Annotated in this window: 54 protein-coding genes, 1 pseudogene and 1 riboswitch (1 of these 56 running past the window's edge); of the genes and pseudogenes, 30 read left to right on the top strand and 25 right to left on the bottom strand. The window is 74.7% G+C overall.

The genetic code is table 11. From position 1 onward, the window contains the following. Both dnaN and dnaA read right to left on the bottom strand, forming a co-directional pair. Positions 1–121: the 5' portion of a DNA polymerase III subunit beta gene (gene dnaN / locus ACI79D_RS20490; RefSeq protein WP_456920325.1), read on the bottom strand. 1,040 nt of this gene lie to the left of the window's left edge; only the first 121 of its 1,161 coding nucleotides appear in the window; it begins with the start codon at positions 119–121; its stop codon lies off the left edge, out of view. A 772-nt stretch (positions 122–893) separates the two neighbouring features. Beyond that, positions 894–2,651: a chromosomal replication initiator protein DnaA gene (gene dnaA, locus ACI79D_RS20485; protein ID WP_456920324.1), complete on the bottom strand. Its 1,758-nt coding sequence runs from the start codon at positions 2,649–2,651 to the stop codon at positions 894–896. 589 nt (positions 2,652–3,240) lie between these two features. Between dnaA and rpmH the strand changes: the two genes are divergently transcribed. From rpmH to ACI79D_RS20445, 8 genes are all read left to right on the top strand, one after another. Then, a complete protein-coding gene (rpmH, locus tag ACI79D_RS20480; RefSeq protein WP_456920323.1) occupies positions 3,241–3,378 on the top strand; it encodes a 50S ribosomal protein L34 in 138 nt (45 codons plus the stop codon). 1 nt (position 3,379) lies between these two features. After that, positions 3,380–3,763 carry a ribonuclease P protein component gene (rnpA, locus tag ACI79D_RS20475; protein ID WP_456920322.1) on the top strand — a complete coding sequence of 128 codons (384 nt, stop codon included), beginning with the start codon at positions 3,380–3,382 and terminating at the stop codon, positions 3,761–3,763. Continuing rightward, positions 3,760–4,104, top strand: coding sequence for a membrane protein insertion efficiency factor YidD (yidD, locus tag ACI79D_RS20470; RefSeq protein WP_456920321.1), 345 nt, complete (start codon positions 3,760–3,762; stop codon positions 4,102–4,104). Before rnpA ends, yidD begins: the two co-directional genes overlap by 4 nt. Beyond that, positions 4,097–5,206 (top strand): membrane protein insertase YidC, encoded by a 1,110-nt coding sequence (gene yidC / locus ACI79D_RS20465; RefSeq protein WP_456920320.1) that lies wholly within the window; start codon positions 4,097–4,099, stop codon positions 5,204–5,206. Before yidD ends, yidC begins: the two co-directional genes overlap by 8 nt. Positions 5,207–5,290: 84 nt before the next feature. After that, positions 5,291–5,992 (top strand): Jag family protein, encoded by a 702-nt coding sequence (locus ACI79D_RS20460; RefSeq protein ID WP_456920319.1) that lies wholly within the window; start codon positions 5,291–5,293, stop codon positions 5,990–5,992. A 65-nt stretch (positions 5,993–6,057) separates the two neighbouring features. After that, positions 6,058–6,660: a 16S rRNA (guanine(527)-N(7))-methyltransferase RsmG gene (rsmG, locus tag ACI79D_RS20455; protein WP_456920318.1), complete on the top strand. Its 603-nt coding sequence runs from the start codon at positions 6,058–6,060 to the stop codon at positions 6,658–6,660. A 75-nt stretch (positions 6,661–6,735) separates the two neighbouring features. Then, positions 6,736–7,803: a ParA family protein gene (locus ACI79D_RS20450; RefSeq protein WP_456920317.1), complete on the top strand. Its 1,068-nt coding sequence runs from the start codon at positions 6,736–6,738 to the stop codon at positions 7,801–7,803. Further along, on the top strand, positions 7,800–8,846 hold the full coding sequence (locus ACI79D_RS20445) for a ParB/RepB/Spo0J family partition protein (protein ID WP_456920316.1): 1,047 nt from the start codon (positions 7,800–7,802) through the stop codon (positions 8,844–8,846). Before ACI79D_RS20450 ends, ACI79D_RS20445 begins: the two co-directional genes overlap by 4 nt. Positions 8,847–9,036: 190 nt before the next feature. Here the strand turns inward: ACI79D_RS20445 and ACI79D_RS20440 are convergent, their stop codons facing one another. From ACI79D_RS20440 to ACI79D_RS20400, 9 genes are all read right to left on the bottom strand, one after another. Next, a complete protein-coding gene (locus tag ACI79D_RS20440) occupies positions 9,037–10,026 on the bottom strand; it encodes a D-alanine--D-alanine ligase family protein (RefSeq protein ID WP_456920315.1) in 990 nt (329 codons plus the stop codon). After that, on the bottom strand, positions 10,023–11,306 hold the full coding sequence (locus ACI79D_RS20435; protein WP_456920314.1) for an aminotransferase-like domain-containing protein: 1,284 nt from the start codon (positions 11,304–11,306) through the stop codon (positions 10,023–10,025). The genes ACI79D_RS20440 and ACI79D_RS20435 overlap by 4 nt, the downstream gene beginning before the upstream one ends. 319 nt (positions 11,307–11,625) lie before the next feature. Beyond that, positions 11,626–12,726 carry an N-acetylmuramoyl-L-alanine amidase gene (locus tag ACI79D_RS20430; RefSeq protein ID WP_456920313.1) on the bottom strand — a complete coding sequence of 367 codons (1,101 nt, stop codon included), beginning with the start codon at positions 12,724–12,726 and terminating at the stop codon, positions 11,626–11,628. 263 nt (positions 12,727–12,989) lie between these two features. After that, on the bottom strand, positions 12,990–13,316 hold the full coding sequence (gene trxA, locus ACI79D_RS20425) for a thioredoxin (protein ID WP_456920312.1): 327 nt from the start codon (positions 13,314–13,316) through the stop codon (positions 12,990–12,992). Between the two features lie 106 nt (positions 13,317–13,422). Beyond that, positions 13,423–14,397, bottom strand: coding sequence for a thioredoxin-disulfide reductase (gene trxB / locus ACI79D_RS20420; protein ID WP_456920311.1), 975 nt, complete (start codon positions 14,395–14,397; stop codon positions 13,423–13,425). 109 nt (positions 14,398–14,506) lie between these two features. Continuing rightward, the gene (locus ACI79D_RS20415; RefSeq protein ID WP_456920310.1) at positions 14,507–16,147 is read right to left on the bottom strand and encodes a hypothetical protein; all 1,641 of its coding nucleotides are present in this window, start codon (positions 16,145–16,147) and stop codon (positions 14,507–14,509) included. Positions 16,148–16,218: 71 nt separating this feature from the next. Then, positions 16,219–18,405, bottom strand: coding sequence for a murein biosynthesis integral membrane protein MurJ (gene murJ / locus ACI79D_RS20410; protein WP_456920309.1), 2,187 nt, complete (start codon positions 18,403–18,405; stop codon positions 16,219–16,221). Continuing rightward, complete coding sequence (locus ACI79D_RS20405) at positions 18,402–20,771, bottom strand: DUF6049 family protein (RefSeq protein WP_456920308.1); 2,370 nt, start codon at positions 20,769–20,771, stop codon at positions 18,402–18,404. The genes murJ and ACI79D_RS20405 overlap by 4 nt, the downstream gene beginning before the upstream one ends. A 58-nt stretch (positions 20,772–20,829) precedes the next feature. Next, positions 20,830–21,306: an NUDIX hydrolase gene (locus ACI79D_RS20400; protein ID WP_456920307.1), complete on the bottom strand. Its 477-nt coding sequence runs from the start codon at positions 21,304–21,306 to the stop codon at positions 20,830–20,832. Between the two features lie 166 nt (positions 21,307–21,472). On the opposite strand from ACI79D_RS20400, the gene ACI79D_RS20395 reads away from it, so the two are divergent. Both ACI79D_RS20395 and ACI79D_RS20390 read left to right on the top strand, forming a co-directional pair. Next, positions 21,473–22,954, top strand: a complete 1,482-nt coding sequence (locus ACI79D_RS20395) for a CCA tRNA nucleotidyltransferase (RefSeq protein WP_456920306.1) — start codon at positions 21,473–21,475, stop codon at positions 22,952–22,954. Between the two features lie 101 nt (positions 22,955–23,055). After that, complete coding sequence (locus tag ACI79D_RS20390) at positions 23,056–23,985, top strand: DUF559 domain-containing protein (RefSeq protein ID WP_456920305.1); 930 nt, start codon at positions 23,056–23,058, stop codon at positions 23,983–23,985. 32 nt (positions 23,986–24,017) lie between these two features. Here the strand turns inward: ACI79D_RS20390 and ACI79D_RS20385 are convergent, their stop codons facing one another. Continuing rightward, on the bottom strand, positions 24,018–25,271 hold the full coding sequence (locus tag ACI79D_RS20385) for an MFS transporter (RefSeq protein ID WP_456920304.1): 1,254 nt from the start codon (positions 25,269–25,271) through the stop codon (positions 24,018–24,020). 210 nt (positions 25,272–25,481) lie between these two features. Here ACI79D_RS20385 and ACI79D_RS20380 point away from each other — a divergent pair, with 210 nt between their 5' ends. Further along, positions 25,482–26,054: a YqgE/AlgH family protein gene (locus tag ACI79D_RS20380; RefSeq protein ID WP_456920303.1), complete on the top strand. Its 573-nt coding sequence runs from the start codon at positions 25,482–25,484 to the stop codon at positions 26,052–26,054. A 134-nt stretch (positions 26,055–26,188) separates the two neighbouring features. Here ACI79D_RS20380 and ACI79D_RS20375 read toward each other — a convergent pair whose 3' ends face one another. The 3 genes from ACI79D_RS20375 to ACI79D_RS20365 form a co-directional block, all read right to left on the bottom strand. Then, entirely contained in the window at positions 26,189–26,950 is a 762-nt protein-coding gene (locus tag ACI79D_RS20375) for a hypothetical protein (protein WP_456920302.1), read from the bottom strand. 225 nt (positions 26,951–27,175) lie between these two features. Then, positions 27,176–28,255: an inositol-3-phosphate synthase gene (locus tag ACI79D_RS20370; RefSeq protein ID WP_456920301.1), complete on the bottom strand. Its 1,080-nt coding sequence runs from the start codon at positions 28,253–28,255 to the stop codon at positions 27,176–27,178. Between the two features lie 92 nt (positions 28,256–28,347). Then, a complete protein-coding gene (locus ACI79D_RS20365; protein WP_456920300.1) occupies positions 28,348–28,977 on the bottom strand; it encodes a PadR family transcriptional regulator in 630 nt (209 codons plus the stop codon). 144 nt (positions 28,978–29,121) lie between these two features. Here ACI79D_RS20365 and ACI79D_RS20360 point away from each other — a divergent pair, with 144 nt between their 5' ends. The 3 genes from ACI79D_RS20360 (at position 29,122) to ACI79D_RS20350 (ending at position 33,710) form a co-directional block, all read left to right on the top strand. After that, the gene (locus ACI79D_RS20360; protein WP_456920299.1) at positions 29,122–29,535 is read left to right on the top strand and encodes a DUF5318 family protein; all 414 of its coding nucleotides are present in this window, start codon (positions 29,122–29,124) and stop codon (positions 29,533–29,535) included. 167 nt (positions 29,536–29,702) lie between these two features. Beyond that, complete coding sequence (locus ACI79D_RS20355; protein ID WP_456920298.1) at positions 29,703–32,150, top strand: transglycosylase domain-containing protein; 2,448 nt, start codon at positions 29,703–29,705, stop codon at positions 32,148–32,150. A gap of 24 nt (positions 32,151–32,174) precedes the next feature. After that, entirely contained in the window at positions 32,175–33,710 is a 1,536-nt protein-coding gene (locus ACI79D_RS20350; protein ID WP_456920297.1) for a glycosyltransferase family 87 protein, read from the top strand. 35 nt (positions 33,711–33,745) lie between these two features. Here the strand turns inward: ACI79D_RS20350 and ACI79D_RS20345 are convergent, their stop codons facing one another. Further along, positions 33,746–34,558, bottom strand: coding sequence for a deoxyribonuclease IV (locus ACI79D_RS20345; protein WP_456920296.1), 813 nt, complete (start codon positions 34,556–34,558; stop codon positions 33,746–33,748). A gap of 193 nt (positions 34,559–34,751) precedes the next feature. Between ACI79D_RS20345 and rpsF the strand changes: the two genes are divergently transcribed. From rpsF to rplI, 4 genes are all read left to right on the top strand, one after another. Further along, on the top strand, positions 34,752–35,039 hold the full coding sequence (gene rpsF, locus ACI79D_RS20340) for a 30S ribosomal protein S6 (RefSeq protein WP_456920295.1): 288 nt from the start codon (positions 34,752–34,754) through the stop codon (positions 35,037–35,039). A 2-nt stretch (positions 35,040–35,041) separates the two neighbouring features. Continuing rightward, on the top strand, positions 35,042–35,524 hold the full coding sequence (locus tag ACI79D_RS20335) for a single-stranded DNA-binding protein (protein WP_456920294.1): 483 nt from the start codon (positions 35,042–35,044) through the stop codon (positions 35,522–35,524). A 96-nt stretch (positions 35,525–35,620) separates the two neighbouring features. Continuing rightward, positions 35,621–35,857 carry a 30S ribosomal protein S18 gene (gene rpsR, locus ACI79D_RS20330; RefSeq protein ID WP_012951016.1) on the top strand — a complete coding sequence of 79 codons (237 nt, stop codon included), beginning with the start codon at positions 35,621–35,623 and terminating at the stop codon, positions 35,855–35,857. Between the two features lie 2 nt (positions 35,858–35,859). Continuing rightward, entirely contained in the window at positions 35,860–36,315 is a 456-nt protein-coding gene (rplI, locus tag ACI79D_RS20325) for a 50S ribosomal protein L9 (protein WP_456920293.1), read from the top strand. A 116-nt stretch (positions 36,316–36,431) separates the two neighbouring features. Here rplI and ACI79D_RS20320 read toward each other — a convergent pair whose 3' ends face one another. Then, positions 36,432–36,929, bottom strand: coding sequence for a MarR family winged helix-turn-helix transcriptional regulator (locus tag ACI79D_RS20320; RefSeq protein ID WP_456920292.1), 498 nt, complete (start codon positions 36,927–36,929; stop codon positions 36,432–36,434). A 74-nt stretch (positions 36,930–37,003) separates the two neighbouring features. On the opposite strand from ACI79D_RS20320, the gene ACI79D_RS20315 reads away from it, so the two are divergent. The 4 genes and pseudogenes from ACI79D_RS20315 to ACI79D_RS20300 all read left to right on the top strand — a co-directional run bounded on the left by ACI79D_RS20315 (position 37,004) and on the right by ACI79D_RS20300 (position 40,026). Then, positions 37,004–37,447, top strand: coding sequence for a cupin domain-containing protein (locus ACI79D_RS20315; RefSeq protein ID WP_456920291.1), 444 nt, complete (start codon positions 37,004–37,006; stop codon positions 37,445–37,447). Positions 37,448–37,922: 475 nt separating this feature from the next. Next, positions 37,923–39,293, top strand: a complete 1,371-nt coding sequence (gene dnaB, locus ACI79D_RS20310; protein WP_456920290.1) for a replicative DNA helicase — start codon at positions 37,923–37,925, stop codon at positions 39,291–39,293. A gap of 117 nt (positions 39,294–39,410) precedes the next feature. Continuing rightward, positions 39,411–39,518, top strand: a pseudogene (locus tag ACI79D_RS20305) (DUF7715 family protein); the annotation flags it as partial. Next, positions 39,508–40,026 carry a DUF7715 family protein gene (locus ACI79D_RS20300; RefSeq protein ID WP_456920289.1) on the top strand — a complete coding sequence of 173 codons (519 nt, stop codon included), beginning with the start codon at positions 39,508–39,510 and terminating at the stop codon, positions 40,024–40,026. The pseudogene ACI79D_RS20305 and the gene ACI79D_RS20300, both read left to right, overlap by 11 nt. Here the strand turns inward: ACI79D_RS20300 and ACI79D_RS20295 are convergent. Both ACI79D_RS20295 and ACI79D_RS20290 read right to left on the bottom strand, forming a co-directional pair. Further along, a complete protein-coding gene (locus tag ACI79D_RS20295) occupies positions 39,941–41,155 on the bottom strand; it encodes a fatty acid desaturase family protein (protein ID WP_456920288.1) in 1,215 nt (404 codons plus the stop codon). The genes ACI79D_RS20300 and ACI79D_RS20295 overlap by 86 nt on opposite strands. Before the next feature lie 41 nt (positions 41,156–41,196). Then, a complete protein-coding gene (locus ACI79D_RS20290) occupies positions 41,197–42,294 on the bottom strand; it encodes a ferredoxin reductase (RefSeq protein ID WP_456920287.1) in 1,098 nt (365 codons plus the stop codon). A 107-nt stretch (positions 42,295–42,401) separates the two neighbouring features. Between ACI79D_RS20290 and ACI79D_RS20285 the strand changes: the two genes are divergently transcribed. The 4 genes from ACI79D_RS20285 (at position 42,402) to ACI79D_RS20270 (ending at position 46,128) form a co-directional block, all read left to right on the top strand. Beyond that, complete coding sequence (locus ACI79D_RS20285) at positions 42,402–43,589, top strand: PucR family transcriptional regulator (protein WP_456920286.1); 1,188 nt, start codon at positions 42,402–42,404, stop codon at positions 43,587–43,589. Positions 43,590–43,620: 31 nt separating this feature from the next. Then, positions 43,621–44,199 carry an RBBP9/YdeN family alpha/beta hydrolase gene (locus tag ACI79D_RS20280; protein ID WP_456920285.1) on the top strand — a complete coding sequence of 193 codons (579 nt, stop codon included), beginning with the start codon at positions 43,621–43,623 and terminating at the stop codon, positions 44,197–44,199. Next, on the top strand, positions 44,196–45,479 hold the full coding sequence (locus ACI79D_RS20275; protein ID WP_456920284.1) for a CoA transferase: 1,284 nt from the start codon (positions 44,196–44,198) through the stop codon (positions 45,477–45,479). Before ACI79D_RS20280 ends, ACI79D_RS20275 begins: the two co-directional genes overlap by 4 nt. A 379-nt stretch (positions 45,480–45,858) precedes the next feature. After that, on the top strand, positions 45,859–46,128 hold the full coding sequence (locus tag ACI79D_RS20270) for a hypothetical protein (protein ID WP_456920283.1): 270 nt from the start codon (positions 45,859–45,861) through the stop codon (positions 46,126–46,128). On the opposite strand, the gene ACI79D_RS20265 is transcribed toward ACI79D_RS20270, so the two are convergent. Continuing rightward, complete coding sequence (locus ACI79D_RS20265; RefSeq protein ID WP_456920282.1) at positions 46,094–47,464, bottom strand: DNA polymerase IV; 1,371 nt, start codon at positions 47,462–47,464, stop codon at positions 46,094–46,096. The genes ACI79D_RS20270 and ACI79D_RS20265 overlap by 35 nt on opposite strands. 145 nt (positions 47,465–47,609) lie before the next feature. Here ACI79D_RS20265 and ACI79D_RS20260 point away from each other — a divergent pair, with 145 nt between their 5' ends. After that, positions 47,610–48,161 (top strand): NfeD family protein, encoded by a 552-nt coding sequence (locus tag ACI79D_RS20260; RefSeq protein WP_456920281.1) that lies wholly within the window; start codon positions 47,610–47,612, stop codon positions 48,159–48,161. After that, on the top strand, positions 48,152–49,732 hold the full coding sequence (locus tag ACI79D_RS20255) for a flotillin family protein (protein WP_456920280.1): 1,581 nt from the start codon (positions 48,152–48,154) through the stop codon (positions 49,730–49,732). The genes ACI79D_RS20260 and ACI79D_RS20255 overlap by 10 nt, the downstream gene beginning before the upstream one ends. A 46-nt stretch (positions 49,733–49,778) precedes the next feature. On the opposite strand, the gene ACI79D_RS20250 is transcribed toward ACI79D_RS20255, so the two are convergent. The 4 genes from ACI79D_RS20250 to thiM form a co-directional block, all read right to left on the bottom strand. After that, on the bottom strand, positions 49,779–50,492 hold the full coding sequence (locus ACI79D_RS20250; RefSeq protein ID WP_456920279.1) for a TenA family protein: 714 nt from the start codon (positions 50,490–50,492) through the stop codon (positions 49,779–49,781). Next, positions 50,489–51,304, bottom strand: a complete 816-nt coding sequence (gene thiD, locus ACI79D_RS20245; protein ID WP_456920278.1) for a bifunctional hydroxymethylpyrimidine kinase/phosphomethylpyrimidine kinase — start codon at positions 51,302–51,304, stop codon at positions 50,489–50,491. The genes ACI79D_RS20250 and thiD overlap by 4 nt, the downstream gene beginning before the upstream one ends. Beyond that, on the bottom strand, positions 51,301–51,969 hold the full coding sequence (thiE, locus tag ACI79D_RS20240; protein WP_456920277.1) for a thiamine phosphate synthase: 669 nt from the start codon (positions 51,967–51,969) through the stop codon (positions 51,301–51,303). The genes thiD and thiE overlap by 4 nt, the downstream gene beginning before the upstream one ends. Further along, positions 51,966–52,763, bottom strand: coding sequence for a hydroxyethylthiazole kinase (thiM, locus tag ACI79D_RS20235; RefSeq protein WP_456920276.1), 798 nt, complete (start codon positions 52,761–52,763; stop codon positions 51,966–51,968). The genes thiE and thiM overlap by 4 nt, the downstream gene beginning before the upstream one ends. Further along, positions 52,756–52,850: riboswitch (TPP riboswitch) on the bottom strand. It overlaps the preceding gene by 8 nt. A 148-nt stretch (positions 52,851–52,998) precedes the next feature. Here thiM and ACI79D_RS20230 point away from each other — a divergent pair. Continuing rightward, positions 52,999–54,012 carry an alcohol dehydrogenase catalytic domain-containing protein gene (locus ACI79D_RS20230; protein ID WP_456920275.1) on the top strand — a complete coding sequence of 338 codons (1,014 nt, stop codon included), beginning with the start codon at positions 52,999–53,001 and terminating at the stop codon, positions 54,010–54,012. 68 nt (positions 54,013–54,080) lie between these two features. On the opposite strand, the gene ACI79D_RS20225 is transcribed toward ACI79D_RS20230, so the two are convergent. Then, the gene (locus ACI79D_RS20225) at positions 54,081–55,814 is read right to left on the bottom strand and encodes a helicase (RefSeq protein ID WP_456920274.1); all 1,734 of its coding nucleotides are present in this window, start codon (positions 55,812–55,814) and stop codon (positions 54,081–54,083) included. Between the two features lie 98 nt (positions 55,815–55,912). Here ACI79D_RS20225 and ACI79D_RS20220 point away from each other — a divergent pair, with 98 nt between their 5' ends. After that, positions 55,913–56,758, top strand: coding sequence for an alpha/beta fold hydrolase (locus ACI79D_RS20220; protein ID WP_456920273.1), 846 nt, complete (start codon positions 55,913–55,915; stop codon positions 56,756–56,758). Positions 56,759–56,834: the final 76 nt, after the last annotated feature.

Here is a 56,834-nt window from a genome sequence, read left to right as displayed (position 1 = left end):
GACTGCCGTCGACCTCCAGCAGGATCCCGGCCAGGACCGGCACCGACGGCCGGGGCGGCAGGCTGCGCGCCGTCCAGGCGACGGCATCGGCGAGCACCTCACGTGCCACCCGGAACTTCATGACCTGATCCACCCCAGCTTCCGTACTCCTGCTGCTGCGGTGCTCATCGTGCCTTCTACCGGCGACAAGGGGGTAACCGCAGTCCCTCCGAGAGACCGCTCCCGCCCCTCGGGCCGCAGCTTCCCCACCCTGAATGTGGTTCGAGAAAACCTCGATCTCTCTCCCTCATCCTCGTCATCACTGGTGTGGAACCTGGGGATCGAGGCCGAACCCGCAGGTCAGGCCCGAAGTCGACATGTTGGCCCGCTGTGGGTGGACGAGCACCGGCTGTTGTCGACACGTGGACATCTCGACGGCCGTGCACACCCACCGCCGTCCGTCCACCTCCTGTCCCCGGTCCGTCCCGCCCCCGTCCCCAGTCCGTACCCAGCCCCGCCGGCCCCGGCCGGGGACGACGCCGGCACTCACCAGCGCGGACGGGAGAACGTGCAGGTCAGAGGGCCAACGGCGGAAATCACACCGCCTCGGGGATCCGGCGCCGTCCTGCGCCGGTCGTGACCGCGTGTGAGCGGTCGGCGTGAGATCTCCCCAGGCTGTGCACATTCCTGGGGACAACTTCTCGACGAGTCGACCGAGGTCACCGGTTCGGGTGACCACCAGACCGCCGTCCACGCGGGGACGACGCACACACGACCGCCCACAGGTCTGTGGACAACGAGCGGGACACCCCGGAGGACGAGCGGGGTTCTGCGGCCCTGGCGGATGGGACGCCGCCGTGCACGGCCGCCGTGCGGACGACGCGCGACAGGCCGCAGCAGAGCCGGGCGTCCTCCTACTGCCGGGCGCGGCTCTTGATCCGGGCGGTGAGCTCGGTGACCTGCGTGTAGGTGGCCCGGCGCTCGCTCATCAGGTTGGTGATCTTCTTGACCGCGTGCATGACCGTGGTGTGGTCCTTGCCGCCGAAGGAGGCACCGATCCGCGGCAGGGACAGCTCGGTGAGCTCCCGGCACAGGTACATCGCGATCTGACGGGCGTTGACCAGCGTGCGGCTGCGGTTGGAGCCCTGCAGCTCCTCCATCGTCACCGAGAAGTACTCGGCGGTGGCGGCCATGATGATCGCCGCGGTGATCTGCGGCCCCTGCTCGTCGCTGATCAGGTCCTTGAGCACCAGCTCGGCCAGCGGCAGGTCGACCTGCTGCTTGTTGAGGCTGGCGAAGGCGGTGACCCGGATCAGCGCGCCCTCGAGCTCGCGGATGTTGGTCTGCACCTTGCTGGCGATGAACTCCAGCACCGCGTCGGGCACCTGCAGCCGCTCGCCGTAGGCCTTCTTCCGCAGGATGGCGATGCGGGTCTCCAGGTCCGGCGCCTGGACGTCGGTGATCAGCCCCCACTCGAAGCGGGTGCGCAGCCGGTCCTCCAGCGTCGTCAGCTTCTTCGGCGCCCGGTCGGAGGTGATGACGATCTGCTTGCTGGCGTTGTGCAGCGTGTTGAACGTGTGGAAGAACTCCTCCTGCGTCCGCTCGGCGCGCTCCAGGAACTGGATGTCGTCGATGAGCAGGAAGTCGATGTCCCGGTAGCGGCGGCGGAAGTCCTCGGCCCGGCCGGAGTGGACCAGGTTGATGAACTCGTTGGTGAACTCCTCGGTGCTCACGTACCGCACCCGCACGTTGGGGAACATCCGTGCCGCGTAGTGGCCGATGGCGTGCAGCAGGTGGGTCTTGCCCAGCCCGGAGTCGCCGTAGATGAACAGCGGGTTGTAGGCGCGGGCCGGCGCCTCGGCCACCGCGACGGCCGCGGCGTGGGCGAACCGGTTGCTGTTGCCGATGACGAAACTGTCGAAGACGTACTTCGGGTTCAGGCCCGGGTCCTGCGCGCCGGTCGGCGCCCGGCGATCGCCGAACAGCGGGACGGCGTCCCCACCGCGCGGCGGGGCCACCCGGCGGCCGCGGCCGGCCGGCGCGGCCGGCTCGTCCTCCTGAGGCTCGGGGCCGGGGTCGATGTCGAAGGGCAGGACGGCAGCGCCGTCCTCACCACCCCAGTCACGCGGTGCCCGCCCGCCCCGGGCGGCGGCCCGGCGGGCCGGCGGGCTCCAGTCGGTGGGCGACCACTCCTCCTCGCGCTCGGCGGCCGGCGGCTCGGGCGGTGACTGCCGCTCCGCGGCGTCGCGCTCCCAGGTCAGCGGCGAGGTGACGTCGGTGCGTACGCCGAACGCGCTGCGCCCGTCGTCGGCGCGGTCCCGGGTCTCCCGGTCCTCCTCGGCCCGCTGGGCCTCGACCGCCGACCACCGACGCCGGGTCGGGACCTCCGGGCGCGGCGGCTCGGGCTCGGCCGGTGTGTCCTCCACCTGGACGGCGACCCGGATGTCGCGGCCGAGGTGCTCGGACAGTGCCTCGGCGAGCACGCGGCGCATCCGCGACTCGAGCACGGTCTGGGTGAACTCGTTCGGCGCCGACAGCACCGCGGTGTCCTCGAACACACCCACCGGGCGGGTGAGGTTGAGCATCGCGTTCTGCTGCGGGGACAGGCTCGTGGCCAGCCGCTCGCGGATCTGGTCCCAGACCGTCGCCAGATCCACCGTGGCATCGGCCATGGCCCTGTCCTCCCCAAACCGTGTGTGCGTCGCCCCTGCCGCGACCGTCCGCAGCCGGGCTCCGTCGTCCCCCGATCAGTCCCCCGCTGTGGACATCCGGACACGCGCTGTCCACACCAGTGTCCACAGGCTGTGCACGACTGGCGACGCACGGGACCGGCATCCGATCGAGTGAATCGGGCAGAGGCGTCGTCGCTGGTCGGAGGTCGTTCTGGGGGGATGGTCCGGAGGGCGCGGTGGTCGGTCGACCGAGCGGTGCGGCCCCTGCGCCGGACTCGGGTGTCCGGTGTGGAGCGACGGCGACGCTAACAGCCTCGTCCACAGCCCGGCAACGACGGCGGCACTGCTCGACGGCGTGCCGACGGGCGCGTCGCCCGCGGGGTGCGGCGCGTCGCTGCCCTCTGCTGCGGGGCGTGGTGGACCCTGGGAAGTCGGCGTCGGACCGACCCTCCGGCGTCCGCGATTCCTCGGCTATGCTGGCGGGAGTCTGTGGACGGGGAGCCGGTCCTGCCGAGTTCCACCCGTCCCTCCGCGCGTGCCCGCCCACCGGTGGGTGCGCACCGTCGACGTCGTGTAGTGGGAGTACCTCGTGAGCAAGCGCACGTTCCAGCCGAACAACCGCCGCCGGGCCAAGACCCACGGCTTCCGGCTGCGGATGCGCACCCGCGCGGGCCGGGCGATCATCGCCGGCCGTCGGCGCAAGGGGCGCGAGAAGCTCTCCGCCTGAGGTGCTGCCCGCGCAGGCACGCCTGCGCCGGCGTCCGGAGTTCACCGCGGTCGTCCGGTCCGGTAGGCGTGCCGGACGGCCGACCATGGTGCTCCACTACCTCCCCGAACGGCCCGTGACCCCGACCCCCGGCGACGCCGGAGGGGACGGCGGTCCACGGGCCGGCTTCGTGGTGGGCAAGGCCGTGGGCAACTCCGTCGTCCGGCACCGGGTCACCCGGCGGCTGCGCGCGGTGGTCCGCGACCAGCTGCACCGTCTCCCGGCGTCGGCCGACCTGGTGGTGCGGGCCCGGCCCGAGGCCGCGGCAGCCACCTCGGCGGACCTGGGGCGCGACCTGGCCGCGGGCCTGGACCGGCTCCTCAGCGCACGGGCACGCACCTCGTGACCGCCGTCCCGGGCCCCGTCGGACCCCCTGCCCCCGCCGCGCGCGGGTGGGTGGGCCGGGCGCTGCTGGCCGCGGTGGGCTTCTACCAGCGGGCGATCAGCCCGGCGCTGCCGCCGCGGTGTCGCTTCGCCCCCACCTGCAGCGCCTACGCCGCCGAGGCGATCGCGGTGCACGGCGCGGGGCGGGGGACCTGGCTGGCGCTGCGCCGGCTGCTCAAGTGCGCGCCCTGGCACCCCGGTGGGTTCGACCCGGTGCCGCCGCGCAGGACACCACTCGAGACCGACCGAGCTCACCCTCCGGCACCTCGCCGGGCCGCGCAGCAGGAGGCTGGCGTTGCTTGACTGGCTGTACACCGCCATCTCCTGGGTCATGGCCCAGTGGCACTCGCTGTGGGACTGGGTCTTCGGTGACCCGGCCGCCGGGACGGGCCTGTCCGGCCTGGCCTGGGCGCTGTCGATCGTCTTCCTGGTCGTCACCGTCCGGCTGATCCTGTTCCCGCTGTTCGTCAAGCAGGTCAAGTCGCAGCGGGCGATGCAGGACATCCAGCCGGAGATCCAGCGGCTGCGGAAGCAGTACGGCAGCGACAAGCAGGGCTTCAGCCAGGCGATGATGGCGCTGCAGAAGGAGCGCGGGGTCAACCCGCTGGCCGGCTGCCTGCCGATCCTGCCGCAGATCCCGGTCTTCCTCGCCCTGTTCCACGTGCTGCGCCGGCTCGCTCCCAATGCGCCCGGCCTCTACGGCTGGAGCGACGAGCTCACCGACGAGGCGGCCCGCGCGCCGTTCTTCGGGGCCCCCATCTCCTCCTCGTTCAACATGACGGGGGCGAAGGAGCAGGCGATCCTCGCCCTGCCGGGGGTCAGCTACACGAGCATCCGGATCGTCGCCTTCCTGCTCATCGTGGTGATGTGCACGACGACGTACGTCACCCAGAAGCAGACCATGAAGCGCTCGGGGCCGGTCGAGGGCCAGGCGGCCACCGTCCAGAAGCTGCTGCTCTACGGCATGCCGATCAGCCTCTTCGTCACCGGCTTCTTCTTCCCGATCGGCGTCCTCCTCTACTGGTTCACCAACAACCTGTGGACGCTGGGGCAGCAGTTCTTCATCCTGCGCAAGATGCCCCCGCCCGGGTCCCCCGCCGCCAAGGCCAAGGCCGCCGCCGACAAGCCGGCGATCGACCCGAAGACCCTCGCGCCCAAGCCCGGCGCCAAGCCGGTGCGGCCCAAGCCCGGCCGCCCCGCGGCGCCCGCCTCGACGGTCGACACCTCCAACCCCACCGGCGACACCACCCCGGCCGACGGCGTGCAGCCGCCCGGCGCCTCCGCCGCCGGGTCCAACGGCCAGTCCCCGGGGGCGGCCGGTCCGGCCGGGAACCGTCCGCGCAGCGGTGGCGCGCGCGGCGGCAGCCCGGGCCCGGCCAACCGGGGGAAGCGCAAGCGCCGCTGACACCGCCGGCGTCCGCTGCGGACGCCCGCCGGCCATCGACCACCGGGGAAGCCCGGACGCCCGCACCGACTGGGAGGAAACGCGATGAGCGCCCCGCAGCACCCCACTGACACGGCCGAGACCGCCGCGACGGCGGAGGCCACCTCCGGCGCCGTCCTCAGCCCCGTGCCCGACGCGGCCACCGGCCCGGACCAGCCCGACCTGCCCGACCCGGACGCCGACAGCGCGGACGCCGTCGTGGACCCCGCGGACGACGAGGACACGGCTGACGACGAAACGGCCGACGAGGACGCCGACGACGAGGACGCCGACGACGCCGACGGGGACGACCTCCTCGTCCGCGAGGGCGACGTGGCCGGCGACTACCTGGAGCGGCTGCTCGACATCCTGGACGTCGACGGTGACATCGACCTCGACGTCGAGGGTGACCGGGCGTCGGTCGCCATCGTCGGCGGCGAGCTGCGCGACCTGGTCGGGCCGGACGGCGCGGTGCTGGAGGCGCTGCAGGAGCTGACCCGCCTGGCCGTGGCGCAGTCCACCGGGGTGCGCAGCCGGCTGATGCTCGACATCGGCGGGTACCGGGCCAAGCGCCGGGCGGACCTGACCTCGCTGGCCGCGGAGGCGGCCCGCCGGGTGGCCCAGAGCCGGCAGCCCGAGCGGTTGGTCGCGATGAACCCGTTCGAGCGCAAGGTCGTCCACGACGTCGTCGCCGGGATGTCCGGGGTGCGCAGCGAGTCCGAGGGCGAGGAGCCCAACCGCCGGGTCGTCGTCCTGCCCGATCGGTGACCGGTCCCGCCACTCCCGACGCCGGCGCACCTCCCGTCCCGCCGGCCCCACCTGCCGCGCGCACCGTGTTCGGGGACGCGCTCCCCGATGCCGAGCGCTACGTGGCCCGGCTGGCCACCGACGGCGTGGTCCGCGGCCTGATCGGCCCGCGCGAGGTGCCGCGGCTGTGGGAACGGCACGTGCTCAACAGCGCGGCGGTCGCCGAGGCGGTCTCGGCGAACGCCCGGGTGGTGGACGTCGGCAGCGGCGCCGGCCTGCCCGGGGTGCCGCTGGCGCTGGCCCGCCCGGACCTCCGCCTGACCCTCGTCGAGCCGATGGCCCGGCGGGTGGAGTTCCTCGAGGAGGTCGTCGCCGAGCTCGCCGTGCCGTGGCGGGTCGTGCGCGGGCGGGCGGAGGAGCGCTCCGTGCGGGCGGCGGTCGGCCCGGTCGACGTCGTCACCGCGCGGGCGGTCGCCGCCCTCCCCCGGCTGGTGACCTGGTGCCGTGGCCTGATGCGGCCCGGTGCCCAGCTCGTGGCGCTCGTCGGCGCCCGCGCGGTCGAGGAGCTGCCGGGCCTGGTGCCCGAGCTGGAGTCCGTGGGGATGCGCGACGTGCACGTCCGGGCTGTCGGCGCAGACCTCGGAGAGGCTGCCACTACCGTGGTGGTGATGACGCGTGGAGCACGGTGAGCGCTGTTCCACGTGGAACCCGTACCACTTCCCGAACCCGTTCCACGTGAAACGGCTCGGCAGGAAGGACCTGCGATGACCGACCCCGGCGAGCGGCTGCGATCCAGCCTCGCCGCCGACCAGGCGGCCGGCGCCGGAGTGGAGTTCGACAGCCCGATCGCGATGGAGGCGCTGCGGGCCACCCGCGTGCTGCACGCCGCGAACCAGGAGCCCTTCCCGGTTCCCGGCCGGGTCCGGGTCATCACCATCGCCAACCAGAAGGGTGGCGTCGGCAAGACCACGAGCGCGGTGAACCTGGGCGTGGCCCTGTCCCTCTACGGCCTGCGCACGCTGGTCATCGACCTGGACCCGCAGGGCAACACCAGCACCGCGCTCGGGGTCGAGCACACCGTGGGGACGCCGTCGGTCTACGACGCCCTGGTCAGCGACAGCTCGCTGTCGGAGGTCGTCCACCCGACGACGGCCAGCCCGCTGCTGCACTGCGTGCCGGCGACGATCGACCTGGCTGGCGCCGAGATCGAGCTCGTCTCCGTCGTGGCCCGCGAGTACCGGCTCCGCCGCGCGATCGAGGCCTACCTGCAGGCCCTCCCGCCCGAGCAGCGGCCGTGGTACGTGCTGATCGACTGCCCGCCGTCGCTGGGGCTGCTGACGCTCAACGCGCTCGTCGCCGGCGACGAGGTGCTCATCCCCATCCAGTGCGAGTACTACGCGCTGGAGGGGCTGGGCCAGCTGCTCAACAACATCGACCTGGTCCGCCAGCACCTCAACCCGGGCATCGCCGTCCGGACGATCCTGCTGACGATGTACGACGCCCGCACCAAGCTCGCCGACCAGGTGGCCGAGGAGGTCCGCAACCACTTCGGCGACCTGGTGCTCGACGCGGTCATCCCCCGCAACGTGCGCGTCTCGGAGGCGCCCGGGTACGGGCAGTCGGTGCTCACCTACGACCCCGGCTCGCGCGGCTCGACCAGCTACGTCGAGGCCGCCCGCGAGCTCGCCCAACGGGGGGTCTCGCTGCCACCCCTGGCCACGCGGACCGGGCCGGGCACCCCCGCCGCTCCCCCGCCGGCGACCTCCCTGGCCTTCCCCGACACCGACGCGGCCACCGTGCCCGTCCCCCCGTCTCCTGAGGAGAGAGCATGAGCAAGCGTGGCGGTCTCGGCCGGGGGCTCGCGGCGCTGATCCCCACCGCCCCGCCGGTCGAGCAGCCGACGCTGCCGGAGACCGGGGACGGCGGGGAGCGCCCGGAGGGCACCGCGCCGGCCGCCCCCGCGGAGACCCCGGCCGCTCCTCCGGTGCACCTGCTGCCGCCGGCGGCGGAGGCGGCCGCCTCGGTCGCGCGCCAGGTGGAGGAGGCCGCGGTCGGCGTCCCCGGCGCGCAGCTGCGCGAGGTCGCCGTCGACGACGTCGTCCCCAACCCGAAGCAGCCTCGCCAGGTCTTCGACGACGAGGCGCTGGAGGAGCTCACCCACTCGGTGCGGGAGTTCGGCCTCCTGCAGCCGATCGTGGTGCGCGAGCGCAGTGACGGCGGCTACGAGCTCATCATGGGCGAGCGACGGCTGCGCGCCGCCCGCGCGGCCGAGCTGGACAGCGTGCCGGCCATCGTCCGCGACACCACCGACGACGCCCTGCTGCGCGACGCCCTGCTGGAGAACATCCACCGCGTCCAGCTCAACCCGCTGGAGGAGGCGGCGGCCTACCAGCAGCTGCTGGAGGAGTTCGGCGCCACCCACGAGGAGCTGGCGCAGCGGATCGGCCGCAGCCGCTCGCAGGTCACGAACACCATCCGGCTGCTCAAGCTGCCGGTGAAGGTGCAGACGCGGGTCGCGGCCGGGGTCATCTCGGCCGGGCACGCCCGGGCGCTGCTCGGCCTGGCCGACGCCGACGCCCAGGAGGCCCTCGCCACCCGGATCGTCGCCGAGGGGATGTCGGTGCGGGCGACGGAGGAGGCGGTCGCCCTGGCCGCTGCCGAGCAGCCGGCCGCGAAGCGGCGCACCCGGCGGATCAGCGCACCCGGCGTCGAGGACCTCGCCGGGCGGCTGTCGGACGCCTTCGAGACCAAGGTCAAGATCCAGATCGGCCGGGCCAAGGGCCGCATCGTCGTCGAGTTCGGCTCGGTCGACGACCTCCAGCGGATCATCGGCCAGATGGCCCCGGACATCACCGGGCGCCGAGCCGAGGACTGACGAAGGACCCTCCTGCCCCCCACCGCTCGCCAGCTCGCGGCGGGACCCTGCAGGAGGGCCGGACGTCGAGGGAGACACACGAAGGCCGGGTTCCGTCACTGACGGAACCCGGCCTTCGTCACTCTTCCCTGCGGCCCCGTCCCCGGTCCCGCCCCGAGCGTGCGCAGGGCGGGGAGGACGCGGTCCTCCTTCAGCGCGCGGTGGTGGCCCGGCGGGACAGCAGCCGGGCGAGGACGTCGCCCAGCGAGTAGCCGGCCGCCTCGACGGCCATGGGGAACATCGACGTCTCGGTGAGCCCCGGGGAGACGTTCACCTCGAGGAAGTGGACCTCGCCGTCGGGGCTGACGATGGCGTCGGTGCGGGAGAGGTCCCGCAGGCCCAGCACCCGGTGCACCTGGACGGCGAGCGTGGCCGCCTTGGCCGCCACCTCGTCGGGCACGCGGGCCGGGGAGTGGTACTCGGTGAGGCCCGGGGTGTAGCGGGAGGTGTAGTCGAAGACGCCGGACTCCGGGGCGATCTCCACCGCCGGCAGCGCCTCGGGACCCTCGCCGAGGTCGACGACGGACAGCGCCAGCTCCACGCCCTCGACGAAGCGCTCCACCAGCACGGTGTCCCCGTAGGCGAAGCAGCTCACCATCGCGGCGGGGAGGTCCTCGACCCGGGTGATCTTCTGCGCGCCCAGGGCGGACCCCCCGGAGGCCGGCTTGACCATGAGCGGCAGGCCGAGCCGGGCGACGATGAGGTCCAGGACCGCGCCGGCACCGAGCTCGCGGAAGGTGCTGTGCGGCAGCGCCACCCAGTCCGGCGTCGTCACGCCCGCGGAGCGGACGACGGACTTGGCCGCCGGCTTGTCCCACGCCAGCCGGCAGGCGGCCGCCGGGGAGCCGACGTAGGGGACGCCGGCGAGGTCGAGGACGGCCCGCAGCGCGCCGTCCTCCCCGGTGGCCCCGTGCAGCGCGATGAACACCGCGTCGGCGGGCGCGGCGGACAGCCCGGGCAGCAGGTCGGCGTCGGCGTCGCGCACCTCGGCGTCCACGCCGGCGCGGGTGAGCTCCTCCCACACCTGGGTGCCCGAGGAGAGGCTGACCTCGCGCTCGAAGTTCAGCCCGCCGGCGAGGACGACGGCGCGCAGCGGGTGCGGGGTGGCGGCGGGGTCGGCGGCCGGTGCCGTCTCGGTCATGCGCGGTCCTCGTAACGGTCGCTGTTGGCGGGGCCGACGAACGGGTCGACGCCGGGGACGCGCGGCCCCCCGAGCGCGGTGAAGGAGCCCGTGTCGACGCCGGAGAAGGTCGAGTGCAGGTCCAGCTCGGCCTCCACGACGCGGGCCAGCCGGCGCACCCCCTCCCGGATCTGGTCCGGCTCCGGATAGCAGTAGGACAGCCGCATGTACTCCCGGCCCGAGCCGTCGGCGTAGAACCCGATGCCGGGCACGTAGGCCACGTGCGCGTTGACCGCGCGCGGCTGCATCAGCTTGGCGTCGAGGCCGTGCGGCAGCTTCAGCCACACGTAGAACCCGCCGTCCGGCTTGGTCCAGGTGGTGCCGGCGGGCATCAGCTGCTCGAGGGACTCCAGCGTCGCGTCCCGCCGCTCGCGGTAGAGCTCGACGAAGTGCTTGATCTGCTCGCGCCACGGCTGGGTGTCCAGGTAGCGCGCGACGGCGTACTGGGTCAGCGACGGCGGGCACAGCACCTGCGCCTCGGTGGCCAGCACCAGCTTCTCCCGGACGGCGAGCGGGGCCAGCACCCAGCCGACCCGCAGGCCCGGGGAGAACGTCTTGGAGAACGAGCCGAGGTAGATGACCCGGCGGTTGTTGCGCGCGCGCAGGGCCCGCATCGGGTCGCGGTCGAAGCCGAGCAGGCCGTAGGGGTTGTCCTCGATGACCAGCAGGTCGTAGCGCTCGGCGATCTCCATGACCGCGTCGCGCCGCGGCTCGGAGAGGGTGACCCCGGCCGGGTTGTGGTAGTTCGGCACGGTGTAGAGGAACTTCACCCGGTCGCCGTTGGCGCGGCACTCGATGAGCGCCTGCTCCAGCGCCTCGGGGATCAGCCCGTCGTCGTCCATCGGGACGTGCCGGACCCGCGCCTCGGACGCCTGGAAGACGCCCAGCGCGCCGACGTAGGACGGGCCCTCGGCCAGGACCACGTCCCCGGGGTCGCAGAACACCCGGGTGACCAGGTCCAGCCCCTGCTGGGAGCCGACGGTCACCACGACCTCGCTGGGCGAGGCGTCGGTGATGCCCTCCAGCGCCATGACATCGCAGATCCGCTCGCGCAGCCGGGGGTCGCCCTGGCCGGAGCCGTACTGCAGCGTCTGCGCGCCCATGCCCGAGACCAGCTCGCCGATCATCGAGCCCACCGCGTCCAGCGGCAGCGCGGTGACCGCGGGCATGCCGCCGGCCAGCGAGACGACCTCGGGCCGGCTGACGACGGAGAACAGCGCACGGATCTCGGAGGTCTTCATCCCGTGCGTGCGTGCTGCGTACCGGTCCGCCAGCGGGTCCAGCCGCGGGTGGCGCGGCGCCGGGTGGGGGTTCACACCGGGGCCCGGGGACGTACCGGGCGTAAGGGAGGCCACCCGTCGAGTGTAGGGAGCCCTCCGGCCGCCCCCGCCGGGGACACGGCGAGACGGACCCTTCCGCCTGTCGTCCTCCGGACGACACCGCGGCCAGGTGCCGTCCCCTGCTGCGCTGAGCCCTTCCCGTCCTTCCTCCTCGGGGAACCCTCCGGGTCCCCGCTCGTCAGGACGCCTCGCAGGGCGGCTCCCGTGTTCTGCGGCTTCTTCAGACCCGGCCGGGGAGGACGAAGGTGCCGGTGGGCGGGTCGGCCTCGGCGGGCAGGAACAGCCGCTGGACGGCGGCGACGACGGCGCTGGCGACGGTGCTGCGCAACCGGGCGTCGAGCAGCAGCAGCCGGTCGACCGGATGGGAGAGGTACCCGCAGTCGATCCGCACCGCCGGCATCCGGGACGTGCGCAGCAGATCCCAGGTCTTGGGGTGCGTGCCCAGGTCGAGCATGCCGGTGCGCGCGATGATCTCCCGGCGGGCCAGGTTGGCGAACTGCTCGCCGACCGTGGACGACGCTCCCGACCCGGTGCCGTAGTGGTAGCTGGCCACCCCGCGGGCGTGCTCGGACGGGTGCGCGTCCAGGTGCAGGGAGAGGAAGAGGTCGGCGCGGGCGTCGTTGGCGAACCGCGTCCGCTCGGTGTCGGTCGGGTTCTGGTCGCGGCCGCGGGTCAGGTACACCGTGGCGCCGGCGGCGGCGAGCTGGCCCTCGATCCGCGAGGCGAGGTCGAGGACCAGGTCGGCCTCGGTCGTCTCCCCCGCGGTGTTGCCGGGATCGGAGCCGCCGTGGCCGGGGTCGAGGACGATCCGCCGGCCGATGAGGTGCGGCCCGCTCTCCACGAAGCTCGCGCTCTGCCGGAGCAGCTGCGGCCGCCCGCCGGTGACCTTGCGGCCGAGCTGGCGCAGCGCCCGCAGCGTGGCCGGCCCGCAGGTGCCGTCGGAGGTCAGGCCGTAGTCGCGCTGGAAGGCCCGCAGGCCCACCTCGGTCTCGGGGCCGAAGACGCCGTCCACCGGTCCGGCGTCGTAGCCGAGCTCGTGCAGCCGGTCCTGCAGGTTGGTGACGTCGTCGCCCCGGATCGGCCGCTCGGGGTCGTGGTGCAGCAGCCGATCGCCGAGGGACCAGCGGGCCTCGGACAGCGCCCGGTAGGTCTCCTCCCCCACCCGGCCGTCGACGCTGAGCCCGCGGATCTGCTGGAAGTGGCGGACGGCGAGCTCGGTGGAGGAGTCGTAGACCGCCTGCTCCAGCGGCTCCTCCTCGGCGCTCCCGTTCCCCGCGGGCAGCAGTCCCAGCGTGCGCAGGGCGGCGTGCACGTCGGCCACGGCGGGGCCACGGTCCCCCGGCCCCAGAGGGTGCATGCGGCTGTCGGTTCCCATCGTGGGTCGATTGTGGTCCCCGGGACCCGGCCCGGCCCAGCGGGGGCGTGCGCCGGCCCCGAACGCGCCAGCGCGCCGGGCCGGAACGCGCAGGCCGCCGGGCCCCGAACGCGCCAGGGCCTCCCCCGCACGTGGCGGGGGAGGCCCTGGTCACGGCCCCTGCAGGGCCCCGCCGCGAGCGTGCGAGCGGTGGGGGCAGGGGGTGTTCTTCAGAGGTAGTCGGCGAGGTCGGAGAGGATCGCGCCCTTGGGCTTGGCCCCGATGATGCTCTTCACCGGCTTGCCGCCCTGGAAGACCGTCATCGTCGGGATCGACATGACCTGATAGTCACGCGCGATCTGCGGGTTCTCGTCGATGTTGAGCTTCGCGATCGTCAGCTTGTCGCCGTGCTCCGCGGCGATCTCCTCGAGGACCGGAGCGACCATCTTGCACGGGCCGCACCACTCCGCCCAGAAGTCGACGAGGACGGGCTTGTCACTGCCCAGCACGTCGTCGGCGAAGGTGGCGTCGGTGACCGTCTTGGTGCTGCCTGCCATGGTCGTTCTCCTCAGTCTTTCGTGGCTCGGAACTGGGCCCGGCAGGGACAACCGGCCCGATGCCTGGTCTATGCCCGGTCCAGGTGACGCCCCTGCACGTCCTCGCTCAGCGCTCGTGGAACTTCTCGGCCAGGTAGCGCTCGGCGTCGATGGCCGCCGAGGCGCCGGTGCCGGCCGAGGTGATGGCCTGACGGTAGATGTGGTCGACCACGTCACCGCAGGCGAAGACGCCGTCGATGTTGGTCCGGGTGGTGGGGTGCTCCACCTGGATGTAGCCCTCGTCGTCGAGCTTCAGCTGGCCGGCGAACAGCTCGCTGCGCGGATCGTGCCCGATGGCGACGAAGACGCCGGTGACCGGGACCTCCTCGGTCGCGCCGGTCTCGACGTCGGTGAGCCGGACGCCGGAGACGGTGTTCTCGCCGAGCACGTCGCTGACCGTCTTGCCCAGCTGCCAGCGGATCTTCTCGTTGTCCTGGGCGCGCTTCTGCATGATCTTCGAGGCGCGCAGCTCGTTGCGGCGGTGCACGACGGTCACGGTCTTGGCGAAGCGGGTGAGGAAGGTGGCCTCCTCCATCGCCGAGTCACCGCCGCCGACCACGATGATGTCCTGGTCGCGGAAGAAGAAGCCGTCGCAGGTGGCGCAGGCCGAGACGCCGCGGCCCAGCAGCCGCGCCTCGTTGTCCAGGCCCAGGTACCGGTACTTCGACCCGGTCGCGACGATGACCGCGTGGGCGCGGTGCACCTCGTCCCCGACCTTGACGATCTTCGGCTCGACGGTGAGGTCGACCTCGGTGACGTCCCGGGCGACCAGCTCCGCGCCGAAGCGCTCGGCCTGGGTGCGCATGTCGTCCATGAGCTGCGGGCCCTGGATGCCCTCGGCGAAGCCGGGGAAGTTCTCCACCTCGGTGGTGGTCATCAGCGCGCCGCCGAACTGGGAGCCCTCGAACACCAGCGGGTGGAGGTTGGCGCGGGCGGCGTAGACGGCGGCGGTGTACCCCGCCGGCCCCGACCCGATGATGATCAGGTCGCGGATCCCGTCGTGCTCCGCCGGCGGGATCGCGGGGTTCCCCTCGGTGGTCACGGCAGGTCCAGGGGTCGGGTGGTCTGTGGTCACGGGCGGCACAACGAGGATGGTAGGGGCCGCATTCCCCGCGCAGGAGGGCCGCATTCCCTGGGGCGGAAGGAGCGGCTCAGCCCGCGGTGCGCAGCTCCACCTCGGCGACGTCGGCGGAGAAACCGTCGCCGGAGGGCACCAGGCCGGTGATCCACACCAGCACGTAGCGGGAGGTCACCGGGGCGGTGAAGTCCAGATCCGTGGTGGCCTCGAGCTCGCCGGAGGCCTGCACCGCGAAGTCGTCGAGGGATCCGTCGGGCGACCCGCCGGTGCGGATCTCGACGGTCGCGCCGGGGGTGTTGGTGGCCAGCGTGACCCCGGCCAGGGACTGGTCCGAGCCGAGGTCGTAGACGACACCGACGCCGTCCTTGAGGTTGCCGAAGGCGGCCGAGCCCCGGTACTCCAGCGTCGACCAGGAGGTGGCCGGGTCGCCGTCGTAGGAGAGCGGGATCTCGTCGGTGTTCTCCGGCTCGCCGTCGCCGAACGGGTCGAAGACCGTCGCCGCGGTGATCGCGGCCGTCGTGCCGTCGCCGGACGGCGTCTCCTCGGGGGCAGGGGCCGCGCTGGTGGGGGAGGTCGCCGACGGGCTGCTGGGCTCGCCCACGGAGTCCGCGACCGACAGCACGCTGGAGCCGAACCACCAGGCCAGCCCCACCACGACGGCGAGGGTGGCGGCGACCAGCGCGGCGATGAGCAGCCGGCGGCGCCCGGGGCGCGGCTCGTCGTCGACGCCGTCCTCGTCCTCGTCGACGAGGTCCTCGTCCCCGTCGGCGGGCCCGTCGTACTCCTCCACCCCGAAGCCGGCCGCCAGCGGCAGCAGGTCCTCGTCGGCGTCGTCGGCGCGGGTGCCGGGCACCGGCGGGCGGCCCTGGGGGTCCAGCCGGCGGGCGCCGGAACGGGAGCCGTCCACCGTCGGCGCCGGGTCGTCGGCGTCGTCCTCACGGCGCTCGCGCAGCCGGCGCAGCCAGCCGCTGTCGGTCTCGTCCGGCCCGCGCAGCGGCTCCGACGGGTGCGTGCCGCGGGGCCGCTCGGCCAGCAGCGCGGCCATGGCCGCGACGCTGGACAGCCCCGCGCCGGGCTGCGTGGAGCGGGCGCGGCGGACCAGCGCGGCCAGGTCGGGTGCCATTGCGGGGGGCCGGCCGGGGACGACGGTGTCGCCGGAGCGGCGGCCGGTGAGGCAGTACTCGAGCAGCTCCCCGAGGGCGGCGATGTCGCCCTGCATGGTGCCGCTGGCGGCGGGGACCGACCGCAGCCCGACCAGGCCGTTGGGCCGCAGGACGACGGTGTCGGGGGTGATCCCGCCGACGGCCAGCCCGACCCGGTGCGCCTCGGCGACGCCCTCGGCGAGCCGCCGCAGGACGGTGCGGACCTCCCGGTCGGGCATCGGGCCCTCGGCGAGCCGCTCGCCCAGCGTCTGCCCCTCGATCCACTCGTTGACCACGTAGGCGGCGCTGTCACCACCCTCCCCGGTGCCCTCGGCGGCGTCGTAGACCATCGCCAGGGCGGGGGTCGCCAGGCCGCCGGCGGTGAGCGCCCGGGTGATCCACTCGCGCGCCGCCGCGCCGCCGGGGCTGTGCACCCGGATGGCGACGTCCCGGTTGAGGATGCGGTCCTTGGCGCGCCAGCAGCGGATGACACCGGTCGCGGTGGTCTCGCGGGCGCCGACCTCGTCGAGGGGGCGGTAGCGGTCGGGGAGTCCGGTGGCCGTGGACGTCATCGACGCGGCCGACCCCCTGTTCGCTCCGGGCCGGCGGCTCGATTGCCCCGGCGGGGGCGCCGCCGCGCTGCTCACCCGCGCCCCAGCCGGGCCCTGACGGCAGCCAGGGGCGCACGGGTCTCCGGAACTCGGGCGAGCACGATCCCTGCCAGAGCCGCGACGCCGATCACCACGGTACCGATCAGCAGGGTGCCGAGCGAGCCCCCCACCGACGTCCCCAGAGCGTCGTCGGTCACGCGGACGACGCCCCACCCGGCCAGCGCCGCCACCGCCGACGCGGCGGCGACCCGCAGCACCGTCCCGAGCGTGTGCGCCCCACCCAGGCCCCCCAGCCGCCGGCGCAGCGCCACGTGGCCCAGCGCCCAGCCGGCCACGTAGGTGACGCTGGTGACCAGCATCAGCCCGGCCACGACGTGCTGCGGGCCGACGACGACCGGGACCAGCAGCAGCAGCGGCACCCGGACGGCGACCATGCCGAGCTGGAGGAGCGTCGGCGTCCGGGCGTCCTTCATCGCGTAGAACACCCGCAGCTGCAGCAGGGTCACCGCCATCGGCAGCAGCCCGAACGCGCCCACGGCGAGGGCCACGCCGATCGCGCGGGCGTCGTCGACGCCGGTGTTCCCGCGGGCGAAGGCGACGGTGGCCAGCGCCGGGCCGAGCACGGTGAGCGCGGCGGCCACCGGCAGCAGCCCGAGCGCGGACAGCCGGGTGCCGAGGGAGAGGTCCTGCACCACGCCCGGGACGTCGGAGCGGGCGGCGGCCCGGCTCATCCGCGGCAGCAGCGCCGTGAGCAGGGCGACGCCGATGATCCCGTAGGGCATCTGGAACAGCAGGCTGGCGATCGCGAAGGCGCTCGAGCCCAGGCCGCCCTCGCGGGTCGCCTGGTTGGCGATGCGGGTGGCGACGACGACGCCGACCTGGCTGATCGCCACGTAGCCGATGACCCACAGCCCCAGGGCGCCCACCTCGCGCAGGCCCGTCTGCCGCAGGTTCCAGCGGGGCCGCAGCGGGACGCCGGCCCTGCGCAGCAGCGGCAGCAGCACGAGCGCCTGCAGCGCGATGCCCAGCGTGGTGCCGACGCCGAGCAGCCACACCTGGCCGTCGGTGATGGTGGCGGGGGTGAGGTCGCCGGGCCCGCTGGCCGCGACGAACAGCAGGCCGGTGGCGATGACCACCACGTTGTTGAGGACCGGCGCCCACGCCGGCGGGCCGAACACCCCGCGGGTGTTGAGCACCGCCTGGGCGAGCGCCCCCAGCCCGTAGAAGACGATCTCCAGCAGCAGGATCCGCGCCAGCCAGTTGGCCAGCCGGACCTGGTCGGGATCGCCCTGGATGCCGTAGAGCGAGGTCAGCCACGGCGCGACCACGATGGCCACCGCCGTCACGCCGACCAGGCCCACGAGGGCCACGGTGGACAGCCGCTGCGCGTACCGGACGCCGCCGTCGGCGTCCCGCTCCTGGGCGTGCACCAGCAGCGGCACGATCACCGAGGTCAGGACGCCGCCGAGCAGCAGCTCGTAGACGATGTTGGGCAGCGTGTTGGCGGTGTTGTAGGCGTCGTTGACCAGGCCCACGCCCAGCGCCGCGGCCAGGACCATCGTGCGCAGCAGGCCGGTGACGCGGGAGACCAGCGTCGCGACCGCCATCGTCCCGGCGGCGCGCAGGATGCCGCGGCTGGCGCCGGGCGCGCCCTCGCGGGCCTCGACCTCCTCGTCGGTCTCGTCGACGCGGCGGGGCACCGCCGGCAGCACGGGGATGAGCTGGGTGTCGTCCGGGCCGGGGACGAAGCGGGCACGGGGCCGCGGCGGCGGGACCGGCGGCAGCGGTCGGGCGCGGGCCGCGGGTGGCGCGGTCGGCCGCGCCTCGGCCGGCCGGCCCCCGTTCTCCGACGCCGGCCGCGCACCGGTCTCCGGGCCCGGCCGCGCAGCGTTCTCCGACGCCGGCCGCGCACCGGTCTCCGACGCCGGCCGCGCACCGGTCTCCGCGCCCGGCCCGGCCGGGGCCGCGGGCACCTGCGGATAGGGCGGCGGGGGCAGCCGCAGCGCGGACGACCCGGGGCCGGGCACCGGCGGCGGAGGGGAGGCGGGCACCGGCGGCGGGGCGGCCGGCCGGCCGGACGGCGGCACCCGGCGTCCGGCGTCACGCTGGGTCGCGCCGTCCCGCGGTGCCCCGCGGTCGCCGCCGGCGCGCTCCGGCGGCGGCACCGGGGGCAGGGGGATGCGGCGCTGCTGCTCGCCGACGGGGCGGTCGCCGGTCACACCGGGCTCCGCGTCGGCGGCAGCGGCACCGGGGCGCCGGCCTCCTCGGGCGTCCCGCGGCGGCGTCGCAGCACGAACAGCACCAGGCGGCGCAGGAAGAGCAGCCCCAGCAGGGCCGCCGCGCCGATCGTGGTGATCAGCGAGATGGACCCGTACGCGGTGCTCTTGACCTGCAGCTCCACCGGCTCGCCGAGCGACCCGCCGTCCGGGGTGGTGAGCGTGGCGACGACGCCGAACCGGCCGGACTGGCGCACCTCGGTGGGCACCTGCAGCGTCGTCCGCTGGTCGGGGGCGAGGACCTGGGCCCCGATGTCGTCGACGGTCAGGGCGCTGCCGCGGGTCTGCAGGTCCAGCAGCACGCGGACGGCGAAGGGCAGGTCGTTGCGCACGGTGAGGACGAGCGGGGCGTTGCTGGAGCCGAGGCTGTAGGTGCCGTCGGCCGGGGAGAGCAGGGTGACCCGTTCGCGCAGCCCCGACAGGGTCGCCCGCAGGACGGCGGCAGCCGCGCCGAAGCCCTCCGGGTCGTCCCGCCACGCCGCGGACGTCGCCCGGGACACGGCGGCGTCGTAGGGGGCCAGCGCCGTGCCGGCGTCCTCGACGACGGCACCGGCGAGGTCGTCGCGCACGTCCACCGCGGTGGTGACGTCGGCGAGGCCGCCCGCGGCCAGGCCGCCCGGCTCGGCCGGCGGGACCAGCTCACCGGCGTCGGCGGTGGGGCCGTCGTCCAGCTGGGCGACCGTCAGCGGACGCAGCCACGGCAGCTGGGCCGCGGCGGCGATGATCGAGGTCACCCCCGCCGGGTCGACGTCGACCTCGCGGGGCGGGGCGACCAGCACGGTCTGCGGGGCGGCCGGGTCGCCCCCGGTGCGGAGGCCGAGCAGGGCCAGCTCGGCGAGGTAGCGCTGCTCGGCGATGCGCGTCCCGCCCGGCGAGCTCGCCGCCGCGCCGACCAGCCCGCCGAGCCCGCTGTCGGCGACCAGCGCGTCGACGTCGCCGCCGTCGGCGGGCACCGTCGTCCGGGCCGCGGCGCCGTCGCCGTCCAGGCCGAGCGCCGCGTCCCCCTCCGACAGGCCACCGGGTGCCAGCACGACCTCGTCGACACCGCCCGCGCGGAGGGTGGCGAGGGTGTCGGCGCGCAGCGACCCGCCGACCGCCCAGGCCAGGTCGGTGCGCGGCTCGACGCCGAGGGCGTCGCCGAGGATGGCCGCGCCGGCGCCGGTGGTGGCCTCCTCGTCCTCGTCCTCGGCCGGGCCGGCGGCCCCGGTGGTCTGCGCCGCGGGGGTGGGCGCGTCGGGGTCGTCCTGGGCGGTCCCGTCGGGGGTCCCGGGGAGGCTGCGGGTGACGACGTCGGGCAGCCCGGCCGCGGTGAGGGCGTCGGCGTCGACGTCGCCGTAGGGCAGCGCGACCACCGGGTGGTCGGCGGCGACCGCGCGCAGCCGGTCGAGGAACGCGGCGGCGTCCTCCGTGCCCTCCCCGGCGTCCTCCTGCCCGGCGACGTCGTAGGGGCCGCCGGCCATGATCTCGAGCTCCTCGACCAGCGCGGGGTCGATCGCCAGGGTCACCCGCACCACCGGCGCGGGCTCGCTGCCCGCCGCGGCCGGCGTCTCGGGCAGGCGCTCCACGGCGGCCAGCGCCCGGTCCAGGCGGCCGCCGGAGGCCACCTCCTCGGCCAGGCCGTCGTCGGTGAACCGGCCGGCGGCGTCGCGGTGGGTCCGCTCCACCAGCGGCCACAGCCAGGCGACGCCGGTCGGTGCGGCCGGCTGCGCCGGGGGCTGCACGAGGAACGTCGACAGCTCACCGACGCGGCGGCGCTCCCCGTCGGCGGTCGCGCCGTTGAGGTTGAGCAGCACCGGGTAGACGCCGTCCCGGTCGATGCGCAGCTCGCCGGTGTTCGTCGTGAGCGCGAACGACAGCTCCTCCCCGGGCTCCAGCTCGCCCGGCACCTCCTGGAACGGCGTGGTGACGGCGGTCGTCGCGTCGGGGTCGGTCTCGGCGGTCTGCAGCTCTTCGCGGGTGTCGAGCAGCTCGCCGCGCTGCAGCCGGACGTCGAGGTCGGTCAGCGTCTCGGTGCCGGTGTTGCTCAGGGTGCCGGCGATGGTGACGGTCGCGCCGGGCGTCAGGGTGCGCGGCTCCAGGCGGTCGACCTCCACCCGGACCGGGCGGACGGTGTCGCTGACGTCGTCCTCGGCCGCGGGGTCGGGGTCACCCGGGGCGGCCGTGGCGGCCGGGGCGGCCAGCCCGAGCAGCGGGCCGGTGAGCAGCGTGGCCAGCGCGGCACACAGCGTCGTCCGGCGGCGGGCACGGGTCGGCGTCCGAGCGGGAGCGCCGGACCGGCCACCGGCGCTCCCGGCAGCCGCCCGGGTCACGACAGCTCTCCGCCGGTGCCCGGAGTGGCGGAGCCGGTGCGGGAGGCGTCCCGACCGCTCACGCGCTGTCGGCGAGGAGCGCGGGAGCCCGTTCCACCAGGGCCCGCTCGTCGGCGTAGGCGAGCCGCTCGCTCAGCTCGTCGAGGGGCACCCAGGCGACCTCGGTCACCTCGATGTCGGCGTCGGACAGGGCCCCTCCGACGGCGCGGAGCAGGAAGTGGTGGACGGTCTTGTGCACGCGGCGGCCGTCGGCGACGAACCAGAAGTCGATGATCCCCAGCGGGGCGACGACCTCGCCGATGATGCCGGTCTCCTCGGCGACCTCCCGGACGGCGGTGTCCTCCGGGGTCTCGCCCTCCTCGATGTGCCCCTTGGGCAGCGACCAGAGCAGCCGGCCGCGTCGGTCGGTGCGGCCGATGAGGGCGGCCCGCGGCCCCGTGATCGGGTCGTCGGCCACCACCAGGCCCCCGGCGGAGGTCTCGTCGACCCGCCGCAACCGGCGGCCGGGTCGCCCGCGCCCGCCCGTCCCAGCCATGCCTGGAGGGTAGCGCGCGTCCGGCGAGAGCTCCGTGAGCATCGCAGCGGGAACGAGCCCGAACGGCCGCGCTGCAGGGTCCCACCGCGAGCGTGCGGCCGCGGGCCCCGCGTGGAGAGCGGAGCCACGCCAGGGTCCGTCCGGCGCGCCACTACCCTGGACCGTCGTGTCCGATCACCCCTCGAGTCCTGGCGACGACGCTGTTCCTCCCGCCGTCCAGCAGACCGTGCGGGAGCTCGTCGACGTCTCCCCCGTCCTGACCCGGCTCGGGGAGCGGTTCACCGAGGCCGGCTTCGAGATCCACCTGGTCGGCGGGTCGGTCCGCGACGCGCTGCTCGCCGCCGGCTCGGGGCAGCCGCGCGTGCCCGGCGACCTGGACCTCACCACCGACGCCCGGCCCGTCGAGGTGCTGCGGCTGCTGCGCGGTTTCGCCAGTTCCACGTGGAACACCGGGATCGCCTTCGGCACCGTCGGCGCCGAGGTGGACGGCGTCCGGCTGGAGATCACCACCTTCCGCGCCGACCGCTACGACCGGGAGTCGCGCAACCCCGAGGTGGCCTGGGGCGACTCCCTCGTCGACGACCTGGCCCGCCGCGACTTCACCGTCAACGCGATGGCGGTCTCGCTCGGCCCTGACCGCACCGTCACCGACCCCTACGGCGGCCTCGGCGACCTGCTCGCCAAGCGGCTGCGCACCCCCGGCGCCGCGGCCGACTCCTTCGCCGACGACCCGCTGCGGATGCTGCGCGCCGTCCGGTTCGTCGCGCAGCTGGAGCTGACGCCGTCCGACGACGTCGTCGAGGCGATGACCGCGATGTCGGACCAGCTGGCCCGCATCACCCCGGAGCGGGTGCAGGCGGAGCTGTCCAAGACCCTGCTGCAGGACCGTCCCCGGGCGGCGCTGGAGCTGTTCGTGTCGACCGGGCTGGCCGACGTCGTGCTGCCCGAGCTGTCCGCGCTGCGGATGGAGATCGACGAGCACCACCAGCACAAGGACGTCTACGCCCACTCCCTCACCGTCCTCGACCGCGCGATCGCGCTGGAGCAGGCCGATCCGGACGCGGAGTCGCCGGACCTGGTGCTGCGGCTGGCCGCGCTGCTGCACGACATCGGCAAGCCGGCCACCCGGCGGCACGAGGCGCGCGGCCGGGTGTCGTTCCACCACCACGAGGTGGTCGGCGCGAAGCTGGTGCGCAAGCGGCTGACCGCGCTGCGCTACCCGAAGGACGTCGTCGAGGCCGTCGCCCGGCTGACCTTCCTGCACCTGCGGTTCCACGGCTACGGCCGCGGCGAGTGGACCGACTCCGCCGTCCGCCGGTACGTCACCGACGCCGGGGACCTGCTGTCGCGGCTGCACAAGCTGGTCCGTTCGGACTGCACGACCCGCAACAAGCGCCGGGCCGCGGCGCTGTCGGCCACGTACGACTCGCTGGAGCGGCGGATCGCGGAGCTGTCGGCGGCGGAGGACCTCGCGCGGGTCCGCCCCGACCTCGACGGCAACGCGATCATGGCGATCCTGGGGATCCCGCCGGGCCGGGAGGTCGGCGAGGCGTGGAAGTACCTCAAGGACCTGCGGCTGGAGCGCGGCCCGATGGACCCCGAGGAGGCCGAGGCCGAGCTCCGCGCCTGGTGGGCCGCCCGCTCGTAGCGGAGTCCCACGGCGCGGATTCCGCGCCCCTCTCACTCCACTCACGACGCGCACCTGTGGACAGGCGGCCCGGCAGAGGCGCCGTCGGTCAGGGTCGGGTCATGCGTTCCGACCGGACCACGGTGGCCCACCGCCGTCAGCTCGCCGCCCTCGGTGTGGGGAAGGACCGCATCCGCAGAGCCGTCCGGTCCGGCCGGTGGCAGGAACCGGTCCCCGGGGTCGTCGTCCTCCACTCCGGAGCGCTGACCCGGCGGGAGAGGTACCTCACGGGTCTCGCGTGGGCGGGGCCTGACGGCTGCCTCTCCCACTCCAGTGCCCTGGTCCTGCAGGGAGCCCGCATCGCCGAGCCGGTGGCCCGCCGCCGAGTGGCCGGCGTGCGGGGAGAGTACGTCGCCCCTCCGGACTCAGGACTCGTGGAGGTGTCCGTGCCGCACGGCCGCCACCTCGCATCCAGCGGCTTCGTCGTCGTCCACCAGTCCCGCCGTCCGCTGGGGGACCTCACGGTGGACGGCCTGCGGACCACGACGGCTGCCCGCGCCGTGGCCGACGTCGCGATGAGCGCCGGCCGCCGGCAGGACGTCGACCACGCGGTGTCGGACGTGCTCCAGAAGGGCCTGGCGACGGTCGAGGACCTGGCCGAAGAGGTCCGTGCGGCGGGTCGGCGGGCCGGTCCCTGGCTGAGGGCCGCGGTCGCCGACGCCGCCCGCGGCATGCGGTCGGTGGGCGAGGCCGACCTCCGGCGGGTGGTGCTCGCCGCAGGCCTGCCCGAGCCGGAGTGGAACGCGGAGATCGTGACGCCGTCCGGCACCTACTACCTGGACGCCTACTGGCGGCACCGGCGGGTGGGCGTCGAGGCGGACGGGGCCGCGTTCCACCTCAGCGCCAGTGACTGGGACGGCGACCTGCGACGGCAGAACGCCATCCAGGGGGTCGGGATCCGCGTGCTGCGGTTCCCGGTGCGGCGGTTGCGGTCGGAGCAGGCCGCGTGTGGCGCGGAGATCCGGGCGGCGCTCGGCGGTGCAATGGAGTGAGAGGGGCGCGGAATCCGCGCCGTGGCACTCCGCTAGAGCGATGCGGAGGCGAGGAGGGCGGCGAGGGCGTAGAGGACGCCGACCGTGAGCACGACCGCGGACGAGACCCCCGACGCCGGCAGCAGCACCGCCGCGACCAGCAGCGCCACCACGTAGCTGACGTTGACCAGCATGTCGTAGACGGCGAACACCCGGCCGCGGACGTCGTCCTCGACCGTCTCCTGCAGCGTGCTGTCCACGCAGATCTTCACCGCCTGGCCGCCGAACCCCAGCGCGAAGCCGACCAGGACCACCGCCGGTGCGGAGAACGCCAGCCCGAGGGCCACCGTCGCCGGCGCGAGCAGGGCCAGCACGAGGGTCACCCAGCCCCTCCGGCCCAGGCGCCGCACCGCCGGCGGGGTCACGACCGCGGCCAGCAGGGTGCCCGCCGCGCCGGCCGCCACCACCACCCCCAGGCCGGCCAGTCCCCGAGGCACGGGACCCCACGGGCCGAGCGTGTTGCGGAACAGCAGCAGCGTCATCAGCGTGACCAGCCCGAAGCACAGCCGGTGCAGCGTGATGACGGCCAGCGCGGCGGCGGCCGGGCGGATCCCCCACACGTGACGGGCGCCGGCCAGCATCCCGGTGACCACGTCGCGGAGGGTGAGCCGGGAGCCGCCGTCCGGGCCCAGGGCGCCGCGCCCGAGGCCGGCCACCGCCACGGCCGACAGCAGGTAGGGCGCGGCCGCGCCGGCCGTCAGCACCGCGTAGGCCCCGTCCCCGGCGCTGCCCAGCGAGAGCAGCGCCACCGCGACCGCCCCACCGACGACCGTCGCCACGGACCCGGCCGTCGTCGACACCGCGTTGGCCGGCACCAGGGACGGCTGGTCGGTGGTGTGCGGCAGCGCCGCGGACAACGCGGAGAGCACGAACCGGTTGACCGAGAACACCGCCAGCCCGGTCAGCAGGAACGGCTCCCCGGCCACCCCGCCCGCCACCAGGGCGGCCAGGACGGCGACCAGGCCGGCCCGCAGGACGCCGCACCACAGCAGCACCTGCCGGCGGCTCCACCGGTCGAGCAGGGCGCCGGCGAACGGCCCGACGAGGGAGTAGGGCAGCAGCAGGACGGCGAACCCGGCCGCCACGTCGAGGGGGTCGGCGGCGCGCTGCGGGTTGAACAGGACCGTGCCGGCGAGGGCGGCCTGCAGCACGCCGTCCCCGGCCTGCGAGGTGAGCCGCGTGGCGAGGAGCCGGCGGAAGTCGGCCCGGCCGAGGAGGCGGCGCACGGTCGTCCCCGCCTGCCGCACGCCGTCACCCTACGGTGGCTGCCCGGTCCCTCACGGTGGACGACGAGCCGAGGTCCAACGTCCCTTCACAGGCGGGCTCCCCTCGTACTCCGTGGGGCGGTCGGGTGGGGCACACTGGACGCGATGACTCCCCCGCCTCCGTCCGAACCAGAGTCCGGGCCGCCTGGCCGCCCGGCGACGGGGCGACGTCGTCCGGAAGCGGTGCCCGCCATGTCGATCGGCAGCCTCGAGGACGTCCGCCCGGGCTCGCTGCTCGTGGCGATGCCGAGCCTCACCGACCCGACGTTCGCCGGCACGGTGGTCTTCGTCCTCGACCACGGCGACACCGGCACGCTGGGCGTGGTCCTGGGCCGGCCGAGCCAGGTCGAGATCCGCGACGTGCTGCCCGGCTGGTGCGACCTGGCCGTCGAGCCGGGCGTGTTCCACGTGGGCGGGCCCTGCGAGACCGACACCGCCCTGTGCCTGGCCGTCTGCCTGGCCCCGGGGGACGACTGCGGCCTGCGCCGGGTCGCCGGCGACGTCCACCTGGTCGACCTCGACGCCGACCCCGACGTGCTCGACGGTCAGGTCCGCGGGCTGCGGGTGTTCGCCGGCTACGCCGGCTGGTCGCCAGGCCAGCTGGCCGGGGAGATCGCCGAGGGCGCGTGGGCGTGTGTCCCGGGCCGTCCGGACGACGTGCTCAGCCCGCTGGCCGGTCCGGAGCTGTGGCGCCGGGTGATGGGCCGGCAGACCGGGCGGCTGGCGGTGCTGTCCACCGCGCCCGCCGACCCGTCGGTCAACTGAAGGTCACGATCCGCCCGGCACGGGCAGCGCGATCGAGGCGGATCTGGTAGGAAGAGTTCTGGAAGGGGCGGTCTGGGGAAGAGGCCGCCCCTTCCGCACGTCCGGGGTCGGGTGCCTCTCCGCACGGGGTCCTTCTACAGCCCGACGGCCGCGGCGACCTCCGGGTGCTCGTCGCCGTCGACGGTCTGCGACTCCTCCGGCGGCGCGATCGCCCGCTCCCCGTGGTCGGACAGCGTCACCGTCACGTCGAAGTCCTGATCGGGCAGCCGGGTGACGAACTGGACCAGCAGGTCGCTGGAGTTGTCCACCGCCACCGACCAGCCCGTCTCCGAGGCGTAGACCGCGGTGAGCTCGCCGTCGACCGAGCGCTCGCCCTGCCAGGAGTAGTCCCCGCCGCGGAAGGCGGCGGCGTCGTCCGGCTCCTCGGCGGCGAGGTTGAGCACCAGCCGGACCAGGACGTCGGTGAGCGGCGACTCCTCGCCCGTCGCCAGCGGCCGGCTCACGTAGGAGGCCTCGGGCAGCCCGGCCCCGGTCAGGTACTCGGCGAGCCCCGGGACGTCCCCGAACCACACCGTGTCGGACGTGAAGAACAGCGTGCGGGCCGTGTCGGGATGCCCGCCGCCGTAGGTCGTCACCGCCTGCGCGCGGCCCACCTGACCGGGGAAGTCCACCTCGCCGGTGAGGGTGAGGACGGTGTCCTCCCCGTAGGGAGCGGTCACCACGAAGTCCGCGCCGCCCTGCTCCTCGTTGCGCGCCAGCAGCGCGGCGAGGACGCCGGCCTCCTCGGCGGTGACCGGGTCCCCGGGCGGCCGCTCGGTCTCCTCCGCCGAGCACCCGGCGGCCAGCACGAGCACCAGCCCCAGGGCCGGGACGAGCGGACGGCGGCGCGGCGGCATGCGGCCCAGCGTAGGCAGGGCCGCAGGTCGCGGCGGTGCTCCACGCGGAACGCGACAGGGGTCCCGGAACGCGGCAGGGCCCGCCCCCGGATGGGGACGGGCCCTGTCAGCGGCTCCGTTCCGGGGCCCACCCCGAGCCTGCGAAGGGTGGGGAGAACGGGTGGAAGGACCACCCCCTGCCCCCCACCGCTCGCACTCTCGCGGCGGGACCCTGCAGGGCGGCCGTCAGCGCTCGACGTCGCCCCGGATGAACGCCTCGACGGCGTCGCGGGCCTCGCTGTCGCTGTACTGCACCGGCGGGCTCTTCATGAAGTAGGAGGACGCCGACAGGATCGGGCCGCCGATGCCGCGGTCCTTGGCGATCTTCGCGGCGCGGACGGCGTCGATGATGATGCCGGCCGAGTTCGGGGAGTCCCAGACCTCGAGCTTGTACTCCAGGTTCAGCGGGACGTCGCCGAACGCACGGCCCTCCAGCCGCACGTAGGCCCACTTGCGGTCCGACAGCCACGGCACGTGGTCCGACGGGCCGATGTGCACGTTCTCCTTGCCCATGTCCCGGTCGACCTGGCTGGTGACGGCCTGGGTCTTGGAGATCTTCTTGGACTCCAGCCGCTCGCGCTCGAGCATGTTCTTGAAGTCCATGTTGCCGCCGACGTTGAGCTGCATCGTGCGGTCGAGCTGCACGCCGCGGTCCTCGAAGAGCTTGGCCAGCACCCGGTGGGTGATGGTCGCGCCGACCTGGCTCTTGATGTCGTCACCGACGATCGGCACACCGGCCGCGGTGAACTTGTCCGCCCACTCCTGGGTGCCGGCGATGAACACCGGGAGGGCGTTGACGAACGCGACCCCGGCGTCCAGGGCGCACTGGGCGTAGAACTCGGCGGCCTGCTGCGATCCGACCGGCAGGTAGCAGACCAGCACGTCGGCGCCGGTCTCGCGCAGCACCGAGACGACGTCCACCGGCTGCTCGTCGGACTCCTCGATGGTCTCCCGGTAGTACCGGCCCAGCCCGTCGAGGGTGGTGCCGCGCTGCACCGGGACGCCCAGCGGCGGGACGTCGCAGATCTTGATGGTGTTGTTCTCGCTGGCGACGATGGCCTCGGAGAGGTCGCGGCCGACCTTCTTCGCGTCGACGTCGAAGGCGGCGACAAACTCCACGTCGGACACGTGGTACTCGCCGAAGCGCACGTGCATCAGGCCCGGCACCGACGTCGTCTCGTCGGCGTCGCGGTAGTAGTGCACGCCCTGCACCAGCGAGGCGGCGCAGTTGCCGACGCCGACGATGGCGACCTTCACAGAACCCATGGAGCTCTCCTTGTTCGCAGACCGGGGTGCGGTCCTGGACTCGCGGACCGCGGGCGGTCCTTCTCGGGACGGGGGCCGGGGCCTCCGTCGGGTCATTCGGGGCGAGGGGGGACCGGGCCGTCCGGCGGGACGGCGTCTCCGTCGTCGACGCCGGCTGCTCGGCGCCGCTCGTCGTCGGTGCGCTCCTTGTCGATCAGCTCGGCGAGCCAGCGGACCTCTCTGTCCACCGACTCCAGGCCGTGGCGCTGGAGCTCGAGCGTGTAGCGGTCGAGGCGTTCGCGGGTGCGGCTCAGCGACGAGCGCAAGCCCTCCCGCTGCCGCTCCACCGTGCGGCGGCGGCCCTCGAGGATCCGCAGCCGCACGTCCGCGGCGGTGTGCCGGAAGAACGCCAGGCGGACGCCGAAGAGCCCGCCGTCGTCGTACGCCTCCGGGCCGGACTGGCTGACCAGGTCGTGGAAGCGCTCCTTCCCCTCCGCGGTGATCGTGTAGACGACCTTCCCGCGCCGGCCGGTGAGCGGCGGTGCGTCGGCCGGCAGCAGTGCACGCGGTTCCGGGTCCTCGGTGGTGACGTACCCGGCGGCGTGCAGCCGCTTGAGCGCGGGATACAACGACCCGTAGGAGATGCTGCGCAGCCCCCCGAGCAGTTGTGCGAGCTGTTTGCGCAGCTCGTAGCCGTGCATGGGGTGCTGGTGCAACAGGCCCAGGATGGCGAACTCGAGCACGTCGCCTCCCCTTCGCCCCACGATCCGATGTATCGGGACGATACATCCGCTCGAGATCGGGTCGGCAACCGGAGACGGCGGTCCGAACGCCGGTCAGCACCCGAGGAGGCGTCGGACGTCGTCCCCGGTGCGTACATTGACGCCGTGCCCGGACGTCGATCCGTCGTGGACTACTCGCTGCAGCGGCGAGCCGTCCTCGCCGACGTGTACGCCGGACGCACGGGGCTCTTCGAGGTCTGCGACGCCAGTCCGTACCTCACCCGCGCGGCCAGGTACCACGGTGAGGCGACCGACGTCGCCTGCCCCGTGTGCCGCAAGGACCGTCTCACGCTGGTCAGCTACGTCTACGGGGAGCACCTCGGGCCCACGGCGGGTCAGGCCAAGACGCAGGCCGAACTCGCCCGCATGGACGCCGCGCAGGAGGAGTTCACCGTCTACGCCGTCCAGGTGTGCCGGAGCTGCGGCTGGAACCACCTGGACTGCTCGTACCTCCTGGGCGCCGAGCCGGAGCCGGGGCGCTCGCCCCGCCGCACCCGCCGGCGCGCGGCGACGGAGTAGTCGCCGCGCCGGGGAACAAAGACGCCCCGGTGGACCCTTCCGTCTCACAGGACCGCTGTGGGACGGCGCTGTCGCGGGTCCTCCCCCGATTCCACAGCTGAAGACGACACCCTGGCGCGGGACGCGTGTGTCCCGTGTCCACCAACGAGTCAGAGAGGGGCCCCTTCGTGCCTCCCCACGACGAGACCTCCCCGGTCGGGCCGCCTGGCGGCTCGGACCGCCGACCGCCACCCGGTCGCACCGGCGGCGGCAACGGCGGCAACCGGCGTCCGCCGGCCGGCCGCGGAGCCCGGACGACGACGTCGCGCACCGGCGCTCCCGCCGCACGAGGTGCGAAGCCGGCCGGCAGGGGTCCGGCCGCCAACGGCAAGGCAGCGCGGACGAAGAAGCAGAAGCGTCGCCGCCGGCTCAAGGTCCTCGCCGCCGCCTTCGCCGGGATGCTGGTGCTCCTCGGCGTCTTCGTCGGCGTCGTGTACGCCACCACCGAGGTCCCCGACCCGAGCTCGGTGCAGAACGCGCAGACCACCGTCGTGTACTACGCCGACGGCACCACGGAGATGGCCCGGCTGGGCGTCGACGGGGGCAACCGCACCAACGTCCCCCTCGACCGGGTGTCCGAGCCGGCCCGCAACGCCATCCTGGCCGCGGAGAACCGCAGCTTCTACTCCGACCCCGGCATCTCCTTCACCGGCATCGTCCGGGCCGCCTGGAACAACCTCACGGGCGGCTCCACGCAGGGCGGGTCGACGATCACCCAGCAGTACGTCAAGAACGCGTTCCTGACCCAGGAGCAGACGTTCAGCCGCAAGTTCCAGGAGCTCTTCCTCGCCATCAAGTTGGACAACAACTACGACAAGGACGAGATCCTCGAGAACTACCTGAACACCATCTACTTCGGGCGGGGCGCCAACGGCATCGAGGCCGCCGCGAACACCTTCTTCGGCGTCCCCGCCGCCGAGCTCACCCCGCAGCAGGGCGCCGTCCTCGCCGTCCTGGTCCGCAGCCCCAGCAACTACGACCCGGAGGTCAACCCCGAGGCCGCGCAGGACCGCTGGGGCCTGGTGCTCGACGCGATGGTCGAGGAGGGCTGGCTCACCCAGGCCGAGCGGGACGCCTCGGTCTACCCGCAGGTGCTGCCCAAGGGCGGCTCGTCGCTGGGCATCCCGGAGGGCCCCGAGGGCCTCGTCGTGCAGCGCGCCATGGCCGAGCTCGAGGCCAAGGGCTACACCGAGCAGCAGATCCGCGCCGGTGGCCTGCGGATTACCACGACGGTCGACAAGCGCTACCAGGACGCCGCGATCGCCGCCGTCGACACCGTGATGGCCGGCGAGCCCGAGGGCCTGCGCCAGGCGCTGGTCTCGGTCGACCCGCACACCGGCGCGGTGAAGGCCTACTTCGGCGGGCGCAACGGCACGGGCACCGACTACGCGCAGGCCCAGCGGCAGCCCGGCTCGTCGATGAAGCCCTACACGCTGGCCACCGCCCTCGAGCAGGGGATCAGCGTCAACGCCCGCCGGGACGGCAGCTCGCCGCAGAAGTTCCCCGACCGGGACGCGCTGGTGCGCAACTCCGGCGGCGCCTCCTGCGGCGCCTGCACCCTCGTCGAGGCCATGACCCGCTCGCTGAACACCACGTTCTACGGGCTGGCCTACGAGGTCGGCCCGGACAAGGTCCGGGAGACCGCGCTGGCCGCCACCGGGCTGCCCGAGACCTGGCAGGGCGGTGCGCTCAAGGACAAGACCACGCTGGCCAACTCCGACGGGTACACCGGGTCGGCGATCGGCATCGGCGAGTACGAGATGCGCCCGATCGACCAGGCGCACGGCTTCGCCACCTTCGCCAACGGCGGCGTCGAGCACGAGCCGTTCTTCGTCACCCGGGTGACCGACAACCAGGGCACCGTCCTGCTGGACTACAACGGCGACACCGGCGACCAGGCCATCCCGGCCGACATCGCCAGCGACGTCACCTACGCGCTCAAGGGCGTGGCGTCCTACTCGCGGCGGGCGCTCGACGGCGGCCGCGAGGTCGCCAGCAAGACCGGTACGCAGGGCCAGGGCGAGGACAACTCCGACGCCTGGATGGTCGGCTACACGCCGTCGATCTCGACCGCGGTGTGGATGGGCAACGACTCCCCCAGCGACCCGATCGTGACCACGGGCGGCCAGATCATCTACGGCTCGGGCCTGCCCGGGGCGATCTGGCAGGAGTTCATGAACACCGTGCTGGACGGGACGCCGGAGGAGGACCTGCCCGACCGGGCGCTCATCCGGGGCGACACCGGCGTCGGTGTGCCCGCGCCCACGACGGAGTCCACCCCGCAGCGGACCTCATCGGCGCCGACCCGGTCCTCCGAGCCCGCCGAGCCGACCCAGGACGACTCCGAGGACGAGTCCGCGGACAGCGGCAACGGGAACGGCAACGGCGACAACGGGAACGGCAACGGCAACGGCAACGGGGGCGAGGACGCCGACAACGGCGGCGGCAACGACGACGCCGACAGCGGCAACGACGTCCCGTCCGAGGACGAGACCGGCGACACCGGCGAGGACACCTCCGAGGGGGCGGACACCGAGAACGGTCAACCCGCCGTCCCGGTGCAACCGGCCGGCTGACCCCCGCGGGGCAGACTGAGCCCCGTGAGCAGCACCCCGACGGGCCCGTCCGATCCGGCAGCACAGCCGGCGGACGGGCCCTCGGCGTCTCCGGGGGTTGTCGCGGCCGACCCCGGCCGGCCCGACCGCGTCGTCCCCACCTGGACCGACCCGGTCGCGATCCAGGCCAGCGAGGCCGTCGGCGGCCCGTGGGGCCGCCACGCGGTCACCGGGCGCGCGCTGTTCTGGACTCCGCTGCGCGTCTGCCTGCTGTTCACCACGGCGGTGCTCGCCCTGGCCTGGGTCAAGCAGGCGCCCTGCTCCGACGGCAACTGGGCCGGCTCGGTGCAGTACACCCACTTCTGCTACTCGGACACCGTGCCGCTGTTCGGCCTGCACGGGCTCGACCGGGGCGAGGTGCCCTACCTCGACTCCGCCGTCGAGTACCCGGTCCTCACCGGCGCCTTCATGGCCGTCGCGGCCGGCCTCGGGCGGGTCTACGACGCGCTCGCCGCCGCCGTCGGTGTGCTGCCCGACGTCCCGGCCGTGCAGTCGTACTACGTCGCCACCTGCCTGCTGCTCTCGCTGTGCGCGCTCCTGGTGACCCGCGCCGTCCTCGGCACGTCGGGACGGCGGCCCTGGGACGCGGCCATGGTCGGCCTCTCGCCGCTGCTGTTCGTGCACGCGTTCACCAACTGGGACCTGCTCGCCGTGGCGCTGGCCGCCCTCGGCCTGTGGGCGTGGGCGCGGCGGCGGCCGGTGCTGGCCGGGGCGCTGCTGGGCCTGGGCGTCGCGGCCAAGCTCTACCCGGTCGTGCTGCTCGGCGCCCTGTTCCTGCTGTGCCTGCGCGCCGGGCGGCTGCGCACCTGGCTGGGGACCGCCGTCGCGGCGGGCGCCGCCTGGCTGCTGGTCGACGTGCCGGTGGCCGTCCTCGCGCCGGAGAACTGGGCGCGGTTCTTCCGGCTCAACAGCGAGCGGCCGGCCGATCCGGACACGCTGTGGAACATCGCGATCACCGTCACCGGCGGCCGGCTGTTCGGCGGGGTCCCGGCCGAGGGCGAGACGCCGGCGGTGCTCAACGCGGTCGTCGCCCTCGCGCTCGTCGCCCTCGTGGCCGCGGTGGCCTGGCTGACCCTCGCCGCCCCGGTGCGGCCCCGCGTGGCCCAGGTGGCCTTCCTGCTGCTCGCCGGGTTCCTGCTGGTCAACAAGGTGTGGAGCCCGCAGTACTCGCTGTGGCTGCTGCCGCTGGCGGTGCTGGCCCGGCCGCGGTGGCGCTCGCTGCTGCTCTGGCAGGCCACCGAGGCGCTGCTGTGGGTGCCGCGGATGCTCTGGTACCTCGGCACCGACAACCGCGGCGTCGAGGTGGAGTGGTTCTTCCTCGCGGTCACCATCCGGGACGCCGCCGTGGTCGTCCTCATGGCGCTGGTCGTGCGCGACGTCTGGCACCCCGACGGGGACGTCGTCCGGACCGGCTGGCCCGGCGTCGACGACCCCGCCGGCGGCGTGCTCGACCACGCCCCCGACGCGATGACACTGCGGCCCTCCGGGCCGCACCGCGGCCAGGTGCCGTCCCCCGGCTGAGCGGAGCCGTCCCCGGCTGGGCCGGGTCCTCCCCGTCAGGCCAGGGCCGCCCTGAGGGCCTGGATCTCGGCGGCGTGCTCGGCGGCGTCACCGGGGGTCTCGAGGACCACCGGGCAGTCGGCGGCGCGGGCGACGTCGGCCAGCAGCCCGAACGGGATCTCCCCGGACGTCAGCGGGGCGTGCCGGTCGCGGCTGGAACCGGCCGGGTCGCGGCTGTTGTTCAGGTGCACCAGGTCGATGCGGCCGGTGATCGCCCGGACGTCGGCCACGGCCGTGGCGAGGTCCCAGCCGGCGGCCCAGGCGTGGCAGGTGTCGAGCACGAAGCCGGCGCCGAACTCGCCGATCGCCTCCCACAGCCGGGCGATGGCGTCGAGGTCGCGGGCCATGGCGTTGCCGCCGCCGGCGGTGTTCTCGATGAGCAGCGGAACGGGGAACCCGCCGTCCTCGGCCTGCCGCGCGAAGGTCTTGCGCCAGTTGTCGACGCCGACGGCCGGGTCGTCCTTGGCCAGCACGTGGCCGCCGTGCACCACCATCCCCAGCGCGCCGATCGCCGCGGAGGCCTGCGCGTGCTTGTCCAGCAGCTTGCGGCTGGGGATGCGGATGCGGTTGTTCGTCGTCGCCACGTTGAGTACGTACGGCGCGTGGACGACGACCACGACGTCGCTGGCGAGCAGGTCGGCGGCGTCCGGGCGCGGCTTGGGGGCGGTCCACCCCTGCGGGTCGGCGAGGAAGACCTGCACGCCGTCGGCGTCCATCTCCGCGGCCCGGGCCAGCGGGCCGCCGGCGTCGAGCTCGTTGTCCTCGGTCAGGCCGGGGCCGACGTGTACGCCGATCGGGTGAGCTGCCACGGGCCCGACCCTAGAAGGACCCCGTCCCCCTCACCGCTCGCCGGCTCGCGGCGAGCCTCTGGACGGGGCCGCTGGTAGCCTGGTCGGGGCGCGTTCCCCCGGTGGCTGTCACCGGACGGGGCGCGCGACGCGTGTACGACCCTCCTGCTGCAGACCGACTGCAGCCGCCAGACCAGAGGAGGTGGGGTTCTCCGTGCGTCACTACGAACTGATGGTCATCCTCGACCCCGATCTCGAGGAGCGCACCATCGCGCCCTCGCTCGACCGGTTCCTGACCGTCGTCACCAACTCCGGTGGCACCGTGAAGACCGAGATCTGGGGCCGCCGCCGGCTGGCCTACGAGATCAAGAAGCAGGTCGAGGGCATCTACGCCGTCATCGACATCCAGGCCGAGCCCGCCGCGGTCGCCGAGCTCGACCGTCAGCTCAACCTGAACGAGTCGGTCCTGCGCACGAAGCTGATGCGGCCCGAGGTCCACTGACCATGGCCGGCGAGACCGTCATCACCGTCATCGGCAACCTGACGTCGGACCCCGAGCTGCGGTTCACGCCGTCCGGCGCCGCGGTCGCCAACTTCACCGTGGCCTCCACGCCGCGGACCTTCGACCGTCAGTCGCAGGAGTGGAAGGACGGCGAGGCGCTCTTCCTGCGCTGCAACGTGTGGCGGCAGGCGGCGGAGAACGTCGCCGAGTCGCTGACCCGCGGCTCGCGGGTGATCGTCTCCGGCCGGCTCAAGCAGCGGTCGTTCGAGACGAAGGAAGGCGAGAAGCGCACCGTCGTCGAGCTCGAGGTCGACGAGGTCGGCCCGTCGCTCCGCTACGCCACCGCGAAGGTCACCAAGGCCTCGCGCGGCGAGGGCGGTGGCGGCTTCGGCGGCGGTGGCGGTGGCGGTGGCTTCGGCGGTGGCGGCGGGTCCAGCGACCCGTGGTCGACCCCGGCCCCGCCGTCGGACGAACCGCCCTTCTGAAAGGACCCCGCTGCCCCCCACGCCTCGCTCCGCTCGGCGCGGGACCCCGCAGCGGGGCCACTCGTTACCTGAACCTCTCGTATCTGGAGAACCCCGGTGGCCAAGCCCCCCGTTCGCAAGCCCAAGAAGAAGGTCTGCCAGTTCTGCAAGGACAAGGCGACCTACATCGACTACAAGGACACGACCCTGCTGCGGAAGTTCATCTCCGACCGCGGCAAGATCCGTGCCCGCCGCGTGAGCGGCAACTGCAGCCAGCACCAGCGGGACGTCGCCACGGCCGTCAAGAACAGCCGTGAGATGGCCCTGCTGCCCTACACCTCCACGGCGCGCTGACCATGAGCACCCAGAAGCTGATCCTGACGCAGGAGGTCACCGGTCTCGGGTCCTCCGGTGACACGGTGGAGGTCAGGGGCGGGTACGCCCGCAACTACCTCCTGCCCCGCGGCCTGGCGATCGTCGCCACCCGCGGTGCCGAGAAGCAGGTCGAGTCCCTGCGTCGGGCGCGTGCCGTCCGCGAGGTGCGCTCGCTCGAGGAGGCCCAGGCCGTGGCCGGGCGCCTCAAGGGCCTGACCGTCCGCGTGCCGGCCCGCGCCGGTGACGGTGGCCGGCTGTTCGGCCGGGTCACCACCGCCGACGTCGTCAACGCCGTGACCGCCGCCGGTGGCCCCGAGCTCGACCGGCGCCGGGTGGAGCTGCCCAGCAGCATCAAGACCACGGGCCAGCACACCGTCACCGTGCGGGTGCACCCCGAGGTGACCACCCAGCTGGCGATCGAGGTCGTCGCCGGCTGAGCACGGACCCCTGCCACCGCTGCAGGGGCGCACGACACCGCCCGTGAGGGGCGTCGGACCCGGTCCGGCGCCCCTCACGGCGTCTGCGGGCTCAGCCTCGCGGTCGGTCCCTGTCGTCAGCCGTCGCCCGCGCGGCGGCCCGACTGCCGGGCGAGCTCCTCGGTCGCCGACCGGCGGATCGCCTCCAGGTCGTCGCGGAGCGCGTGCACGCGCTCCGGACCCAAGGCACCGGTGACCCGTTCCTCCAGCTCGGGGACCAGGCTCTGCGCGATGGTCACGACCTCGCGCCCCCGCTCGGTGGGCAGGACCAGCTTCGCCCGCCGGTCGGCCGGGTCGGGGACCCTGGTGACATACCCGTGCCGCTCCAGGTGGGCGACGAGCTCCGCCATCGCCTGCTTGGTCATCTGCGCCCGCTCGGCGAGCACGCTCACCGTCGTCCCGGCGTCGTCGAGGTACTGGAAGACCGCGCCGTGGGCCGGCCGGACCGCGGCGTGACCGCACTCGGCGAGGTGAGCGAGGACGAGGTCGTTGACCGCCACGAACGCCTCGCGCAGCAGGACGCCGAGATTGGCCGGGCGGGGCCGACCACCGGTGACGGGGATCCGTGTTGACATCGACAGGCCACCTGTCCACTCTGTTGGACATGCTCCCTGTCGATCCTGTCACACCGGATCCCGTTCGCCTCGGGGTGGACGAGGTCACCGTCCTGGCCACCAGCGCGCAGACCGACGGCGCCCTGTTCGCCGTCCGCGTCCACATGCCCCCGGGTGGCGGGCCGCCGGTGCTGCACCGCCACGACCCGGGGGAGGTCTACTTGGTGCTCAGCGGTGAGGTCACCTTCTACGCCGGCGGCCCAGACGGTGTGGTCCACCGGTCGACCGCGGCGGCGGGCGACGTCGTCCCCCTGGCCGGGGGCACGCCGCACACCGTCCGCAACGAGTCGGCCGGGGACGCCGTCGTGTTCGTCGTCCACGCTCCGGGCGCGCCCATGGAGGGCTTCGTGCGTGCCGCAGCGGCGCTCGGCGCCCGGGGCGGTGCCGGTGGCGATGCCGGTGGCGATGCCGTCCTCCGGGTCGCCGCCGAGCACGGCATCGAGCTGCTCGGACCCGTCCCGGCCGCCCTGCAGGGCTGATCCCCGGCCCCGGTGCCGGCGGTCGACGGCGTCGGCCCGTGCGGGGCGAACCGTGTGACCCCTGGGGCTGCTGTGCGGGGGTGGCGACACGCCGGGGGACGACACCCGGTTTTCACCAGGGTTTTTCCCGTCCACACCCCGTGGGTCGTCCCCGTGCAGGTCAGGTGCGGGATACGCGGGCGACCTCCCCGCCGTCCCCTGCTGTCTCCACATGTCGACACGTCTGTGTCCACCGACTTGTCCACAAGTTGTGCAGAACGGGGTGCACACCGGTGTTGGACGGGTCCGTCCGCTCTTCCTAACGTCCTCTCCAGCTCCTCCGGACGGCCCGGACTGTCGGTGCCCCGGGGTAGCAATGACCCGAACGGACGTTCGAGTCAGGCGTACGTCGTTTCTGGTGCTTCCCCCACCAGGCCCCGGTCGATCGGCCGGGGTCTGTGCAGGGGTGCGCCGGTGAGTGGATGGAGGAACCCCCGTGGCGGTGGCCGACGACTTCAGCCGACCGGCCCCGACGGCTCCGCAGTACGACCGGCAGCCGCCGCAGGACGTCGCGGCGGAGCAGTCGGTGCTCGGCGGCATGCTGCTGAGCAAGGACGCGATCGCCGACGTCGTCGAGGTGCTGCACGGCAACGACTTCTACCGGCCGGCGCACACGGTCATCTACGACTGCATCCTCGACCTGTACGGGCGGGGTGAGCCGGCCGACGCGATCACCGTCGCCGCTGAGCTCAACCGCACCGACCAGCTGTCGAAGATGGGCGGCGCGGTCTACCTGCACACGCTGATCCAGTCGACGCCGACGGCGGCCAACGCCGGCTACTACGCCGCGATCGTCGCCGAGCAGGCGACGCTGCGGCGGCTGGTCGAGGCCGGCACCCGCGTGGTGCAGCTGGGCTACGGCGCGGCGGGCGGCAAGGGCGACGTCGACGACATCGTCGACCGCGCGCAGCAGGAGATCTACGAGGTCACCGAGAAGCGGATGAGCGAGGACTACTCGCGGCTCGAGGACGTCCTGCAGCCGACGATGGACGAGCTCGACGCCATTGCGTCCCGCGGCGGCACCGCCCGCGGCGTGCCCACCGGCATCCGCGACCTCGACGAGCTCACCAACGGCCTGCAGGCCGGCCAGATGGTCGTCATCGCGGCGAGGCCCGGTGTGGGCAAGTCGACCCTGGGTCTGGACATCGCGCGGTCGGCCACGGTGAAGCACCACATGCCGGCGGTGATCTTCTCGCTCGAGATGAGCAAGCACGAGATCACCATGCGTCTGCTGTCGGCCGAGGCGAAGGTGCCGCTGCACCACATGCGCGCCGGCACGCTGTCGGACGAGGACTGGTCGAAGCTGGCCCGGCGGATGGGCGAGATCGCCGACGCCCCGCTCTACATCGACGACTCGCCGAACATGACGATGATGGAGATCCGGGCCAAGGCGCGGCGGCTCAAGCAGCGCAACGACCTCAAGCTCGTCGTCATCGACTACCTGCAGCTGATGACCTCGGGCAAGAAGGTCGAGAGCCGCCAGCAGGAGGTCTCGGAGTTCTCCCGGGCCCTGAAGCTGCTGGCCAAGGAGCTCGAGGTCCCGGTCATCGCGATGTCACAGCTCAACCGTGGGTCCGAGCAGCGTCAGGACAAGAAGCCGATGCTGTCCGACCTCCGCGAGTCCGGCTCGATCGAGCAGGACGCCGACATGGTGATGATGATCCACCGCGAGGACATGTACGAGAAGGAGAGCCCGCGGGCCGGCGAGGCCGACATCATGCTGGTCAAGCACCGCAACGGCCCCACCGCGAACGTCACCGTCGCCTTCCAGGGCCACTACAGCCGCTTCGTGGACATGGCGAACTGACGCCGACCCCCCAGCACCCCGAGAGGCCCGGAGCGCCCCCGCTCCGGGCCTCTCGCGCTGTCCACAGCCCTCCCGGACGGCGCCGGGGTCGTCGCTCCCTGCTGCGAGGGTGACGCCGTGAAGCTGCTGACCGCGACGTCCCGGGGCCAGGGCGGCCACCCGGGCGACTTCTGCCACGCCGTCGAGGGGGAACTCGTCCTCGTGGGCGACGCGTGTGCCGCCGACCGCGCCGATCGGCGACGGTGGCTGCGGGTGTGGGCGGTCCTTCTCCGGCATGAACTCGCACCGCGCGACGACCACGGCCGTGGTGCGGGAGGTGGACCTGTCCTACGAGGACCTGCGGCTGGCCGTGGCGGGGTTCTTCATCGACGGCGGGTGCACGCCCGACCTGGTGGGCGAGGAGGACTTCGCCGACCTCGTCGACCAGGTCGTCGAGGAGACGGTGAGCTTCGGGGAGCCCTGGCCCGTGGGCACCGTCGTGGGCCGGCGACTGGACTGGGTGAGCCGACGATCGCGTCCGACGGAGGCGGAGGACCACGCCGGGCCCGGGCGACGCGTGACCCGCCGCCGGCGCGGCCGGAGACGCCGGAGGGCGGGGTCGGCAGCCGCTGCTGCCTCCCCCGCCCTCCGCGCAGCCGGGTCGCCGGTCAGGCGGCCGCCGCGGGCGCCTGCATCTCGGCCAGCAGGCGACGGCGGACCTTCGGCCCGCCGGTGCTCGCCTTGTAGAGCTTGACCAGCTGGGTCGGCAGGTTCCGCCACGTGGTCTGGTCCAGCCAGCCGTTCGGCAGCGACAGCCGGATGATCTTGTGCCAGGCCGACGCGACCTGCTTCGGCAGGGGCGCAGCGTGGTAGTTGAGCCCGTAGCGGTCGAACAGGTCCTTCACCTTCGGGGCGATCTCGGCGTACCGGTTGCTGGGCAGGTCCGGGAACAGGTGGTGCTCGATCTGGTGGGACAGGTTCCCGGTCATCAGGTGCATCGCCTTGGACCCGGAGATGTTGGCCGAGCCGAGCATCTGCCGCAGGTACCACTCGCCACGCGTCTCGCCGTCGATCGACTTCTTCTCGAAGGTCTCCACGCCCTCGGGGAAGTGCCCGCAGAGGATGACCGAGTTCGACCAGAGGTTGCGCACCAGGTTGGCCACGAAGTTGGCCGTCAGGGTCGCCAGGAAGTTGGGTCCGGACAGCAGCGGGTGGACGAGGTAGTCCTTGCGTGCCTGTCGGCCGATCTTGCGCAGCACGGCCTTGGCGTTGGCGCGGAAGGCCGGGTCGGCCCGCCGCTCCTTGGTGGCCAGGTTCTTGCCCAGCTCCAGGTCGTAGGCGGCGATCCCGTACTCGAAGAAGCAGGCGTTGATGAAGCTCCACAGCGGCTGCCCGAGGTACATCGGCAGCCACTTCTGGTCCTCGTCGACCCGCATGATGCCGTAGCCGAGGTCGTTGTCCTTGCCGATCACGTTCGTGTACGTGTGGTGCAGCTCGTTGTGCGAGTGCTTCCACTGGTCGGCCGGGCTGGCCATGTCCCACTCCCACGTCGTGGAGTGGATCTTCGGGTCGCGCATCCAGTCCCACTGGCCGTGCAGGATGTTGTGCCCGATCTCCATGTTGTCGAGGATCTTGGCCACCGACAGGCCGATCGTCCCCAGGATCCAGGCCGGCGGGAACCCCGAGGCCAGCAGCACGGCGCGGCTGCCCAGCTCGAGCTTGCGGTGGACGTCGATGACCTTGCGGATGTACGCCGCGTCGGCCTCGCCCCGGCTGTCGATGACCTCCTGGCGGATCTCGTCGAGCTCCTTGCCGATCAGCTCGATGTCGCCGGGGGTCAGGTGGGCGATGGGATTGACGGGCTTCTTCTGCAGCACGGTCACGCGGAGTCCTCCAGGGGTCGCGGTCTCAGGTCGCGGTCGGGTCAGTGGTCGATGGAGCAGGCGCCGGCGGCGGCGCTGATGCAGGTCTGGACGAGGACGCCGTCCCCGGGGGCGGCCGTGGTGACCTCGCCGGTGCGCAGGTCCCGGACGGCGCCCTCGCGCAGGGGCAGCACGCAGCCGTAGCAGATGCCCATGCGGCAGCCGCTGGGCATGAGGACGCCGGCCTCCTCGGCGGCGTCCAGGATCGGGGTCGCGCCGTCGGCCTCCAGCGTCGTGCCGGCCTGGGTGAAGGCGACCGTGCCGCCCTCGCCGGCGACGACGACCGCCGGCCGGAAGCGCTCGGTGAACAGCCGGTCGGCGAGGCCGGCCGCGGTCCAGTGCTCCTCCAGCGCCTCGAGCATCCCCACCGGGCCGCACGCCCAGGTCGCCCGCTCGGCCAGGTCGGGCACGAGCTCCTCGATCCCGGCGGCGTCGAGCAGCCCTTCGGTGTCGGTGTGCCGCTCCACCAGCCGCAGCCGGCCGGTGGCGGCCAGGGCGCGCAGCTCGGGCCCGAAGACGACGTCGTCCGGCGTCGGCGCGGAGTGCACGAGGACGACGTCGGTGAGGTCCGGGCGGTTGCGCAGGATGCCCATGACCGGGGTGATGCCCGAGCCGGCGGTGACGAACAGGACCTTGCCCTGCTCCTGCGGGACGACGAACTCGCCGGTCGCCTGGTCGAGGTGGACGAGGGTGCCGGGCGTGGTGCGGTGCACGAGGTGGTTGCTGACCCGGCCGTCGGGGATCGCCTTGACGGTGATGCTGATGCAGCCGTCGGCGCGGTCCAGGCCCGAGGTGAGGGAGTAGGCCCGCCACTGGCGGACGCCGTCGACGTCGACCCCGAGCCGCACCCACTGGCCGGGGACGTGGCCGCGCCAGTCCGCGCCCGGCCGGATGACCAGGGTGGCCGCGTCGCGCGTCTCGCGCTGCACCGCCTCGACGCGTCCGCGCAGGTCGGTGCCCGCCCGCAGGGGGTTGACCATGTCGAGGTAGTCGTCGGGCAGCAGCGGCGTCGTCACCAGCTCGGCGAGACGCAGGGCGCGGGCACGCAGGGCGGTCAGGGCCGGCCGGGCCGGGGTGGGGCGCGGGACGGTCGCGGTCATGCCATCGATCGTTCCCAGCGGTGCGTGCAATTACCTGTGCAGAGGACGTGAACCTCCGCCCGGATACTGTCTCCCGCGAACAACCCTGCGGGATCCGTGAGGTGGGCGTGGCGGCGGAGAGTGAGACCTTCACCCGGGAGGTGGCCACCGCCATGCGCGCGGAGTTGCCTCGCGTGGCCGAGCGGACGGTGGCCGCGATCGTCGTCGAGGTCCCCAGCTACGCCGAGGCGTTCCAGGGCGACATGGGGCGGGCCATCGAGAACGCGGTCCAGCTGGCGCTCGGGGGGTTCCTCGAACTGGCGACGGCGCACGGCGGCGCCGACCCCAGCCGGCCGATCGGGCCGGCCCTGGAGGGCGCCTACGCGCTCGGCCGCGGGGAGGCGAAGAGCGGCCGCACCATGGACGCGCTGCTGGCCGCCTACCGGGTGGGGGCGCGCGTGGCGTGGCGGCACATGAGCGAGACGGCGGTGGCCGCGGGCATGCCGTCGGACTCGCTGGCCCGCTTCGCCGAGCTGGTCTTCGCCTACATCGACCAGCTGTCGGCCTCCAGCGTCGCGGGCCACGCCGACCACCTGGCCACCAGCGGGCGGGTCCGCCGCCGTCACCTGGAGCGGCTGGCCGAGCTGCTGCTGACCGGTGGGCCGGCCTACGACCTGGTCGCGGCGGCCGAGCGCGCCGACTGGGCCCCACCGCGCACCCTCACCGCGGTGCTGCTGCCCGAGGCCCGGGCCCGCGGCGCGATGGCGGTGCTCGACGCGCGCACCCTGCAGGCGGGTGAGGACCTCCCCGGCGCGGAGCCGGAGACCGAGCGCGCGGTGCTGCTCGTCCCGGACGCCGAGGGCTTCGCCCGCGCGGGGCTGCTCAAGGCCCTGCGCGGCCGGGAGGCCGTCGTCGGGCCCGCGCGGCCCTGGCAGGATGCGCGCTCCTCCTACTCGCGGGCGCTGCGGGCGCTGCAGCTGGGCCTGCACCCGGACTGCGACGCCCCGGTGGACACCGAACAGCGGCTGGCCGAGCTGGTGCTGCGGGCCGACGGCGAGGCGCTGGCCGACCTGCGGGCGCAGGTCCTCGCGCCGCTCGACGACCTGGGCCCCGGCCCGCGGGAGAAGCTGCTCGAGACGCTGCGCTCCTGGCTGCTGAACCACGGGCGGCGGGAGAAGATCGCCGGGGAGCTGTTCGTCCACCCGCAGACGGTGCGCTACCGGATGCAGCAGCTGCGCGAGCTCTTCGGCGCCCGCCTCGACGACCCGCAGTGCGTGCTGGAGCTCACCCTCGCGCTGGGGACCCAGCGGCCCTAGGTACACCCAGGGCCTTCCTACGATCGCCGCCGTGATCAGCTTCCTGGTGGCGCACGGGTGGGAGAACCGCCGTCCGGCGGGGCACTGGCAGCACTGGCTGGCCGGGGAGCTGGCCGCCGCGGGTCACCCGGTCGTCTACCCGCAGTTCCCCTCCCCCGACGAGCCGGTGCTGGCCGAGTGGCAGGCCGAGCTGCGCCGGCACCTGGCCGCGCTGGACCCGGCCGGCGAGCGGGTGCTGGTCTGCCACAGCCTGGGCGTGCTGCTGTGGTGGCGGACCGCGGCGTCCCTGGGCGGCCTGCAGCCCGACCGCGTGCTGCTGGTGGCCCCGCCGTCGGTCGAGCGGTTGCGCGGGGAGCCCGCCGTCGCCACCTTCGTTGCCGGCGCGCTCCTGCCGCTCCCCGACGACGTCCGGCGGCGGGTGCGGTTGGTCGCCTCGGACGACGACCCCTACTGCCCGGGCGGGGCGCTGGAGGTGTTCGCCCGGCCGCACGGGCTGGACGTCGACGTGCTGCCCGGCGCCGGCCACCTGGCGATGGACGACGGGTACGGCGCGTGGCCGTCGGTGCTGCGCTGGTGCACCGACCCGGCCGTGCGGATCACCGCGCGGTGAACGCCCTGCTGGCGCACGCGTGGCCGCTGCTGGCCGGCGTTCCCGCCCCGGAGGTCGCGGCGACCGGCGCGACCGGGCTGGACGGCCCGCTGCCCGTGCCCGACCTGGCCGTGGGCGCCGTCGCGGCGCAGCTGCTCGCGGCCCGGCTGCTCACCCCCGGCGACCCCGTGCGGGTGGACGCCGCGCACGTCGGGCTCGCCTTCCGCAGCGAGCGGTACGCCGCGGTCGACGGCCGTCCGGTGGCGCCGGGGTTCCACCCGCTGTCCCGGTTCTGGCCGACCGCAGACGGCTGGTTGCGGCTGCACGCCAACTACCCGCACCACCGTGCCGCGGCGCTGCGCGTGCTCGGTGAGGACGCCGGGTCGGCGGCGCGGCGCTGGGCGGCGGAGGAGCTCGAGTCCGCGGTCGTGGCCGCCGGCGGCGCGGCGGGCGCGGTCCGCACGGCCGCGGCCTGGGCCGGGTCGCCGCAGGGGCGGGCCGTCGCGGCCGCGCCGCTGGTCGCGCTGCGGCGGACGGCCGACGGACCGGTGCGGGCGGCACCGGCGTCGGGCCTGCGGGTGCTCGACCTGACCCGCGTGATCGCCGGCCCGGTGGCCACCCGGACGCTGGCCTCGCACGGCGCCGACGTCCTGCGGGTCGACAGTCCGCGGCTGCCCGACGACCCCGGCTCGCTGGTCGACACCGGACCGGGCAAGCGGCACGCGGTGCTGGACCTGGCGGCCGCCGCCGACCGCCGGACGGCCGAGGAGCTCCTGGCCACCGCCGACGTCGTCGTGCAGGGCTACCGGCCCGGCGCGCTGGCCCGCTTCGGGCTGGACCCCGCGGCGCTGGCCGCGCGGCACCCGCACCTGGTCGTGGTCAGCCTCTCGGCGTGGGGCACCGAGGGCCCGTGGACACACCGGCGGGGCTTCGACTCGCTGGTGCAGGCCGCGACGGGCATCGCGCTCGAGTGCGGCTCCCCCGAGGCACCCGGCGTGCTGCCCGCCCAGGCGCTGGACCACGCGACCGGGCACCTGGCGGCGGCGACCGTGCTGGCCGCCGTGGCCCGCCGGCGCGACGAGGGTGGCGGCTGGCACGGGGAGCTCTCCCTCGCCCGGACGGCGCACGAGCTGCTCGCCCTGCCGCGGCGGGCACCGGAGGACGGCGAGCCGGCCGACCCGGCGCGGTACCTGCTGTCCCTGCCCTCGCCCGAGGGCACGGTGACGGTGGTGGCCCCGCCGGGGTCGCCGCCGTGGCGGACCGCCGCCGCGTTCGGCGTCCGCCCGTCGTGGCATGCCTAGCGGACTGGCAGTCCCCGTCCAGCTCCCTCACAGGGCACGCGGCCACGCTGGTGGTCGCTGGGGAGAGAGCGGGCAGGAGCACCCGTCACCACGCCACCCCCGGCGAACCGGGGACCGGCTCGAGGGCGTCGGTCCCCGCCGGGACGCGGAGCCCGCCATCCCCCGTTGTGCCGGGTTCCGCGTCCCCCTCGACCCGGCGCGCCGGCGCTTCCCCTTCGTCGGCGCGCCGGCGCACGGGTCGACAGCTCCCCCAGGGTCGGGTCCGGGGCTCCTCAGACCCCGATCGAACCCGCACCGGAGGCCCAGGCTCCGCACAGCCGCGCGGCCGAGGCTCGTCCCCGAGCGGCCCACCGGGGGCCGGGGAGGAGAGGAGGCCCCGATGGGCACCAGGACGAGCGAGGGCCGGATCCGGCGGCGCATGCGGATGCGGACACCGACCCCGCCGGCGGACCCCGACCTCCCGGCCGACCTGGCCGTGGCCGTGGCGGCCGCCGCGCTCGCCGAGCACCCGGGCGCGACGGTCGACCGGGTCGAGGTCGACTCCGCCGGGCTGTACACGGCGTTCCTCGTCACCGCCTACGGCGAGGACGTCGTCGTCCAGGTCGACCGGGACCTCACGGTCCTGGGCTGGCCGGCGTTCCCGCGCTGACCCGCCAGTCCGGCGGGTCGGCGGGCTGCAGCGCGGGGTCGTCGGCGGCGAGCGTGCGCACCGGGCCGGGCGGGGTGCGCGGCCCCTCGAAGCGGACCGTCACCCGCCCCAGTCCCCGGCCCCACACCCAGCCGGGGCCGAGCTCGTCGTGCCGCACGTCCTGCCCCGGCCACCACCGCGTCTCGGCGGCCGGAGCGGGTTCCTCGGCCGGCGCGGGCGCCTCGGCGGGGACGTCGTCGGCGAGGTCGGCCGGCTCGTCGTCGGCCGCGAACAGATCGCCCTGCGCGTAGAGCGACAGCCCGGAGACCCCGACGCCGAGCAGGCGCAGCCCACCCCCGGCGCCGGCCTCGGTGAGCAGCCGGCGGGCGATCGAGGCGATCACCCGGACGTCGTCGGTGGGCTGCGGCAGCGTCTGTGAGCGGGTCTGCGTGGTGAAGTCGTAGCGGCGCAGCTTGAGCGTCACCGTCCGCCCGGCGTAGGCCGACGCGTGCAGGCGGGCGGCCACCCGCGCGGCCATGGCGTCGATCTCCCGGCCGAGGACGGCGAGGTCGGTGAGGTCCCGCTCGAAGGTCTCCTCCTGCGAGATCGACTTGGCCTCGCGCTCGGCGACCACCGGCCGGTCGTCCTCGGCGCGGGCCAGCGCGTAGAGCCCCGCCCCGTGCGCCCGGCCGGCCAGCGCCACCAGGTCCGGCAGCGACTTCGCGGCCAGGTCGGCGACGGTGCGCACCCCGACCTGCCGCAGCCGCTCCGCGGTCGCCGGGCCCACGCCGCCCAGGCGGGTCACCGGCAGCGGGTGCAGCACGTCCAGCTCGCCGCCCGGGGGGACGACGACCAGCCCGTCGGGCTTGTCCAGGTCGGAGCCGATCTTGGCCATGAGCTTCGACGAGCCGATGCCCACCGACCCGGTCACCCCGCCGGTGGCCTCGGCGATCCGCTCCTTGAGCCGCCGGCCGAGCGCGGTCACGCCGTCCACCGACAGGTCGTGGCCCGGGCCGGCCGCGAGGTCGACGTAGGCCTCGTCCAGCGAGGCCGGCTCGACCAGTGGGGAGAGCTCCCGCAGCAGCTCCATGACGACGTCGGAGGTCCGCCGGTAGGCGGCGAACCGCCCGCCGAGGAACGCCGTCCCGGGCGGGCAGCGGCGCCGCGCCTCGGCGGTCGACATCGCCGACCGGGCGCCGTAGGCGCGCGCCTCGTAGGACGCCGTCGCCACCACGCCGCGCCCGCCCACGCCGCCGACCACCACCGGCCGCCCGCGCAGGGACGGCTTGTCGCGCTGCTCGACCGCGGCGAAGAAGGCGTCGAGGTCCAGGTGGAGGATGCTCGCCTCCCGCCGCACGCCCCACCTCCTCGCTGTCGCCGGCCGCTCCCCATGGTCGCCCGTCCTCCGAGCGGGTGAGTGCGGACGGGTCGGTGCCGGATCCGGTTGATCATCTCCCGCGTGGCTGCGACTGTCGGGGCCCACACCGACAGGGAGGAGCAGCGTGGCGGGAGTCCTCCTCGTCGTGGGGGCGATCGGCCTCGGCGTCCTCCTGCTGTCCCTGCTCGTCGGCGAGTTCGGCGACCTGGCCGGGGACGCCGACGGCCCGTTCTCGGTCCCGGCGCTGGCGGCGCTGGTCGGCGGGGTGGGCTTCGGCGGCGCCGCGGCCGCGTCCGTGCTGCCCGACGGGCTCCCGGACGCCGGCCGGCTGCTCGCCGCGCTGACCGTCGGGGCAGCCGTGGCGATCCCGCTCGCGTGGGGGGCGATCCGGCTCTCCCGCGCGCTGCGGGACATGCCCACCACCGAGACCCTCACGAAGGCCCACCTGGTCGGCCTGCAGGGCGTCGTGGTGTCCGCCGTCCCGAGCGGAGGACTCGGCGAGGTGCGCCTGACCGTCGCCGGCCAGCAGCTCAAGTACGCCGCGCGCAGCGACGTCCCGCTGCCCGCGGGCACGCCCGTGTACGTCGTCGAGGCGCTCAGCGAGACCGCCGTGCAGGTCGTCTCGACCGCGCCCGACCCCCTGCCCGAGACCGGAGGCACCGAACCGTGGACCTGACCCTGCTCATCGCCATCGGCGGCATCGCCGTCCTGGTGCTCCTGATCGTGGTGCTGGTCCTGTCCCGCATCAAGGTCGCCGGGCCCAACCAGGCGTTCATCGTGACCGGCCGCCAGGGACGCGAGGTCACCAGCGCCTCGGGGCTGACCTCCCGCGACGCGTCGGGCCAGAAGGTGGTCATGGGCGCCAGCGTCTTCGTCCTGCCGGTCGTGCAGAAGCTGCACACGATGGACCTGTCCAGCCGGCGCATCCCGGTCGGCATCCGCGGTGCGGTGTCCAAGCAGGGCGTCAAGTGCGACCTGGAGGGCGTGGCCATCGTCAAGGTCGGCGGCTCCGAGGACTCCATCCGCGCCGCCGCCCAGCGGTTCCTCAACCAGCAGGAGGGCATCGACACCTTCACCTCGGAGGTGCTGGCCGGTGCCCTGCGCTCCATCGTCGGCCGGCTGACGATCGAGGAGATCATCCGCGACCGGGCCGCGTTCGCCTCCGCCGTCGCCGAGGAGGCCGAGTCCTCGCTCACCGGGCAGGGGCTGGTGCTCGACACCTTCCAGCTGCAGGACATCCAGGCCGAGGGCAGCTACCTGGCCGACCTGGGCCGGCCCGAGGCGGCGCGGGTGCTCAAGGAGGCCAGCATCGCCGAGGCCCGGGCCCGGCAGGCCGCGCAGCAGGAGCAGCTGCTCGCCGACGAGGCGATCGCCGTCGCCCAGCGGCAGCTCGCGCTGCGCCAGGCGGAGATCACCGCGGAGACCGACGCGGCGAAGGCCCGTGCGGCCGCCAGCGGACCGCTGGCCCAGGCCGCGCAGGACCAGGCGATCCTCACCGAGCAGGAGAAGGTCGCCGTCCGGACCGCGGCGCTGACCGAGCGCCAGCTCGACACCCAGGTCCGCCGGCCCGCCGACGCTCAGCGCTACAAGGTCGAGCAGGAGGCCGAGGGCCGCAAGAACGCCGCGATCCTCGCCGCCGAGGCCCAGCGGCAGGGCACCATCGCCGCCGCCCAGGCCGCCGCCGAGCAGGCCAAGCTCTCCGGTGAGGGCGAGCGGGCCCGCCGGTCGGCGCTGGCCGAGGCCGAGGCGATCGAGGGCGCCAAGCGCGGTGAGGCCGAGCGGCTGCGCCGGCAGGCCATCGCCGACGCCGTCGAGCGGGAGGGCGCCGCGGAGGCGGCCGCCATCCTCGCCCGCGGGCAGGCGGAGGCCGAGGCGCTGGACGCACGCTCGGAGGCGTTCGCCAAGTACGGCGAGGCGGCGGTCCTCGAGATGCTGGTGAAGGTGCTGCCCCAGGTGGTGCAGGCGGCCGCGGCCCCGCTGTCGAGCGTGGACAAGATGACCGTCATCTCCGCCGACGGCGCCGGCTCCCTCGGCCGCTCGGTGGCCGCGAACGTGGCGCAGGGGCTGCAGCTCTCCGGTGACCTCACCGGGGTCGACGTCGCGGCGCTGCTGCGCCGGCTCGGGGGCGCGGGCGGTGCCGTGGCCGGGGGTGGCAGCGCACCCGCGGCGAGCGGTGCAGCCACCGCCGACGGCGCGGCCACCCGGATCCCGATCGTGCCGGCGGACGGGCAGCCGCCGGCGAGCTGACCGGGCTCCGGTCGGGAGTTCCCTGGCCGGGCCCGTCGGGACCGGCTCAGATCGGGTCCGGCCAGCTCTCCCGCTCGTGCGCCGCGCGCCAGAAATCCAGCTCGTAGCGGGTGGCGACGGTGAAGGCGCGCAGCATGGCCGGCTGCGTGCCGGGCGCCTCGCCGGCGGCCGCGTCGACCAGCGCGCGGGCGGTGCGGGCGGCCTCCTGGAACTCCGGGGCGTCGTAGGCGGCGACCCAGCGCAGGTACGGGTGCCCGGGGACGAGGGCCGCGGTCCGCGCCAGGCGCGCGCCGACGTCGGCGTACACCCAGTAGCAGGGCAGCGCGGCCGCGGCGGCGACCGCGTACGGAGCCGTCGCCGCCGCGGCCACCAGGTAGGAGACGTAGGCCAGGCAGGTCGGTGAGGGCACCGGGTCGCCGCCCGGCCGGTCGGCCGGGGGCAGCTCCGCGGCGAGCAGGTCGGCGTGCAGTTGGCGCTCGACCGTCGCGGTCGTGGCCGCCGAGGTCGCCCAGAAGGACGCGGCGGCCGAGTCCGGGGCGCGGGCGGCGAGCAGGGCCAGCGCCCGGGCGTAGTCCGCGAGGTAGAGCGCGTCCTGCTCCAGGTAGTGCCGGAACGTGGCCGGTGCCAGCGCGCCGGAGCCCAGCTCCGCGAGGAAGGGCAGGTCGTCGATGGCCGCGCGCAGGCCGGCGGTCGCGGCCCAGGCGCGCTCGGTGAACGGGGCCTCGACGGCGTCCCCGGGGAGGTCCGCGGCGGTGCTCACGACGGCCAGATCCCGGCGAAGTGGTGCACCGGCCCGTGCCCCGACCCGATGCCCAGGCCGGCCCCGGCGACCAGCGCGGTGTGCAGGAAGTCGCGCGCCGGGTCGACCAGCCGCGCCCAGTCGTCGGTGCGGCCGCGGGCGGCGAGCGCGGCGAGGGCCGAGGACAGCGTGCAACCGGTGCCGTGCGTCGCCGTCGTCCGCACCCGGGGACGGTGGGTCACGGTGACGCCGTCCGCGGTGGCCAGCACGTCGACGCTCTCCTCCCCGCCGAGGTGGCCGCCCTTGAGCAGCACCGCCCGCGGGCCGAGGGCCAGCAGCGCGGTGGCCTGCCCGGGGAGGTCGTCGACGCTCGTCGCCGGCGCCGCGTCGAGCAGCGCCGCCGCCTCGGGCACGTTGGGCGTGACGAGGTCGGTGACCGGCAGCAGGTCGGTGCGGACGGCGTCCACCGCAGCGTCGTCGATGAGCCGGTCGCCGCTGGTCGCCACCATCACGGGATCGCAGACGACCGGCCCCGCCCGGCGGTCGGCCAGCACCCGCGCCACGGTCCGGACCACCTCCGCGCTGCCCAGCATGCCGAGCTTGGTGGCGTGCACCTCGACGTCGTCCAGCAGGGTCTCGAGCTGCGCGGCGACGAACTCCGCCGGCACCGGGTGCACGCCGGTGACCCCGCGGGTGTTCTGCGCGGTGAGCGCGGTCAGCACCGCTGTCCCGTAGGCGCCCAGGGCGCTGAAGGTCTTCAGGTCGGCCTGGATGCCGGCGCCGCCGCTGGGATCGCTGCCCGCGACGGTGAGGGCGACCGGCACGCCGCTCATCGCTGGACCCCCACCGAGCGGCCCGCGTCGATCCGCGCCCGCAGCTCCCGGGCGGCGGCCGCGGGGTCGGGCGCGGCGCAGACCGCCGAGACGACGCAGATCCCGTCCACCCCGGTCGCCGCCACCTCCGCCGCCCTGGCGGTGTCGATCCCGCCGATCGCGACGGCGACCAGCCCCGCGGAGCGGGCGGCGGCCGCGAGCTCCCGGGTGCCCGCCAGGCCGAGGCCGGGAGCCGCGTCGGGCTTGGTCGGCGTCGCCCACACCGGGCCGATGCCGACCAGGTCCACGGTGCCCGGGGGCAGCGCCAGCGCGGCGTGCAGGTCCGGGGCGCAGGTGACGCTCAGCCCCAGCGGCGCGCCCGGGCCCAGCAGCCGCCGGACCTCGGCCGGCGGGAGGTCGTCCTGGCCGACGTGCACGCCCGCGCCGGCCAGCAGGGCGACGTCGACCGCGTCGTTGACCACGACCGCGACGTCGGGGCGGTCGACCAGCGCGGCCTGCACCGCCCGGGTGAGGGCGAGCAGCTGCCGCCGGGACGCCGTCTTGTCGCGCACCTGGACGGCGGTGACCCCACCGGCCACGGCGGCGCGGACGACGTCGGCGACCGGCCGGGGCCGGGCCAGCTCGGTGTCGGTGACCAGGTAGAGGGTCGGGTCGAACCCGTTCACCGCTCCTCCCGCACGTCCGCCCGGCTCAGGGACTCCCCGTCCAGGGCGTCGAGGGCGTCGAGCCAGGCCGGGGCGAAGGTGCCGGGCCCGTCGGCGACGTCGGCGGCGACCTCGGCGGCCAGCGCCACGTGCGCGTGCGCGGCCACGACGCCGGTCAGCGGGTCGTCGCAGACGGCGAGGTAGGCGGCGACCAGGGCGCCCAGCGCGCAGCCGGCGCCGGTGGTGCGGGTGAGCAGGACCGAGCCGCCGCCCACCCGCACGGTCCGCCGTCCGTCGGTGACCAGGTCCACCTCGCCGCTGACCGCCACCACTCCCCCGGTGCGCCGGGCCAGGCCGAGGGCGGCCTCGGAGGCGGCGTCGGTGCTGTGGGTGCTGTCCACCCCGCGGCCGCCGGTGCCGGCCCCGGCCAGCGCCAGGACCTCGGAGGCGTTGCCCCGGACGGCGGTGGGCCGCAGCTCGACCAGCTCGGCGGCCAGCGCCGTCCGGTAGGCCAGCGGACCGACCGCGACCGGGTCGAGCACCCACGGCGTCCCGGCCGCGCCGGCGGAGCGCGCGGCCAGCCGCATGGCCTCGGCGGTGCGCTCGTGCACCGTGCCGACGTTGACCAGCACCGCCGAGGCGACCGCGGCGAAGTCCCCGGCCTCCTGCGGCGCGTCCACCATCGCCGGCGCCGCGCCGGCGGCCAGCAGGGCGTTGGCCGTCATCGTCTGGACGACGGTGTTGGTCAGGCAGTGCACCAGCGGTGCAGCGGTGCGCAGCTCCTCGCGGGCCGCGCGCAGGTCGATGGCTCCCACGCCGTGACATCCCTTCGCCAGTACGAACTGGAGCAGGTTCGACGGGTGTGCTCTCAGCCCCGGGCGGGGGCACCCCGTGCCACTTACGACCCCGAACCTAACAACGTCGCTCCCAGGCCGGGCGGGTAGCCTCCGGGCCGTACCGCGGGAGCCCACCCGAGTGGGCTGAGAGGGCGGCTGGGGCCGTCGACCGTTCGAACCTGTCCGGGTCATGCCGGCGTAGGGAGGCCGTTCCATGCGTGCTGTCCGTTTCCACGGGGTCGGCGAACCCCTCGGCGTCGAGGACGTCGATCGGCCGCGGCCGGGTCCCGGGGAGGTGGTCCTCGACGTCGCCGCAGCGGGCGTCTGCGGGACCGAGCTGCACTTCCTCGACGGGCTGCTCACCCCGGCCCGGACGCCGATCACCCTGGGCCACGAGGTCGCGGGCGTCGTCGCCGAGCTGGGCGAGGACGTCGCCGGGCTCGCGGTGGGCGACCGGGTCGCCGTCCACTACCTGCACGCCTGCGGCCGTTGCCGGTGGTGCGCCGCCGGGGACGACCACCTCTGCGACGCGCCGCTCGGGTTCCTGACCTTCGCCACCGACGGCGGATTCGCCGAGCAGCTCGTCGTCCCGGCGACGGCGGTGGTGCCCGTGCCGGACGGCGTGGACCTGCCCACCGCCGCGACCCTGTGCTGCAGCGCGACGACGGCGCTGCACGCGGTCAGCGTGGCCGGGGTGGGCCCCGGCGCGGACGCGGTCGTCTACGGCGCCGGCGGGGTCGGTCTCGCGCTCGTGCAGGTGCTGCGGGAGGCCGGCGCCCGCGTCATCGCTGTCGCCCGCTCCCGGGAGCGGCTGGAGCTGGCCACCGAGCTCGGGGCCGCGGTGACGGTGGACGCCTCGACGCAGGACGTGGCCGGCGCCGTCCGCGAGGCCACCGGCGGCCGCGGCGCCGACGTGGTGTTCGAGCTCGTCGGCACCCGGGACACCGGCGCCGCCGCGCTCGCCTCCCTCGGCAAGGGCGGCACCCTCGTCTACGTCGGCTACAGCTTCGACCGGGTCGAGATCGACCCGCTGGCGATGGTGGTGCCCGAGCAGCGGATCGTGACGTCGGTCGGCAACCGGCGCGCCGAGCTGGTCGAGGCCCTGGACCTCGCGGCCCGCGGTCGCCTGGTGACGACGGTGACGACCCACCCGCTCGACGACGCCGTGCGGGTGCTCGACGACCTGCGTGCCGGCCGGGTGCTCGGCCGGGCGGTACTCGTGCCCTGAGCGGGGTGGACGGTCAGGGCGACCCGGCCGCGCGGCGAGATACGACTGCGGCTGAGACCGAGTCCGCGTCAGTCGGTGCCGGTGAGCGTGGTCGAGGGCAGCCAGTCGGCGTCGAGCAGCTCGGCGATCTCCTGCAGGGACGACGTGTCCGCGCCCGCGGTCGAGCCGCTGACCGCCAGCCGCTCCACCATCACCCGCGCGACCTGCTCCTCGACGGTGTCCTCGGCGAACGCCACCCGCCACGGCGAGACCTGCCCGTCGCGGTGGGTGCGGCCGGTGACCTGGCGGGCCTGGATGCCGGAGAACCGCGGCTGGTGGAACAGCCCGACCCGCGGCGTGGCCGATGCGTGCGTCCCGTCGGGCAGCAGTTCGCCGGCGTGCAGGCTGATCGACGCGGTCACCGTGAAGACGCACACGGGCGCGGCGCCGGTCTGGAACCGCAGCCGCTCGGCCTCGACGTCGAACCGGTCGCGTCCGTAGATGGCGGCCACGGCGACGCCCGAGTCCAGCAGCGCCTCCCGGATCGGGTCGGCCGCCGTCTCCACGAACTCCACCGAGACGGCGACCTGCCGCTCGGCCTCCACCTGCGCCTTGACCCAGTCGACGGTGGCCTGTGCGCGGATCAGCCCGGCCTTCTGCCGGAACCGCAGCAGCGCCGCCCGGCCCCGCGCGGTCTGCCGGCCGCGGCGGGCCAGCTGCATCTCGGCGCGGAACTCCTGCCACTCCGACTCGTAGGCGGCCCGCTCGGCCGGCGTCAGCGACACCGGCGTCCCGGTGACCGACACCGGGCCCCACGGCGCCGGGCGGTGCAGCGTCGCCGGCGGGGAGCCCTCGGCCAGCCAGTCCTGCAGCCGGGCGAGGTCGGCGCGGCGGCGGTCGGCGTCCTCGGTCCAGGTCCAGCCGTACCGGCCCCGTTCCACGTGGAACCCGTGGTCGGCGAGCTTCGCCGGCAGGTCGGCCCACGAGCGCAGCGGCTCGCCGTGCCGCTGGGCGAACTGCGGCGCCAGGTAGGGCAGCTCCAGCGGCGTGTGCGCGGGGGTGGCGGTGGCCGCGATGACGAACGGCGCGTCCTTCACCCGGCCGGCGCCGGAGACCGCCTTCCAGTGCTTCCACCGCTGCGTCGTCGTGTGCCGCACCATGTGTGCCTCGTCGGCGATGACGACGTCGAACCGGAGCTTGGCGACCTTCGCCAGGCGGTCCCACGTGGTCACGCACCAGCGCAGGCCGCCGTCGCCGAAGCCGGCGATCGACCGCGTCCAGTGCGGGATGGTGATCGCCGCCGGGCGGTCGGCGACGACCAGCACCGTGCGGCCGCCGCGCTGCGCCGCGACCTCCCGGGCGGCCAGGACGGCGGTGCCGGTCTTGCCCACGCCGGGGTCGTCACCGAGCAGGAAGACCCGGTGCCCGGCCTTCGCCGACGCGGCGATCGCGGCCGCACCGGTGAGCTGCTCGTCGCGCGGCTGCATGGGGCGGCCGGTGGGGAGCGGGCGCGGCGTGGCGTTGAGCTCGTCCTCGAGGAAGCGCTCGAACGTGTACGGCGGCGGGTCGTAGGGCGCCAGCTCCGGCGGCAGTTCGCGGCCGACGTACACGTGGGCCTGCAGGTCCGGGCGCCACTGGGCTCCGGGTGCCGGGGCGCGGAACGGGACGGCGAGCACCCACACCCGCTCCCCCGGGCCGGCGACCGGGCGCTCCGGAGCCGGCTTCGCGGTGCGGCGGGCCGGTGCCGCGCGGCGGGCGGCGGTGCGGGTGGTGCTGCGGGTGGTGGTCGAGCGGCTCGTCGTGCGGCGACGCCGTCCGGGCATGGGTGTGCTCCCCCTCCGTCGGCGCGGACGCCGACCGGTGTCTTCGTCGGCCGTCGACGGTAGGTGGGGCGGACGACGGGATCTGGTGGAATCGCCGGGTGACGGAGAACTCCGAGGAACGGCTGCACGCCCGGACGCTGGGCGAGCGCGGCCCGCGGGTGGTCTTCGTACACGGCCTGTTCGGTCAGGGCAAGAACTGGACGACGGCCGCGAAGGGCCTCTCCGGCGACCACCGGGTGACCCTCCTGGACCTGCCCAACCACGGGCACTCGCCGTGGACCGAACGGGTCGACTACCTCGACATGGCCGGGATGGTCGCCGACGAGCTGCGGTCGTTCGCCGAACCGGTCACCCTCGTCGGGCACTCGATGGGCGGCAAGGTGGCGATGCAGGTCGCGCTGCGGCACCCGGAGCTGCTGCGCGCGCTGGTCGTCGTCGACATCTCCCCCACCGAGTACCCGGTGTCCGGCGGACGCACCGACGACCCCGACGAGGAGGCCTCCCCCTTCGCCGCGTACATCGCCGCCATGCGCGCGCTGGACCTCGGCGCGCTGAGGACCCGCGAGGACGCCGACGCCGCGCTGCGCACCGTCGTCCCGAGCCGGATGGTCCGCTCCTTCCTGCTGCAGAGCCTGGTCCGCGAGGGCCTCGGTGCGGACGGCGGATGGCGCTGGCGGCTGAACCTGGAGCTGCTGGAGCGCGACCTCGGGGAGCTGCGGGGGTTCCCCGAGCCGCCCCCGGGCGCCCGCTACGACGGTCCGGTGCTGTGGATCGCGGGCGCGAACTCGCACTACGTGCTCCCCGAGGACCGCGCGCGGATGGAGGAGCTGTTCCCGGCCACCCGGTTGGTGCGGGTCAAGAACGCCGGCCACTGGGTGCACTCGGAGCAGCCGCAGGTGTTCCTGGAGGCGCTGAAGCGGTTCCTGGAGCGCGTCGAGGGCTGAGCCGGCCCCGGGGCAGCCCGGCGCCGTCCTCGCCGTGTGGTCGCCGGACACGCGCTGCACCGCGGGTTCGGCGACC

It is taken from the genome of Geodermatophilus sp. SYSU D00708, from assembly GCF_054050115.1.
This window is presented reverse-complemented; position numbering and strand designations above follow the sequence as displayed.

What these genes read in the sequence shown, in the direction of transcription:
- ACI79D_RS20435 (WP_456920314.1), bottom strand. Translation starts at nt 11,306, where the DNA reads ATGAAGACCTCCGAGATCCGTGCGCTGTTCTCCGTCGTCAGCCGGCCC.
- ACI79D_RS20380 (WP_456920303.1), top strand. Translation starts at nt 25,482, where the DNA reads ATGTCGATCGGCAGCCTCGAGGACGTCCGCCCGGGCTCGCTGCTCGTG.
- rplI (WP_456920293.1), top strand. Translation starts at nt 35,860, where the DNA reads ATGAGCACCCAGAAGCTGATCCTGACGCAGGAGGTCACCGGTCTCGGG.
- trxA (WP_456920312.1), bottom strand. Translation starts at nt 13,316, where the DNA reads ATGGCAGGCAGCACCAAGACGGTCACCGACGCCACCTTCGCCGACGAC.
- ACI79D_RS20460 (WP_456920319.1), top strand. Translation starts at nt 5,291, where the DNA reads ATGAGCGCCCCGCAGCACCCCACTGACACGGCCGAGACCGCCGCGACG.
- ACI79D_RS20335 (WP_456920294.1), top strand. Translation starts at nt 35,042, where the DNA reads ATGGCCGGCGAGACCGTCATCACCGTCATCGGCAACCTGACGTCGGAC.
- thiD (WP_456920278.1), bottom strand. Translation starts at nt 51,304, where the DNA reads ATGAGCGGCGTGCCGGTCGCCCTCACCGTCGCGGGCAGCGATCCCAGC.
- dnaA (WP_456920324.1), bottom strand. Translation starts at nt 2,651, where the DNA reads ATGGCCGATGCCACGGTGGATCTGGCGACGGTCTGGGACCAGATCCGC.
- ACI79D_RS20375 (WP_456920302.1), bottom strand. Translation starts at nt 26,950, where the DNA reads ATGCCGCCGCGCCGCCGTCCGCTCGTCCCGGCCCTGGGGCTGGTGCTC.
- ACI79D_RS20440 (WP_456920315.1), bottom strand. Translation starts at nt 10,026, where the DNA reads ATGACCGAGACGGCACCGGCCGCCGACCCCGCCGCCACCCCGCACCCG.
- ACI79D_RS20290 (WP_456920287.1), bottom strand. Translation starts at nt 42,294, where the DNA reads ATGACCGCGACCGTCCCGCGCCCCACCCCGGCCCGGCCGGCCCTGACC.
- ACI79D_RS20270 (WP_456920283.1), top strand. Translation starts at nt 45,859, where the DNA reads ATGGGCACCAGGACGAGCGAGGGCCGGATCCGGCGGCGCATGCGGATG.
- ACI79D_RS20445 (WP_456920316.1), top strand. Translation starts at nt 7,800, where the DNA reads ATGAGCAAGCGTGGCGGTCTCGGCCGGGGGCTCGCGGCGCTGATCCCC.
- ACI79D_RS20230 (WP_456920275.1), top strand. Translation starts at nt 52,999, where the DNA reads ATGCGTGCTGTCCGTTTCCACGGGGTCGGCGAACCCCTCGGCGTCGAG.
- ACI79D_RS20400 (WP_456920307.1), bottom strand. Translation starts at nt 21,306, where the DNA reads ATGGCTGGGACGGGCGGGCGCGGGCGACCCGGCCGCCGGTTGCGGCGG.
- ACI79D_RS20320 (WP_456920292.1), bottom strand. Translation starts at nt 36,929, where the DNA reads ATGTCAACACGGATCCCCGTCACCGGTGGTCGGCCCCGCCCGGCCAAT.
- ACI79D_RS20415 (WP_456920310.1), bottom strand. Translation starts at nt 16,147, where the DNA reads ATGACGTCCACGGCCACCGGACTCCCCGACCGCTACCGCCCCCTCGAC.
- ACI79D_RS20450 (WP_456920317.1), top strand. Translation starts at nt 6,736, where the DNA reads ATGACCGACCCCGGCGAGCGGCTGCGATCCAGCCTCGCCGCCGACCAG.
- ACI79D_RS20390 (WP_456920305.1), top strand. Translation starts at nt 23,056, where the DNA reads ATGCGTTCCGACCGGACCACGGTGGCCCACCGCCGTCAGCTCGCCGCC.
- ACI79D_RS20370 (WP_456920301.1), bottom strand. Translation starts at nt 28,255, where the DNA reads ATGGGTTCTGTGAAGGTCGCCATCGTCGGCGTCGGCAACTGCGCCGCC.
- ACI79D_RS20225 (WP_456920274.1), bottom strand. Translation starts at nt 55,814, where the DNA reads ATGCCCGGACGGCGTCGCCGCACGACGAGCCGCTCGACCACCACCCGC.